Annotated in this window: 50 protein-coding genes (2 of these 50 running past the window's edge); 23 read left to right on the top strand and 27 right to left on the bottom strand. The window is 69.9% G+C overall.

The window, feature by feature from the left end:
• A protein-coding gene (locus ILP86_RS17925; RefSeq protein WP_193762581.1) for an endonuclease/exonuclease/phosphatase family protein crosses the window boundary here: on the top strand, nt 1–1,879 show its 3' portion. Its footprint begins 62 nt before the window's first position; only the last 1,879 of its 1,941 coding nucleotides appear in the window; its start codon lies off the left edge, out of view; the stop codon is at nt 1,877–1,879.
• An 89-nt stretch (nt 1,880–1,968) separates the two neighbouring features.
• On the opposite strand, the gene ILP86_RS17920 is transcribed toward ILP86_RS17925, so the two are convergent.
• Nucleotides 1,969–3,618 (bottom strand): thiamine pyrophosphate-binding protein, encoded by a 1,650-nt coding sequence (locus ILP86_RS17920; protein ID WP_193762580.1) that lies wholly within the window; start codon nt 3,616–3,618, stop codon nt 1,969–1,971.
• Between the two features lie 163 nt (nt 3,619–3,781).
• Here ILP86_RS17920 and ILP86_RS17915 point away from each other — a divergent pair, with 163 nt between their 5' ends.
• On the top strand, nt 3,782–4,291 hold the full coding sequence (locus tag ILP86_RS17915; protein WP_046748858.1) for a phosphoribosyltransferase: 510 nt from the start codon (nt 3,782–3,784) through the stop codon (nt 4,289–4,291).
• A gap of 73 nt (nt 4,292–4,364) precedes the next feature.
• Here ILP86_RS17915 and ILP86_RS17910 read toward each other — a convergent pair whose 3' ends face one another.
• The 8 genes from ILP86_RS17910 to ILP86_RS17875 form a co-directional block, all read right to left on the bottom strand.
• The gene (locus ILP86_RS17910; RefSeq protein WP_193762579.1) at nt 4,365–5,888 is read right to left on the bottom strand and encodes an ATP-dependent DNA ligase; all 1,524 of its coding nucleotides are present in this window, start codon (nt 5,886–5,888) and stop codon (nt 4,365–4,367) included.
• A gap of 65 nt (nt 5,889–5,953) precedes the next feature.
• Nucleotides 5,954–6,724, bottom strand: a complete 771-nt coding sequence (locus tag ILP86_RS17905) for an enoyl-CoA hydratase/isomerase family protein (protein WP_193762578.1) — start codon at nt 6,722–6,724, stop codon at nt 5,954–5,956.
• A gap of 13 nt (nt 6,725–6,737) precedes the next feature.
• Nucleotides 6,738–7,901 (bottom strand): 1,2-phenylacetyl-CoA epoxidase subunit PaaE, encoded by a 1,164-nt coding sequence (gene paaE, locus ILP86_RS17900; protein ID WP_193762577.1) that lies wholly within the window; start codon nt 7,899–7,901, stop codon nt 6,738–6,740.
• Nucleotide 7,902: 1 nt separating this feature from the next.
• Entirely contained in the window at nt 7,903–8,397 is a 495-nt protein-coding gene (paaD, locus tag ILP86_RS17895; protein ID WP_046748862.1) for a 1,2-phenylacetyl-CoA epoxidase subunit PaaD, read from the bottom strand.
• Entirely contained in the window at nt 8,391–9,263 is an 873-nt protein-coding gene (gene paaC, locus ILP86_RS17890; protein WP_374706400.1) for a 1,2-phenylacetyl-CoA epoxidase subunit PaaC, read from the bottom strand. Before paaC ends, paaD begins: the two co-directional genes overlap by 7 nt.
• Nucleotides 9,264–9,343: 80 nt before the next feature.
• Complete coding sequence (gene paaB / locus ILP86_RS17885; RefSeq protein ID WP_193762576.1) at nt 9,344–9,649, bottom strand: 1,2-phenylacetyl-CoA epoxidase subunit PaaB; 306 nt, start codon at nt 9,647–9,649, stop codon at nt 9,344–9,346.
• Nucleotides 9,649–10,623, bottom strand: coding sequence for a 1,2-phenylacetyl-CoA epoxidase subunit PaaA (paaA, locus tag ILP86_RS17880; protein WP_193762575.1), 975 nt, complete (start codon nt 10,621–10,623; stop codon nt 9,649–9,651). The genes paaB and paaA overlap by 1 nt, the downstream gene beginning before the upstream one ends.
• Before the next feature lie 87 nt (nt 10,624–10,710).
• Entirely contained in the window at nt 10,711–11,130 is a 420-nt protein-coding gene (locus tag ILP86_RS17875; protein ID WP_193762574.1) for a pilus assembly protein CpaE, read from the bottom strand.
• Between the two features lie 109 nt (nt 11,131–11,239).
• Between ILP86_RS17875 and ILP86_RS17870 the strand changes: the two genes are divergently transcribed.
• Entirely contained in the window at nt 11,240–13,393 is a 2,154-nt protein-coding gene (locus ILP86_RS17870) for a RecQ family ATP-dependent DNA helicase (protein ID WP_193762573.1), read from the top strand.
• A 37-nt stretch (nt 13,394–13,430) separates the two neighbouring features.
• Here ILP86_RS17870 and ILP86_RS17865 read toward each other — a convergent pair whose 3' ends face one another.
• On the bottom strand, nt 13,431–14,270 hold the full coding sequence (locus ILP86_RS17865; protein WP_227751373.1) for an IclR family transcriptional regulator: 840 nt from the start codon (nt 14,268–14,270) through the stop codon (nt 13,431–13,433).
• Between the two features lie 88 nt (nt 14,271–14,358).
• Between ILP86_RS17865 and dhaK the strand changes: the two genes are divergently transcribed.
• The 7 genes from dhaK (at nt 14,359) to ILP86_RS17830 (ending at nt 22,588) form a co-directional block, all read left to right on the top strand.
• The gene (gene dhaK / locus ILP86_RS17860) at nt 14,359–15,351 is read left to right on the top strand and encodes a dihydroxyacetone kinase subunit DhaK (RefSeq protein WP_058632482.1); all 993 of its coding nucleotides are present in this window, start codon (nt 14,359–14,361) and stop codon (nt 15,349–15,351) included.
• Complete coding sequence (gene dhaL, locus ILP86_RS17855; protein ID WP_061017936.1) at nt 15,351–15,995, top strand: dihydroxyacetone kinase subunit DhaL; 645 nt, start codon at nt 15,351–15,353, stop codon at nt 15,993–15,995. Before dhaK ends, dhaL begins: the two co-directional genes overlap by 1 nt.
• Nucleotides 15,992–18,499: a phosphoenolpyruvate--protein phosphotransferase gene (gene ptsP / locus ILP86_RS17850; protein WP_193762572.1), complete on the top strand. Its 2,508-nt coding sequence runs from the start codon at nt 15,992–15,994 to the stop codon at nt 18,497–18,499. The genes dhaL and ptsP overlap by 4 nt, the downstream gene beginning before the upstream one ends.
• A 155-nt stretch (nt 18,500–18,654) precedes the next feature.
• Entirely contained in the window at nt 18,655–19,941 is a 1,287-nt protein-coding gene (locus ILP86_RS17845) for a sensor domain-containing protein (RefSeq protein WP_193762571.1), read from the top strand.
• Between the two features lie 136 nt (nt 19,942–20,077).
• Nucleotides 20,078–20,506, top strand: a complete 429-nt coding sequence (paaI, locus tag ILP86_RS17840; protein WP_193762570.1) for a hydroxyphenylacetyl-CoA thioesterase PaaI — start codon at nt 20,078–20,080, stop codon at nt 20,504–20,506.
• A 23-nt stretch (nt 20,507–20,529) separates the two neighbouring features.
• Entirely contained in the window at nt 20,530–21,849 is a 1,320-nt protein-coding gene (gene paaK, locus ILP86_RS17835) for a phenylacetate--CoA ligase PaaK (protein ID WP_193762569.1), read from the top strand.
• Nucleotides 21,850–21,946: 97 nt separating this feature from the next.
• A complete protein-coding gene (locus ILP86_RS17830; RefSeq protein WP_193762568.1) occupies nt 21,947–22,588 on the top strand; it encodes a TetR/AcrR family transcriptional regulator in 642 nt (213 codons plus the stop codon).
• Between the two features lie 21 nt (nt 22,589–22,609).
• Here ILP86_RS17830 and paaZ read toward each other — a convergent pair whose 3' ends face one another.
• From paaZ to ILP86_RS17805, 5 genes are all read right to left on the bottom strand, one after another.
• On the bottom strand, nt 22,610–24,691 hold the full coding sequence (gene paaZ / locus ILP86_RS17825; RefSeq protein ID WP_193762567.1) for a phenylacetic acid degradation bifunctional protein PaaZ: 2,082 nt from the start codon (nt 24,689–24,691) through the stop codon (nt 22,610–22,612).
• Nucleotides 24,688–25,572, bottom strand: coding sequence for a 3-hydroxyacyl-CoA dehydrogenase family protein (locus ILP86_RS17820; RefSeq protein ID WP_058632478.1), 885 nt, complete (start codon nt 25,570–25,572; stop codon nt 24,688–24,690). Before ILP86_RS17820 ends, paaZ begins: the two co-directional genes overlap by 4 nt.
• Nucleotides 25,569–26,339 carry an enoyl-CoA hydratase/isomerase family protein gene (locus tag ILP86_RS17815; protein WP_058632477.1) on the bottom strand — a complete coding sequence of 257 codons (771 nt, stop codon included), beginning with the start codon at nt 26,337–26,339 and terminating at the stop codon, nt 25,569–25,571. The genes ILP86_RS17820 and ILP86_RS17815 overlap by 4 nt, the downstream gene beginning before the upstream one ends.
• Nucleotides 26,339–27,529 (bottom strand): acetyl-CoA C-acyltransferase, encoded by a 1,191-nt coding sequence (locus tag ILP86_RS17810; RefSeq protein WP_193762566.1) that lies wholly within the window; start codon nt 27,527–27,529, stop codon nt 26,339–26,341. The genes ILP86_RS17815 and ILP86_RS17810 overlap by 1 nt, the downstream gene beginning before the upstream one ends.
• Before the next feature lie 122 nt (nt 27,530–27,651).
• Nucleotides 27,652–28,971, bottom strand: a complete 1,320-nt coding sequence (locus ILP86_RS17805) for an MFS transporter (RefSeq protein ID WP_046748874.1) — start codon at nt 28,969–28,971, stop codon at nt 27,652–27,654.
• 255 nt (nt 28,972–29,226) lie between these two features.
• Between ILP86_RS17805 and ILP86_RS17800 the strand changes: the two genes are divergently transcribed.
• A complete protein-coding gene (locus ILP86_RS17800) occupies nt 29,227–30,501 on the top strand; it encodes a sensor domain-containing protein (protein WP_193762565.1) in 1,275 nt (424 codons plus the stop codon).
• Nucleotides 30,502–30,533: 32 nt separating this feature from the next.
• Here the strand turns inward: ILP86_RS17800 and ILP86_RS17795 are convergent, their stop codons facing one another.
• The 3 genes from ILP86_RS17795 to ILP86_RS17785 are packed head-to-tail and all read right to left on the bottom strand — an operon-like array spanning nt 30,534 to nt 34,101.
• Nucleotides 30,534–31,961, bottom strand: coding sequence for a dihydrolipoamide acetyltransferase family protein (locus ILP86_RS17795; protein ID WP_193762564.1), 1,428 nt, complete (start codon nt 31,959–31,961; stop codon nt 30,534–30,536).
• Nucleotides 31,958–32,986, bottom strand: a complete 1,029-nt coding sequence (locus ILP86_RS17790; protein WP_193762563.1) for an alpha-ketoacid dehydrogenase subunit beta — start codon at nt 32,984–32,986, stop codon at nt 31,958–31,960. The genes ILP86_RS17795 and ILP86_RS17790 overlap by 4 nt, the downstream gene beginning before the upstream one ends.
• Nucleotides 32,983–34,101 (bottom strand): thiamine pyrophosphate-dependent enzyme, encoded by a 1,119-nt coding sequence (locus tag ILP86_RS17785; protein ID WP_141370211.1) that lies wholly within the window; start codon nt 34,099–34,101, stop codon nt 32,983–32,985. Before ILP86_RS17785 ends, ILP86_RS17790 begins: the two co-directional genes overlap by 4 nt.
• Nucleotides 34,102–34,251: 150 nt before the next feature.
• Here ILP86_RS17785 and ILP86_RS17780 point away from each other — a divergent pair, with 150 nt between their 5' ends.
• The 4 genes from ILP86_RS17780 (at nt 34,252) to ILP86_RS17765 (ending at nt 39,424) form a co-directional block, all read left to right on the top strand.
• A complete protein-coding gene (locus tag ILP86_RS17780) occupies nt 34,252–34,689 on the top strand; it encodes an Lrp/AsnC family transcriptional regulator (RefSeq protein WP_058632470.1) in 438 nt (145 codons plus the stop codon).
• 162 nt (nt 34,690–34,851) lie between these two features.
• Nucleotides 34,852–36,432, top strand: a complete 1,581-nt coding sequence (locus ILP86_RS17775; protein WP_193762562.1) for an HNH endonuclease signature motif containing protein — start codon at nt 34,852–34,854, stop codon at nt 36,430–36,432.
• Between the two features lie 59 nt (nt 36,433–36,491).
• Complete coding sequence (locus ILP86_RS17770) at nt 36,492–37,931, top strand: aldehyde dehydrogenase family protein (protein ID WP_141370205.1); 1,440 nt, start codon at nt 36,492–36,494, stop codon at nt 37,929–37,931.
• 2 nt (nt 37,932–37,933) lie between these two features.
• The gene (locus ILP86_RS17765; RefSeq protein WP_082738570.1) at nt 37,934–39,424 is read left to right on the top strand and encodes a GMC family oxidoreductase; all 1,491 of its coding nucleotides are present in this window, start codon (nt 37,934–37,936) and stop codon (nt 39,422–39,424) included.
• A 20-nt stretch (nt 39,425–39,444) separates the two neighbouring features.
• Here ILP86_RS17765 and ILP86_RS17760 read toward each other — a convergent pair whose 3' ends face one another.
• Nucleotides 39,445–40,056, bottom strand: a complete 612-nt coding sequence (locus ILP86_RS17760) for a TetR/AcrR family transcriptional regulator (protein ID WP_046748880.1) — start codon at nt 40,054–40,056, stop codon at nt 39,445–39,447.
• A gap of 165 nt (nt 40,057–40,221) precedes the next feature.
• Here ILP86_RS17760 and ILP86_RS17755 point away from each other — a divergent pair, with 165 nt between their 5' ends.
• From ILP86_RS17755 to ILP86_RS17735, 5 genes are read left to right on the top strand one after another with little or no spacing between them, the layout of a single operon-like run.
• Nucleotides 40,222–41,223 (top strand): ABC transporter substrate-binding protein, encoded by a 1,002-nt coding sequence (locus ILP86_RS17755; RefSeq protein ID WP_193762561.1) that lies wholly within the window; start codon nt 40,222–40,224, stop codon nt 41,221–41,223.
• Nucleotides 41,224–41,228: 5 nt separating this feature from the next.
• On the top strand, nt 41,229–42,008 hold the full coding sequence (locus ILP86_RS17750) for an ABC transporter permease (protein ID WP_193762560.1): 780 nt from the start codon (nt 41,229–41,231) through the stop codon (nt 42,006–42,008).
• Complete coding sequence (locus ILP86_RS17745; protein ID WP_193762559.1) at nt 42,008–42,844, top strand: ABC transporter permease; 837 nt, start codon at nt 42,008–42,010, stop codon at nt 42,842–42,844. The genes ILP86_RS17750 and ILP86_RS17745 overlap by 1 nt, the downstream gene beginning before the upstream one ends.
• Nucleotides 42,841–43,632, top strand: a complete 792-nt coding sequence (locus ILP86_RS17740) for an ABC transporter ATP-binding protein (RefSeq protein WP_141370197.1) — start codon at nt 42,841–42,843, stop codon at nt 43,630–43,632. Before ILP86_RS17745 ends, ILP86_RS17740 begins: the two co-directional genes overlap by 4 nt.
• Nucleotides 43,633–45,948 (top strand): arylsulfatase, encoded by a 2,316-nt coding sequence (locus tag ILP86_RS17735; RefSeq protein ID WP_193762558.1) that lies wholly within the window; start codon nt 43,633–43,635, stop codon nt 45,946–45,948.
• A gap of 88 nt (nt 45,949–46,036) precedes the next feature.
• Here the strand turns inward: ILP86_RS17735 and ILP86_RS17730 are convergent, their stop codons facing one another.
• The 5 genes from ILP86_RS17730 to ILP86_RS17710 are packed head-to-tail and all read right to left on the bottom strand — an operon-like array spanning nt 46,037 to nt 50,787.
• Complete coding sequence (locus ILP86_RS17730; RefSeq protein WP_227751372.1) at nt 46,037–46,408, bottom strand: DUF202 domain-containing protein; 372 nt, start codon at nt 46,406–46,408, stop codon at nt 46,037–46,039.
• Between the two features lie 13 nt (nt 46,409–46,421).
• Nucleotides 46,422–46,778, bottom strand: coding sequence for a YidH family protein (locus ILP86_RS17725; RefSeq protein ID WP_058632465.1), 357 nt, complete (start codon nt 46,776–46,778; stop codon nt 46,422–46,424).
• A 37-nt stretch (nt 46,779–46,815) separates the two neighbouring features.
• Nucleotides 46,816–48,459: an amidohydrolase gene (locus ILP86_RS17720; RefSeq protein ID WP_141370193.1), complete on the bottom strand. Its 1,644-nt coding sequence runs from the start codon at nt 48,457–48,459 to the stop codon at nt 46,816–46,818.
• A 1-nt stretch (nt 48,460) separates the two neighbouring features.
• A complete protein-coding gene (locus ILP86_RS17715; protein ID WP_193762557.1) occupies nt 48,461–49,300 on the bottom strand; it encodes a molybdenum cofactor biosynthesis F family protein in 840 nt (279 codons plus the stop codon).
• Between the two features lie 32 nt (nt 49,301–49,332).
• The gene (locus ILP86_RS17710) at nt 49,333–50,787 is read right to left on the bottom strand and encodes an APC family permease (RefSeq protein WP_046748886.1); all 1,455 of its coding nucleotides are present in this window, start codon (nt 50,785–50,787) and stop codon (nt 49,333–49,335) included.
• A gap of 117 nt (nt 50,788–50,904) precedes the next feature.
• Between ILP86_RS17710 and ILP86_RS17705 the strand changes: the two genes are divergently transcribed.
• Entirely contained in the window at nt 50,905–51,798 is an 894-nt protein-coding gene (locus ILP86_RS17705; protein WP_227751371.1) for an SDR family NAD(P)-dependent oxidoreductase, read from the top strand.
• A gap of 65 nt (nt 51,799–51,863) precedes the next feature.
• Nucleotides 51,864–52,679 (top strand): SDR family NAD(P)-dependent oxidoreductase, encoded by an 816-nt coding sequence (locus tag ILP86_RS17700; protein ID WP_193762556.1) that lies wholly within the window; start codon nt 51,864–51,866, stop codon nt 52,677–52,679.
• A gap of 15 nt (nt 52,680–52,694) precedes the next feature.
• Here the strand turns inward: ILP86_RS17700 and ILP86_RS17695 are convergent, their stop codons facing one another.
• Complete coding sequence (locus ILP86_RS17695; RefSeq protein ID WP_127011930.1) at nt 52,695–53,252, bottom strand: TetR/AcrR family transcriptional regulator; 558 nt, start codon at nt 53,250–53,252, stop codon at nt 52,695–52,697.
• Between the two features lie 118 nt (nt 53,253–53,370).
• On the opposite strand from ILP86_RS17695, the gene ILP86_RS17690 reads away from it, so the two are divergent.
• Nucleotides 53,371–54,405, top strand: a complete 1,035-nt coding sequence (locus ILP86_RS17690; RefSeq protein ID WP_058632459.1) for an aldo/keto reductase — start codon at nt 53,371–53,373, stop codon at nt 54,403–54,405.
• A 26-nt stretch (nt 54,406–54,431) separates the two neighbouring features.
• Here ILP86_RS17690 and ILP86_RS17685 read toward each other — a convergent pair whose 3' ends face one another.
• Both ILP86_RS17685 and ILP86_RS17680 read right to left on the bottom strand, forming a co-directional pair.
• A complete protein-coding gene (locus tag ILP86_RS17685; RefSeq protein ID WP_193762555.1) occupies nt 54,432–55,082 on the bottom strand; it encodes an HAD-IA family hydrolase in 651 nt (216 codons plus the stop codon).
• 62 nt (nt 55,083–55,144) lie between these two features.
• Nucleotides 55,145–55,613, bottom strand: partial view of an ABC transporter ATP-binding protein gene (locus ILP86_RS17680; RefSeq protein WP_061017206.1) — the 3' portion only. Its footprint extends 224 nt past the window's final position; 469 of the gene's 693 nt are visible here — the last part of the coding sequence; its start codon lies off the right edge, out of view; its stop codon occupies nt 55,145–55,147.

Below are 55,613 nucleotides of genomic sequence, written 5' to 3'. Positions count from 1 at the left end.
CGCCGGTCTCCTCGTCGTTCCCGCCGCTCAGGCGGCGGAAGGGATGCTCACGCTGGACACGCCCCGCATCGGGCTCGACGAGACGGTCACGTTCTCGTTCGACGCCGGCTCGGCGGTGCACGATCGCAACTGGATCGGGATCTATCGTGACGGCGCGGTGCCCGGCGGTCCGGCATCCCTCGACTGGCGATACGTCGCAGACCAGACCGGCCAGGTCACGTGGAACGCCTCGCGTCGGGACGGCTGGACCCGCAACTCGGCGACGATGGGGGCGGGCGAGTACGACGTCTACCTGCTCGAAGACGACGGCTACACCGTGCTGGCCGGGCCGATCGATCTCACCGTCACGGACGAGGAGGCGCAGCCGGTCGCCCCGGCCGAACCGAAGCCCGAGGTCGAAGGGAAGAGCGGCCTGAACGTGCTCACCTTCAACGTCTGGCACGGGGGCACCCAGGTGGCCGACGGTGCGCGTCAGATCGCCGATGTCATCACGCAGACCGACGCCGACGTGACGTTCCTCCCCGAAGTGGGTCAGGCGCCCGCTCAGGTCGCCGCACTGCTCGGCTACCAGCACCTCACGGCGACCGACACCGGGATCGTCTCGCGCTATCCGATCGTCTCCACCGACACGATCGGCCGCTGGTGGTCGAAGGCGGTTCTCGACGTGAACGGATCGGAGGTCGTGGTGTACGGCGGCCACCTGGAGTACCGCTGGTACACCACGTACCTCCCGCGCGGCTACGGCGGGGAGATCCACGGCGACTGGCCGGCCGGGTGGAACACCTGGAACAAGCTCGACGCCCCGGTGACCGACGTCGAGGCCATCCTGGCGGCGAACGCGCAGTCGGGCCGACCGGCCGCCGCTGCCGAGCTGCTCGCCGACATCGCCGCAGAGCGCACGACTGGACGGATCGCCATCGTGGGCGGCGACTTCAACGAGCCGCCGTCGCAGGACTGGACCGCAGCGACAGCCGAGCTGTTCGACCACAACGGCGTCGTCGTTCCCTGGCAGACGACGCAGACGCTGCTCGACGGGGGACTGGTCGATGCCTTCCGCACCGTGCATCCCGATCCCGCGGCGAATCCGGGCTTCACGTGGCCGTCGGACAATCCTCTGTTCCCCACGTCATCTCTGACCTGGGCTCCCGACGCCGATGAGCGCGACCGCATCGATTACGTCTTCGCCACGCCGGACGAGCGACTGTCGATCGACGGAGCAAGCGTGGTGGGACCGCAGTCGACGATCATGCGCAATCAGCGTGTCGTCGACGACAGTGCCGATGAGATCCTGACGCCGGATGCCGTCTGGCCCTCCGACCACAAGGCGGTGCTGGCGAACTTCACCGTCTGCGGCGGCGGGTGCACGACGCCTGAGCCCGAGCAGCCGACCGTGACGCTCGCTTCGGCATCGGTCGCCGCGGGCGATGCGATCACGATCTCCGGCGCCGGCTTCCCCGCCGCCACAGCGCTGCGGATCGAGCTGCGTTCGACGCCGGTTCCGCTCGGTGCCGTGACGACGGACGCGACCGGCGGGTTCCGCGTGACCGTGACCGTTCCGGCCGCTACGAAACCCGGCACCCACAGCATCGTGCTCATCGACCCGGACGGCGTGGAGACGACGGCGGCGATCGCCGTCACGGCTGCGCCCGGTGGCACACCTCCCGGCGGCGGAACCCCAGGCGGAGGCACTCCCGGTGGCGCTCCGGGTGGTGCTCCCGCCGACGGGTCGGGGAACGCGGGTTCCGGCCCCGGCACGACGAGCAACGGCGACCTCGCCGCGACAGGAGCCGACAGCGCACCGTTCCTCCTCGCCGGGGTGCTGCTGCTGGCAGTCGGAGCGGGCCTCGGCATCGCGCGCAGGCGCCGGCGTCTCGGATGATCGACTGAACGACGCTCGGGTGCGACGAGGGGGTCGACACGACGTTCGCGTCGTGCCGACGCCCTCGCGTTACCGACTGTCCCGCGGCGTCAGGAGTTCACGCGGATGATCTCCTGCTGGTACGGCGCGATCACATCGCCCGAGACGCGCAGATCGAGAAGCAGGAAGGGCCGTGAGGACGGGTCCTCCTCGACCCAGTTGGCGAGACGGTCGAGATCGGAGAGCGTGCGCACCACGACGCCCTCCGCGCCGACGGCCGCACCGAACGCGGCGAAATCGACCTCAGGGATGCGCATGGGTCCTTCCGCCAGTCCCTTGAGACCGTAGAGGTTGACTTCGGCTCCGTAGGCCGCGTCGTTCCAGACCACCGCCATGCCGCGTCCTCCCGCCGCCCGGACGGCCGACTCCAGATCAGCGATGGCCATCAGCCCGCCGCCGTCGCCGGAGGTGAGTACCACGGTGGACTCGCGGCGCGCGAGAGCGGCCCCGACGACGCTCGGCCAACCGAGCCCGATCGACTGGAACGCGGTGCCGACCATCATCATGCGGTCGGGGGCGGCGACCGGCCAGTACATGTTCGCCCACCCGATGAAGTGCCCACCGTCCGACACCACGACGCGGTCTTCCGGCAGCAGCTCGGCGATGCGACGAGCGGCGGAGCGCGGGTCGAGACGCCCGTCGGGGGCGAGGTCATCGCCGCGGTCGTAGGTGCGTGCGGCCGCCACGTCCACGCTCTCGCGCCAGGAATGCGCCGAGCCGGCGTCTCCGATCCGCGCCACGAGCTCTTCCGCGGCGAGACGGGCGTCCGCACGGACGAAGCCTCCGATGTGGGCGTGCGTCGCCGCCGCCGCGATGTCGATCTGGAAGACCCGGGTCCCCGGCGCGAACAGGTCGCCGAAACGCATCGTGAACTGGTTCAAGCCCGCTCCGAAGACGACGGCGACGTCTGCAGATCGCACGAGCTCCATCGCTCCGTCCGCCCCGAAGCCACCGGTCACACCGAGGTCGTACCTGGTGTCGGGGAACACTCCGCGGCCCAAAGCGGAAGAGGCGGTGAGAGCGCCGGTGGCCGCGGCCAGCTCTCCCAGCGCGGTGCTCGCACCGGACAGCCACGCGCCGCGACCGGCGAGCAGGAACGGGCGCTCTGCCCCGGCCAGGGCGGTGGCGATCTCGTCGAGCATCGCATCGGCGAATTCGCCGCGAGGGGCGAGCGGGGCCGGGATCCGGGGTGAGGGAGCCTCCGGCACCTCACCGGCTTCGAGCGCTGCGACGTCATAGGGGATCGCGAGGACGACGGGCACCCGGTACGTGAGGGCGTGCTCGATCGCGATGACCGTGGTGGCGGCGGCGTCGGCCCGTCCGACCGTATAGGTGCGGGCGCCGACCGCCGAGGCGAGGGCGATCTGGTCGACGTCCCACGGGCGGGGGCCGGACGTGGGCTCATCGCCGACGACCAGCACCAGAGGCACCCGTGCCTGCACGGCCTCGGCGAGGGCGGTCAGCGTGTTCGTGAAGCCGGCTCCGTACGTCGAGGTGCCTGCGGCGATGCGACCCGAGGTGCGGAAGTGGGCGTCGGCTGCGACCACAGCACCCTGCTCGTGACGGACGGCGGTGAACACCGCATCCGTCTGCGTCTCGATCGCGTCGAGGAAGTAGGCGTTGCCGTTGCCCATCACCCCGAAGACGGCATCGATGTGCTGGGCGAGGGTGAGGGCGACATGGGCGGACACGGAGGGCATGGGAAAGCCTTTCGAGACAGGGACGGAGGAACTGCGGGATCCGTATGTGTCTCGCCTCCGCGTCTTCGCGAAGTGCTTCGTGCCTCTTTTTCAGGCACCGGCCTGGCCGGACCAGCTCAGTCTATCGGCGAGCGAGCCCGCAGAGATGCGGGAGAATGCAGGAATGACTGATGCGGAGATCGAGCGCGAGACACTCACCTGGGACGGCTTCGGGGAGGCGACGCGCGATCTGGCACGAAGCATCCTGGATAGCGGCTTCATGCCGGAGGTCGTCGTCGCCATCGCCCGGGGCGGCCTGCTCCCGGCCGGGGCGATCGCCTACGGGCTGGGCGCGAAGAACTGCGGCGCCATCAACGTCGAGTTCTACACCGGCATCGGCACGGTGCTCGACGCGCCCGAGGTGCTGCCTCCCGAGCTCGACATGGCGTACCTCGATGGCCGCCGCGTGCTGCTGGTCGACGACGTCGCCGACTCCGGACGCACGCTCGCCCTGGCCGTGCAGCTGCTGAAGGACAAGGGCGCCGATGTGCGGTCGGTCACGATCTACACCAAGCCCTCCACGATCATCCAGCCCGACTTCGCATGGAAGGACACCGACCTCTGGATCAACTTCCCGTGGTCGTTCCGCGGCACCGTGCGGGAAGAGGACCTGGGACTCGCCCCGTCGGCCTGAATGCCGTCGGCCTGAATGCCGTCGGCCTGAATGCCGTCGGCCTGAATGCCGTCCGCCTGACTCGCGTGGTTCGTCAGCCGGGCAGCAGGGAGCGCAGCGTCTGGATCGTGTCGGCTTCGGCCGGCGACTTGTCGGGCCGATAGCCCTTCACCCGGGCGAAACGCAGCGCGACACCTCCCGGGTAACGCGGAGAGCGCTGCACGCCGTCGATGGCGATCTCGACCACGACATCGGGGCGCAGGAACACGGTCGACGCCGTGCGGTGGGTCTCATGCTCGGGGAACTCCTCGGTCTGCCAGCGCAGCAGCTCGTCGGTGAGGCCCTTGAAGGTCTTGCCCACCATGACGAATTCCCCGGGGTCGCCGAACTCGCCGTCGGGGTCGCGCGCACCCAGGTGCAGGTTCGACAGCCATCCCCGGCGGCGGCCCGAACCCCACTCCGCGCCGAGCACGACGAGATCGAAGGTCAGCACGGGCTTGACCTTGACCCAGGACTTGCCCCGACGGCCGGCGGCGTAGGGGGCGTCGAGACCCTTGACCACCACGCCTTCATGGCCGGCGGCGAGGGCTTCGTGCGACAGCTGCTCCGCGGCATCCGGGTCGTCGGTCACGATGCCGGGCATCCGCCAGTCGCCGGCCACGCGCTCGAGCTCGGCGAGGCGGATCGAGAGCGGCTCGTCGATCAGGTCGCGTCCGTCCACGTGCAGCACGTCGAAGAACCATGGCCGCAGCACCAGTTCGCGGGAGGCATCGGCACCGAACCTCGACATCGTCTCCTGGAAGGGCCTGGGCCCACCGTCTTCATCGAGCGACAGCGTCTCGCCGTCGAGGATGACATCGTCCACGGGGAGAGCGCGCACGATCTCGACGAGTTCCGGTACGCGGTGGGTGATGTCGGCCAGGCTCCGCGTGTAGACGCCGACGTCGTCGCCGTGACGGTGCACCTGGATGCGAGCACCGTCGAGCTTGTACTCCACCGACGCCGTGCCGGTGATCTCGAGTGCAGCCGATGGCGTCGCCGCGGTGGAGGCGAGCATGGGAAGGACAGGGCGACCGACTTCGAGGCCGACCGCGTCCAGCGCGTCTGCGTCTTCGGTGAGGGCGACACGTGCGGTCTCGCCGAGATCGCCGGAGAGCATGGCGGCGCGGCGCACGAGGGAGAGTGGCCGGTCGGACGCTTTCGCGACCGCGTCGAGAAGGACGCCGGACAATGCCCCGGTGCGAAGCTCGCCGAGCATGGCGCGGACGAGGAAGTCCCACTCGGCGGCCGTCGCTCGCGAGCCGAGCTCGCCGAGGATCCCGGTGCGGGCTGCCGCGGAGCCTGATCCGGAGGCGGCGGCGAGGGCGGTGAGCGAGGCATCGACGTCGCTCACCGTGAGGGTGGGATCTTCCGCATGCGTGATCTCGATGGCGGCGAGTCCCCGCCAACCGACGCCGAGCCGTCCCTGGCGCGGAGCGGCCAGCAGGAGCCCCATGACGGCTGGGAGCTCGTCCGCTGCGGAACGCGCCAGCAGCCGTGCGAGGGCATCGATCTTCGTGAGGCGGGACGCCGTGGCGGAGACCTCTTCTGCCGTGGAGACGACCTCGGAGAGCATCATCTCCGTATTGTCGCATCGGCCTCCGACGCTGGAGACGACGCTGCCGAAAAGCGGGAACCCGGGCGTCAGCGCCCGCGGAACTCGGGCCTGCGCTTCTCCTGGAACGCCGCGAAGCCCTCGCGATAGTCGTCGGTGTCGCAGAGCGCGGCCTGTGCGGCGTTCTCGATCCCGACCGCATCCCACAGGGCGAGTCGCTCGTCGCGGATGCGGGCGATGAGCTCCTTGCTCGCGAGGAACGCCGCCGTCGCACCGCGAGCGGCGGCGGCGGCCGCGTCGGTCGTGGCCCGCACCACCTCATCATCGGGGAACACGCGGGAGAACAGGCCGGACGCCACGGCCTCGGTGCCGCTCATCAGGCGTCCCGTGTAGATGAGGTCGAGCGTCTTGTGCGCGCCGAGCCGATCGAGGAAGAGCGCGTGTCCGCCGGAGTCCAGCGTCGCACCGAGGGCGGCGAACGGGGAGCCGATCTTCGCCGATTCCGCCACATAGACCACGTCGGTCGCGATCAGCAGGCCGAGGCCCACGCCGAGGCAGGCGCCGTGGGCGACAGCGAACGTCGGCGCGGGGAACCGCGACATGCGCTGCAGCAGAGGGGTCACCAGACCGCCGAGATAGCCGAGCACATCGTCGTCCCGTGGGTCGACGCCGGAGATGTCACGCCCCGCGCAGAACGCGCGCCCCTCGCCACGGAGCACGAGTGCTCGCACTCCCGCAGCCTCGGCCTCGACATAGGCGGCATCCAGTTCGGCGAGTGCCCTCTCGTCGAGAGCGTTCAGCTTCGATGGCGCGTCCAGCACGATCATGGCCACGTCGTCGGCGATGGTGAGGTCGATCATGGGCGCTCCTCGATCAGACGTCGTAGTCGACGACCACGCGGTCGCTGGTGGGGTGGGACTGGCAGGTGAGCACGAAGCCGCGCTCGAGCTCGTCGGGCTCCAGGGCGTAGTTCTCGGTCATCGTCACGCTGCCCTCGATCACGCGTGCGCGGCAGGTGCCGCAAACTCCGCCGGCACAGGCGAACGGAGCGTCGGGCCGTACGCGCAGTGCCGCATTGAGTACCGACTCCCTGGCGTCGACGGGGCTCTCCACGGTCGACGAGACGCCGTCGAGAGTGACCTCGATACGCACCGTCTTCTCGCCGGCACGCACCTGCACCGGCCGTGCCGCGCGCACGGGTTCATCACCCGTCGTGAACAGCTCGAAGCGGATGTGGGAGCGGTCGACACCGTGGTCGGCCAGCACCTCGCGACACAGGTCGACGAGAGCGAGAGGGCCGCACAGGAACCATTCGTCGACGGTCGACGGGGGGATGAGGGTCGCCAGGATCGTGCGGAGCTTCTCCTCGTCGATGCGCCCGGAGAGGACGGGAGCGGCCCGCTGTTCACGGGACAGCACATGGTGCAGCACGAGTCGGGTGGGGTAGCGGTCCTTGAGGTCGGCGAGATCTTCCAGGAACATCACGTCGAGCGTGGCGCGGTTCGTGTACAGCAGGGTGAATCGCGACGTGTCCGACCGGGTGAGCACAGTGTGCGCGAGGGCCATCAGCGGCGTGATGCCGGAGCCGGCCGCGATCCCCACCACGTGCCGGTCGTCGAGGTCGGGCAGAGCGGAGGTGAAGGTGCCCTGCGGGCTCATCACGTCGAGCTCGAAGCCGGCGTGGAGACCGGTCTGCGCCCACGTGGAGAAGAGACCTCCCTCGTCCCGCTTCACGGCGACGCTCAAGCGCGTGTCCTGACCGTCGCCGCGGTGTTCCGGGGCGCGGCACAGCGAGTAGGAACGCCGGACTTCGACGCCGTCGAGTGTCGTACGCAGCGCGACGTACTGACCGGGCAGGTGGTCGTACTCGTCGGCGAGGGCGGCGGGAACCGTGAAGGTCACCTCGACAGCGTCGTCGGTGAGCGGGCGCACGTCTTCGACCGTGAGGGTGTGGAACCGGGCGCGCTTGCGGGGTGCGGTCTCGCGGGGCGTCGTCGCCTGCGGGATGGGCGCAGGCGCGGAGGTGAAGAGCGACATGTCAGTGCACCTTGAAGTGGTCGAAGGGTTCGAGGCAGGCGCGGCACTCGAACAGGGCTTTGCATGACGTGGAGCCGAAGTGGGAGACCTCGCGCGTGTCGAGCGACCCGCAGCGGGGGCAGCGCACGCTCAACGCCAGGCGGATGGGGCCGGTCGACACGGCGGCGCGGCCCGAGGGCGGTGCGATGCCGTACTCGGCGAGCTTGCTCTTGCCCGCCTGTGTCATCCAGTCGGTCGTCCAGGCGGGGGAGAGGACCAGGCGCACGAACACCTCGTCGAAGCCGGCGGCGGTGAGAGCCAGGACCACATCGTCGCGGATCGTGTCCATCGCGGGGCAGCCGCTGTAGGTCGGGGTGATGTCGACATGCACCGCGGTGCCGTCGACCTCCACCGCGCGGAGCACACCGAGGTCCTCGATCGTGAGCACAGGAACCTCGGGGTCGGGCACGGAGGCAGCGATCCGCCACGCGGCCTGCGTCGGCGTGAGAGTCACCATGTCGCCCCCGGATGTCTGCGGGCGAGCACCTGCATCTCGGCGAGGATGTGGCCGAGCGGGGTCGCGTGCGCACCGGTGCGCCCGCCGGCCGACGACGACATCACGGCGGGCACCGAGAGCTCCGCTTCCGCGAACACCGTCTCGACCACGCCGTCGAAAGCAGGCCGCAGCGTCGACGGCACCACGGCCGCGTCGCCGAGCCGCGCGATCAGATCGTCGTCGCGGAACAGCTCATCGACGTACGGCCACACGTCGCCGAGTGCGCGGATGATCCTGGCGCGCGACTCCTCCGTGCCTCCGGCGAGACGCAGGATCCACTGCACGGCGTGGTCGCGGTGGTAGTCGACCTCCTTGAGCGACTTCTCCGCGATCGCGGCGAACGTCTCGTCGCTGCTGCCGCGCAGGGCCGAGTACAGCTCGAACATGTACGTGGCCACCACGAACTGGCGAGCGATGGTCTGGGCGAAGTCTCCGTTGGGCTGCTGCACGATCCATGCACAGCGGAAATCGGGTTCGTCGCGGAAGAAGGCCAGATCGTCTTCGCTGCGCCCGTCGAAGGACCCGGCGTAGTGGAGGAACGAGCGCGCATGACCGAGCAGGTCGAGGGCGATGTTGCCCAGGGCCACGTCTTCCTCGAGCTCGGGAGCGCGGGAGATCCACGCGCCCAGCTGCTGCGAGAGGATCAGCGCGTCGTCGCCGAGACGAAGTGCGTACTCCGCCACGTCGGCCGATGCGGCGACCGCGCCGGTGCCTGACAGCTCCTGCGCCAGGTCGAGTTCGTCGACCGAGACGTTCCCGTGCACGTCGATGTCCTCGTGCACCGTCTCCTCGTGCACCGTCTCCTCGTGCACCGTCTCCTCGTGCACCGCCTCCTCGTGCACCGTCTCCTCGTGCACCGTCTCCTCGTGCACCGTCTCCTCGTGCACCGTGTCCTCGTGTGCCGTGCTCACAGGTGCGGCACTCCCTCTGAGGCGGTGTAGTACACGGCGTGGCGGTAGTTCTTGCCGGCGGGACTCTCGAAGTAGGCGCCCTTGGCGTCGGGGTCGCTCGTGGTGATCGCGTGTGCGGGGGCGACCCAGATCGAGACGCCCTCTCCACGACGCGTGTACAGGTCGCGCGCATTGCGGATCGCCATCTCGGCGTCCGGCGCGTGCAGCGAGCCGACGTGCACGTGGCTCAGTCCGCGGTTCGCTCGGACGAAGACCTCCCACAGCGGCCAGGGCTCGCGCTCGTCGGCGCCGGGCGTCGCCATCACGCCACCGCCTTCGTCTTCGGCGACTGCTTGCGCGCGTACTCGGCCGCGGCCTCGCGCACCCAGGCGCCCTCTTCATGAGCCGTCCGGCGGCGTTCGAGGCGTTCGGCGTTGCAGGGCCCGTTGCCGCGCACCACCTCGAAGAACTCGTTCCAGTCGATCTCGCCGATCACGTACTGTCCGCTCTCCTCGTCGAAGCGCAGGTCGGGGTCGGGCAGCGTGACGCCGAGGATCTCGGCCTGGGGCACGAGCATGCCGACGAAGCGTTGGCGCAGCTCATCGTTGGAGAACCGCTTGATCTTCCACTTCATCGACTGCGCCGAGTTGGGGGACTGGTCATCGGGCGGCCCGAACATGGCGAGGCTCGGCCAGTACCAGCGGTTCACCGCATCCTGAGCCATCGCGCGCTGCTCCTCGGTGCCCTGCATCAGGGTGAGCAGGATCTCGAAGCCCTGACGCTGGTGGAACGACTCCTCCTTGCAGACGCGCACCATGGCGCGGCCGTAGGGGCCGTAGGACGCCCGGCACAGCGGCACCTGGTTGCAGATCGCGGCGCCGTCGACCAGCCAGCCGATCGCGCCCATGTCCGCCCAGGTCGGGGTGGGGTAGTTGAAGATCGACGAGTACTTGGCCTTGCCGCTGATGAGCTGGTCCATCATCTCGTCGCGCGTGGTGCCGAGGGTCTGGGCGGCGGAGTACAGGTAGAGGCCGTGACCGGCCTCGTCCTGCACCTTGGCCATCAGGATCGCCTTGCGCTTGAGGCTCGGCGCGCGCGTGATCCAGTTGCCCTCCGGCTGCATGCCGATGATCTCGGAGTGCGCGTGCTGCGAGATCTGCCGCACCAGTGTCTTGCGATAGGCGTCGGGCATCCAGTCGCGGGGTTCGATGCGCTGCTCGTTGGCGATGAGCTCGTCGAACAGGCGCTCCTCATCGGAGATCTCGCCCACCAGGGACAGGTCTGCTGGACTGGTCATCATCGACTCCTCGGCATCGGGCCATCTTTACTGACCGATCGTTTGGTAATTCTGACACAGTGGACTGCCGGATTCAAGACGGCGGGTTCAGCGCGAGCGGGAGATCAGATCGAGGAGGGCGCGGCCGTACGCCTCCGTGGGGTCGGGGTGCTCGAAAGCGAGCAGCTCGCCCCCGACCTCGATCTCGACGCGGAAGGAGTCCTCGAGGCGCACCAGCGAACGGAACGTGCCGCGGAGCAGATCGCGAAGCTGGTCCTCCCGCGGCAGCCATACGGCGTCCGCGAGCGTCACCGCGTCGAGCGCCCACTCCGTCGTGCCGTTGAACGCCAGATCGGTGCCGCTCGGCGTCTGACGGGCCTCGATCGTCATCTCACTCACGGTGAAGACGTCGGCCTCCGCTTCGAGTTCCACGTCGTCGGGGAGATCGAGCTGGAAGCGGTCGCCATCGGCCGGATGCCAGATCAGTCCGGTGTCCCGCAGGGCGACGGCGAGCTCGCGTGTGATCATCCCCTCACGCTAGACGACGGCACTCGCCCGGGGCCCGGCGAACCTGTGGAACGCGACCACGGGTGTCGGAGGTGTGGGAGGTGTCGGAGGTGTGGGGCAGAGTGGGGGGATGACCGCCGACGCCGCTGCAGCATCCCCCGAGGCCGCCGACCTCCGCGAGTCCGCCCGTGCGGCGCTGCGCGAACTCGTCGGACGCCCGGATGCCGATTTCCACGACGGACAGTACGAGGCGATCGAGGCGCTCGTCGAAGGACGCCGCCGCGCGCTCGTGGTGCAGCGCACCGGGTGGGGCAAGTCCGCTGTCTACTTCGTCGCCACGCTCCTGCTGCGTCGGCAGGGGGCGGGCCCGACCGTGCTGGTGTCTCCGCTGCTCGCCCTCATGCGCGACCAGATCGCCGCCGCCGAACGTGCGGGGGTGCGGGCCGTGGCGATCAACTCCACCAATGCGCACGAGTGGTCGGATGTGCTCGCGCAACTCGATCGCGATGAGGTCGATGTGCTGCTGGTCTCTCCCGAGAGGCTCAACAACCCCGCTTTCCGTGAGCAGCAGTTGCCGGCGCTCGTCCGGCGCATCGGGATGCTGGTGGTCGATGAGGCGCACTGCATCAGCGACTGGGGGCACGACTTCCGTCCCGACTACCGCCGCCTGCGCGACCTGATCGCCCAGATGCCGCCTGACGTGCCGGTGCTCGCGACCACGGCGACCGCCAACAGCCGTGTCGTGGCCGACGTGGCCGACCAGCTCGGCAGCCTCCGAGCGGACGACGGGCCGGCCGCCGACGCCGATGCGGTTCCGGTGCTCACGATCCGCGGGCCGCTCGCCCGGACGTCGCTGAGACTGGGAGTGCTGCGCCTGCGCGATTCGGCGAGTCGCCTCGCCTGGCTGCTGAGCCACCTCGACGACCTTCCCGGTTCCGGCATCATCTACACGTTGACGGTCGCGGCCGCCGTCGACACCGCACGCCTGCTGCGTGAGCACGGCCACGACGTGCGTGCCTACACCGGGCAGACCGACCCCGACGAGCGCGCCGAGTCCGAGGGGATGCTCAAGCGCAACGAGGTCAAGGCTCTCGTCGCCACGAGCGCGCTGGGCATGGGGTTCGACAAGCCCGATCTGGGTTTCGTGCTGCACCTGGGCGCGCCGTCTTCCCCCGTGGCCTACTACCAGCAGGTGGGTCGTGCCGGACGTGCCAGCGAGAGCGCGGACGTGCTGCTGCTCCCCGGCGTCGAGGACCGTGACATCTGGCACTACTTCGCGACCGCTTCGATGCCCGATCGTGAACGAGCCGAGCGGGTGATCGGGGCCCTCGGCGACGTTCCGATCTCGACGCCGGCGCTCGAGGCGATGGTCGACATCCGCCGCACGCCGCTCGAGTTGCTGTTGAAGGTGCTCGACGTCGACGGGGCGGTCCGGCGCGTGCAGGGCGGATGGGTCGCGACCGGTGCACCCTGGAGCTACGACGCCGAGCGGTATGAGCGCATCGCCGCCGAGCGTGTCGCCGAGCAGCAGCACATGATCGAGTACGAGCAGACCGACGGGTGCCGCATGGAGTTCCTGCAGCGCGCGCTCGACGACGACACGGCCGCTCCGTGCGGGAGGTGCGACAACTGCGCGGGGGAGTGGTTCCCGCGGGAGATCGGCGCCTCCGCGAGCTCGCAGGCCGTGGAATCGCTCGACCGCGTCGGAGTGCCGATCGAGCCTCGTCGTGCCTGGCCGACCGGTGCGGACCGGCTGGACGTGCCGGTCAAGGGGCGCATCCCGGCAGACGAGCAGGCGAGTGAGGGGCGCGCACTCGCGCGTCTCACCGATCTGGGCTGGGGCGGGGCGCTGCGCGAGCTGTTCGCGGCCGGGGCGCCCGATGCCGCGGTGACACCGCAGCTGCTGCAGGCGTGCGTCCGCGTGCTCGCAGGATGGGGGTGGGAGGAGCGCCCCGTGGCGGTGGTCGCGATGCCCTCGCGCTCGCACCCGCTGCTGGTCGACTCGCTCGCGCGCGGACTCGCCGATGTCGGGCGCCTGCCGTATCTCGGGGCGCTCGAACTCGTGGGAGGAGGGCCTTCCGGCGGGCCGGGTGGGAACAGCGTCTTCCGCCTCGCGGGACTCTGGGAGCGCTTCAGCGCTCGGCATCTGGATGTGCCGACCGGGCCGGTGCTGCTCGTCGACGACCTCGTCGACAGCCGGTGGACGATGACCGTCGCGGCGCGTGAGCTCCGTCGTGCCGGGGCGACGGGCGTGCTGCCCTTCGCGCTGGCGCTGCGCGGCTGACAGCCGGCCGTCGGGGTGGCGCTGCGTGGGACAGGTGTCAGTCGTCGGCGGGCGCGATGCGCGGGGGCCAGGCGGTGGCGCCGAGTTCGCGTGAGATGTTGCGTGCCGTCTCCCGCAGTGCGTTGAGGATCGCATCCGACGCCGGTGCTTGCGAGGTGGGCAACACGACGGCGACCGCGGCGACGATGTCGTTCGACGCGTCAGCGACGGGGGCGGCGATCGAGGACTCGCCGAGGACGGCCTCGTCGAACTCCCCGGCCATGCCGCGTTCGGCGATCGACGGCAGCTCCAGCGTCAGGCGCGCCACGTCGGTGACGGTGTCGCCGGTGAGGCTGCGCAGCGGCTGTTCGAAGACGCTCTGCTGGAACCCGAGGTCGTAGGCGAGGAGCACTTTGCCCATCGCCGAGGCGTGGGCGGGGATGGCGACACCGGTCTCGAGCATCTGCTGGCTGTCATCGGGGCGCAGATTGTGGTGGATGACGAGCACATCGGTGAAGTGCGGAGCGCCCAGCCGTACGGACAGGTCGGTGCGGCGTGCGAGCTCCTGCGTCCACCGCATGGCTCTGGCGCGCACGTCGAGGGTGTCGAGGTAGACGTTGCTCAGGCGCAGCAGGGTGGGGCCGAGCATGTAGCGCTGGCCACCCCGCTCTTTCGCGACGAGCCCGTGCGCGCGCAGCGACTTCACGATCCCGTGCACGGTCGACGGCGGCAGGCCGAGGGCTGCAGAGAGGTCGGTGATGCCGAGGTGGCGTGCTCCCTGGAGCAGTTCGAGGATCTTCGCCGCGCGGTCGATCGCCTGGATCACGGGGAGGGCCTCCTTCCGGTGCGTCGTCGAGCCGGTGTCGATGGAGCCGGGCTTCACGATTGATCTTGACAACCCGGCAGGCTCCGAGCATATTCGACATTAACGAATTGCTTTCGGATTTCTGCGAAAGAGTCCGCGAAAGATCAAAGGAGATCGAACGATGAAGAAGCTCATCAACGCCCCGGAAGACGTTCTCGTCGAGTCGCTGAGAGGCGTCGCGCTCGCTCATCCCGAGCTCTCCGTCGACCTGGAGAACCACGTCATCACGCGCGCCACGCCCAAGGCGCAGGGCAAGGTCGCGATCGTCTCCGGCGGAGGCTCCGGCCATGAGCCGTTGCACGGCGGTTTCGTCGGCACCGGGATGCTGGACGCCGCTGTCGCCGGAGAGATCTTCACCTCGCCCACCCCCGACCGCGTGCAGGTCGCGACCAAGGCCGTCGATCGCGGAGCGGGTGTGCTCCACATCGTGAAGAACTACACCGGTGACGTGCTGAACTTCGAGATGGCCGCCGAGCTCGCCGCCATGGACGGCATCGAGGTGGGCAGCATCACGGTGGACGACGACGTCGCGGTGCAGGACTCCCTGTACACCGCAGGACGCCGCGGGGTGGGCCTCACCGTGCTGCTCGAGAAGATCCTCGGGGCGGCAGCGGAGGAGGGGCGCGACCTCCCGGCCGTGGTCGAGCTGGCGAAGAAGGTGAACGGACAGGGCCGCTCGATGGGAATGGCCCTCACCAGCTGCACGGTGCCCGCAGCGGGCAAGCCCACCTTCGACCTTCCGGACGATCAGATGGAGATCGGCATAGGGATCCACGGGGAGCCGGGTCGGCATCGCGAACCCCTCGCCCCGGCCTCCGAGATCGCCCGGCAGCTCGTCGAGCCGATCCTGGCCGACATCGACGGCACCGGTCCTGCGATCGTGATGCTCAACGGCATGGGTGCGACCCCGCTGATCGAGCTGTACCTCATGTACGGCGAGGTCGCCGCGCTGCTGGAGAAGGCCGGAGTGCAGGTCGCCAGGAACCTCGTCGGCAACTACATCACCTCGCTCGACATGGCCGGGTGCTCGGTGACCCTGCTCAAAGCCGACGATGAGCTTCTGCGGCTGTGGGATGCCCCGGTGAACACCCCCGGTCTGCGATGGGGCGTCTGATGGCCGCGGTCGACACCACGCTCCTCGCCGACTGGATCGCACGCTTCGGCGCCGCCGTGACGGAGAAGCGCGACTGGCTCACCGAACTCGACTCGGCCATCGGCGACGCCGATCACGGGGCCAACATGGCTCGGGGCATGGGCGCTGTCGGCGAGAAGCTGTCCGCCGGCGCGCCGGCAACGGTGGACGAGCTCCTGAAGACGGTCGGCATGACGCTGGTGAGCTCGGTCGGCGGTGCCAGCGGGCCTCTGTACGGCACGTTCTTCCTCCGCATGGGCATGGCCGCGGGTGCCGTGTCCGATCTCGATGGCGACGCTCTCGCGGCCGCACTGCGGGCAGGACTCGACGGTATCGTCGCGCGCGGCAAGGCCGAGGCGGGGGACAAGACGATGTTCGACGCGATGGCGCCGGCGGTCGACGCGATGGACGCTGCGCTCGCCGCGGGCGCCTCCGTCTCCGACGCCGCCAGAGCCGCTGCGGATGCCGCGGCGGCAGGTCGGGACGCCACCCTCCCTCTCGTCGCCCGGAAGGGCAGGGCGAGCTACCTGGGCGAGCGCAGCGCCGGACACCTCGACCCCGGAGCGGCCTCGACGGCGATCCTCTTCGAGACGCTCGCCGAGACGATCGAGGACAGCGCCAGATGATCGGCATCGTCGCCGTCTCCCACAGTGCACGGCTCGGGGAGGCGGCGCTGGAGCTCGCCCTGCAGATGGTCCACGACGGCGAGGTGCGGGTGCGGGTCGCCGCCGGCGCCGGAGTCGACGCCGGGGGCGTACCGATCCTCGGTACGGACGCCGTCGCGGTGTCCGCCGCCATCGATGAGCTCGCCACGGAGTGCGACGGCGTCCTCGTGCTCATGGATCTGGGCTCAGCCGTGCTCAGCGCGGAACTCGCGGTGGAGCTGCGTTCGAGCGACGTGCCCGTCCGGCTCGCTCCCGCACCCTTCGTGGAGGGGCTTCTCGCCGCTGTCGTGTCCGCTGCGGCGGGCGGATCGCTCGACACCGTGGCGGCTGAGGCATCGACGGCCTTGGCGGCGAAGACCGGCGCCCTCGGTGTCGAGGAGGCGCACGAGGCGGAGACCTCCGATGCTCCGAAGGACGATGACGCGCAGGTGCGACGAGTGCGGGTCCGCAACCCGCAGGGGATCCATGCGCGTCCTGCGGCACTGATCGCGAAGGCGTCGTCCGGCGCGGATGTGCGCGTGCGCCGGCTCCCCGACGGCCCCGACGCGTCGGCGGCGAGCCTGACGCGGCTGCTCGTGCTCGGTGCGCGGCAGGGGGACGAGATCGAGCTGACCGCACGGGGCGATGGGGGAGAGGAGGCGCTGGATCGCCTGGTCGCTCTGTTCGATGACGGCTTCGGGGAGGGGACCGAGGAGACCGGACCCGATGGCGACGCGACTTCGACCGCGATCGCACCCGCACCCGGTCTGCCGACGCGCGCGTATGAACCGAAATCGCGTGAGCAGGAGGAGCCGACGCGAACCGTCGCGCCGGGCGCCGTGCTCCGCGGGCGCGGGGTGAGCTCCGGCCGGGCCGCCGCCCCCGTCGTGCATCTCGCACCGCCGCTTCCCGAACCCGATCCGGACGTGCTGGTGCCCCCCGCCGACCGCGATTCCGAGGTGTCGGCGATCGAGTGGGCCGCCGTCGCGGTCGCCGATCAGCTCCGCTCACGCACGGCGCAGGCGACGGGAGAGACCAAGGCCATCCTCGATGCCTCGCGCCTGCTGGCCTCCGACCCCGAGCTGGTGTCCGAGGCGACGGCTCTGGTCCTCTCCAAGGGGCGCACCGCCGCCCGTGCGGTCTGGGAGACCGCCGTCGTCCACGAGAAGGCCCTCGCCGCGCTGGGGGGTCGGATGGCCGAGCGCATCGCCGACATCCGCGATGTACGCGACCGGATCATCGCCGAGATCCTCGAAGTCGACATGCCGGGCGTCCCCGAGCGCGACGATCCCTTCGTGCTGGTGGCCGCCGACCTCGCTCCCGCTGACACCGCTCTGCTCGCCGGGGGCCGATGCGTCGCCCTCGTCACGGTCCAGGGCGGACCGACCTCGCACACGGCGATCATCGCGCGCTCCCTGGGGCTGCCGGCTGTCGTCGGTGTCGTCGACGCCCAGGCGATCTCGGTGGGGACGATGGTCCTCGTGGACGGCGACCGCGGCACGGTGGAGGTCGCCCCGGCGGAATCCCGCGTCGCCGAAGCGCGCGCCTCGGCGACCGCTGTCGACTTCGACGGCGTCGGAGCGCTCTCCGACGGGCAGCGCATACCGCTGCTCGCCAACGTCGGAGGAGCGGCGGACGCGACGGTGGCGGCCTCGGCGCATGCGGAGGGCGTTGGACTCTTCCGCACGGAGTTCTGCTTCCTCGACCGCGCCGAGGCGCCGAGCATCGACGAACAGGTGACCGCCTATCGCGGCGTGCTGTCCGCCTTCCCTGGGCGCAAGGTCGTCGTGCGCACCCTCGACGCGGGGAGCGACAAGCCCCTTCCCTTCGCCAACTCCGACAGCGAGGACAACCCCGCGCTCGGCGTGCGCGGGCTGCGGATCGCCCGACGCCGCCCGCAGCTGCTCGATGATCAGCTGGTCGCCCTCGCGCGAGCGGCTGCGGCGGAAGCGGCGGAGGTCGAGGTGATGGCTCCGATGGTCGCGACGGTCGACGAGGCCAGGGACTTCGCCGAACGCTGTCGGTCCGCGGGGCTCGACAGGGTCGGCATCATGATCGAGACCCCGTCCGCCGCACTGCTCGCCGCGGAGCTGTTCGAGGTCGTCGACTTCGTGAGCCTCGGCACCAACGACCTCGCCCAGTACACGATGGCGGCGGATCGGCTGCTCAGCGATCTGGGCGACCTCAACGATCCGTGGCAGCCTGCAGTGCTGCGACTCATCGCCGCCGTCGGTGCCGCAGGTCGGGCTGCCGGAAAGTCGGTGGGCGTCTGCGGCGAAGCAGGCGGCGACCCCGCGCTCGCTCCGGTCCTGATCGGCCTCGGGGTGACGTCGCTGTCCATGGCGCCGCGATCGCTCGGTCGCGTGGCCGCGCGCCTGCAGGAGTTGTCCGTCGATGACTGCCGACGAGCCGCGGAGGCAGCGGTCGGTACGAGCTCTGCGGATGCCGCGCGCGCTGCCGCTTCCTCGGCTCTCGTCGAGGGGTGAACGAGACGGTCCTGCCACGTCGTATGCGCATCTCGGCATGCGTTTCGTTCCATTCTGATATGGACATGGTCCAGAAGCGTGAGGGCGATGGATCCGGCTCTAGGCTCGTCAGCGAGGGGGCGTCGATCGTGGCGTCGCGAGCAATCGGAGGGTCCATGTCCACACGGTGGTCGTCACGAACTGTCCTGGGAGTGCTCACGGCGGGGGCGATCATCGCCCTGTCGGGGTGCGTGCCCGCACCGCAAGCCACACCGAAGCCGACTCCGGCAACCGAGAGCCCTGCTCCGGCGCCGTACGACGGTCCGACGGTGTTCGTCGGAGACCAGCTCGACTGGTTCCTGCCGAGCGCCGACGAGATCGCCGGTCTCCTCCCCGACGTCGGCGACGTGGGGTCGCCGTCAACGTCGCTGATCCAGATCTCCGACGGAGGCGGCCCCGAGCTCTCGCCGGCGATCTGCAACCTCTTCCTCTACGAGCCTTCCCAGGCGTCGATCGGCGCGCGCTCGGTCACGTGGACCAGCTCCCTCCCCGATGGGCGGGACGGCTGGATGCATGTGCTCCAGTTCGCGGACGAGGCGACGGCGCAGGGGCTGATGGACCGGTACGTCGAGGTGGCGAAGCAGTGTGCGGACTTCACCTACGGCAGCGGCGCGTCGACGTTCGACTCGACCACGCTCGACTCCGGGGATGGGATCCGCGCCGTCACCGGAGCGTTGGTGCTCGACGACGGACTCGGCGGCGGACACCGGCTCTACCAGGGGTACGCGTCGGTCGGCAACGTCCTCGTGAACTTCTGGCAGCCGTTCACCGGCGACGCCGCCTTCGACGCTGAGCGGGCCGCCGCGTTCCTGAGCGACCAGGCGTCCGACGCTCGGTCGCAGCTGATCGAGGAGTTGACCGCGAACCCGCCGGCGCCCGCAGCGACGCCGCCTGCTGTCGACCCTGCTGCGGCGTGGAGCAGCTGGCAGGTGAGCGCTACCGGGATCGGGCCGATCGTCCTCGGCTCCGACCTCGACGAGGCCATCGCGGCCGTCCCGGGAGCGACGGTGATCAGGCCGGAGTGGGACGGGGGGCAGACGCGGATCGTCAGTCCGGACGGTTCGGCCTCTGTGCTGTTGTGGACCGACGCGGGCGACTCCGTCGTCGATGCCGCATCCATCGGTTCCGCGAACGTCGGGAACGAGCCCCAGGAGGATCCTGCCGCGTTGCCGACGGCAGGCGAGGTGCGGATCGGCGACACCGTCGGCGAGGCCGAGGATGCGTTCCCCGGGGGCACGGCGATCCGTATCGTGTCCTCCGGCGAGTACTTCTATCAGTGGACGACGCGCGAGGGGGCGGCGATCCGGTTCCGCGTCGATCGCGACGCCGGCGACCCGAGTGCCGTGATCACCGGCATCCTGACGGAGGATGCGACACTGCGCCGGCTTCCCGACTTCAGCTGAGGGGTTCGTCCACAGGCCGGGATCCCGGAGCAGACGAGGCTGACCTGCTTGACTAACTGAACGATCGGTCGGTTAGTATGAGCGGATCGGGTACCGCAGGTGCAGCGCCCGAACCCGCTCGACGAGGAGGTCGACGATGACGGAAGCGACGGCGTGGACGACGGACGACGCGCGCCCGAACCGCGCGATGATGGAGCGCGACCGCGCCTCGGCTTCGCTGGGCCTCGTGGTCGAACGCGATGACCCCGGCCACGCGGTCGTCTCGATGCGCGTGCGGGACGACATGACCAACGGCTTCCACATCACCCACGGCGGCTTCGTCTTCGCCCTGGCGGACACCGCCTTCGCGATCGCGTGCAACGAAGACGACAGGGTCACCGTGGCCGCCGGCGCGGACATCTCCTTCCTGAAGCCGACCGTATCGGGACAGACCCTCACCGCCACCGCCGTCCGACGGTCGCTCAGCGGACGCTCCGGCATCTACGACGTGACCGTGGTCGACGAATGGGGCGATCCCGTCGCCGAGTTCCGCGGGCGCTCCCGCACCACCAGCCAGACCTTCTGAATGCTCCGGAGAACCTCGTGTCGATGACGACCGCAACACCCTCCCACGTCCACCCGCCCGCATCCGCCGAGCTCGACGCGGAAGAGCGGATGTCGCGCGACGAGATCGCCGCGCTCCAGCTCGGTCGACTCCAGCAGACCGTGCGCCACGCCTACGCGAACGTGCCTCTCTACACGCGCAAGTTCGACGAGGCCGGCGTGCACCCGGACGACATCCGCACGCTCGACGACGTGCGGCTGCTTCCCTTCACGACCAAGGCGGATCTGCGCGAGACCTATCCGTTCGGGATGTTCGCTGTGCCGATGTCCGACGTCGCCCGCATCCACGCCTCCAGCGGCACCACCGGCCGCCCGACGGTCGTCGGCTACACCAGAGGCGATCTCGAGCGGTGGGGCGCGCTGGTCGCGCGTTCGCTGCGAGCCAGCGGCATCCGCCCCGGCATGAAGGTGCACAACGCCTACGGCTACGGACTCTTCACCGGCGGGCTCGGCGCACACGCGGGCATCGAAGCGCTCGGCGCGACGGTCATCCCGATGTCCGGCGGCCAGACCGCACGCCAGGTGCAGCTGATCCTCGACTTCGAGCCCGACGCGATCCTGTGCACGCCCAGCTATCTGCTGACGATCGCCGATGCGATGGCCGCGCAGGGAGTCGACCCGCGCTCCACCTCGTTGAAGGTCGCGGTTCTGGGAGCGGAGCCCTGGTCGAACGAGATGCGTCACGAGCTCGAGCAGCGCCTCGGCATCGACGCGCTCGACATCTACGGTCTCAGCGAGGTGATGGGGCCCGGTGTGGGCAACGAGTGCCTCGAGACCAAGGATGGTCCGCATGTGTGGGAGGACCACTTCCTGCCGGAGATCATCGACGGAGAGAGCGGCGCCGTGCTGCCGGACGGCGAACTCGGGGAACTCGTGTTCACCTCTCTGACCAAGGAGGCGTTCCCGGTCATCCGCTATCGCACCCGCGACCTCACCCGCCTGCTTCCCGGGACGGCCCGGGCCGGGATGCGGCGGATGGAGAAGATCACCGGCCGCAACGACGACATGATCATCCTGCGGGGCGTGAACGTGTTCCCCACGCAGATCGAGGAGCTGGTGCTGGGGATCGAGCAGCTGACCCCGCACTTCATCCTCGAGCTGTCGAAGACGGGGCGCATGGACACGCTGAAGGTCCGCATCGAGCGGCACCCTGACCTGTCCGTCGAGACCTGCCGCAGCGCCGCGGAGGTGCTGGCGCAGCGGATCAAGATCTTCGTCGGATCGACGGTGGCCGTCCAACTCGAGGAGCCGGGAGCGCTGCCCCGGAGCGAGGGGAAGTGCAAGCGGGTGTACGACCTGCGCTGATGCGGGCGATGCGGGGATTGACACGGAGAGTCGTCGCGCCCGCCTCGCGGTCGGTGCTCCCGCCCGCCCGCCGCTTCGAGTGCGAGACTGTGGGGTGATGTCCGAGATGCAGAGCACGCGACGAGGCCGACCGGGGTACGACCAGCAGGGGATCCTCGCCGTCGCCGTCGCCGCGTTCAACGAGTACGGGTACGACGCCACGTCGATCGGGATGCTCGCCGAGCGCCTCGGTCTGTCGAAGTCGGCGATCTACCATCACTTCGGCTCGAAGGACGAGATCCTCGACCTCGCTCTGGACGCGGCGCTGAGCGGCTTGGAAGCCGTGGTGGACGGCCCGATTCCCGACTCGGCTGCCGCTCAGGGGGCATCGAGCGCGGTCGACCGGCTCGAGCAGGTGCTGCGCGGCGCCGTCCGGGTGCTCGTGGAGCAGCTGCCGGCCGTGACGCTGCTGCTGCGGGTGCGGGGCAACACCGAGGTGGAGCGCAGGGCTCTCATCCGTCGCCGGGCGTTCGACCGTCGGATCACCGCTCTCGTGTCTGAGGCGCAGCGCGAGGGGGAGCTGCGGGCCGACATCGACGCGAGTGTGGTGGCGCGTCTGGTGTTCGGGATGATCAACTCGATCGTCGAGTGGTATCGGCCCGGCGGGCGCGAGGGCGCCGACCGTCTCGCAGACGACGTGGTGGCCGTCGCCCTGGACGGCTTGCGCACGGACGATGAAGCCGGAGCCGCGGTCGTCTGACCGGGGCTCCGGCGCTCAGCGTCACGCCGCCGCACGCTCCTTCGCCACCAGGGTGAGCACGTCGTACGTGGCCACGATGTCATCGTGCTGGTTCTTCAGCACCGCATCCCACCGCACCTCCCCGTACTCGTCGGTCTCCCTTGGGGTGATCTGCTTCGCGGTCAGCTCGACCCTGATGTCGTCGCCGGGGGAGACGGGCGTGACGAATCGCAGATTCTCCAGCCCGGAGTTCGCCAGCACGGGGCCGGGAGCCGGGTCGACGAACAGCCCCGCAGCCCACGACACCAGCAGGTATCCGTGCGCCACGCGTCCGGGGAAGAACGGATTCGCGGAGGCAGCGTCCTCGTCCATGTGCGCGTAGAACGTGTCGCCGGTGAACGCCGCGAACGTCTCGATGTCGTCGAGGGTCACCGTGCGCGAGCCGCTGGCCACCTGATCGCCGACGTGCAGTTCGGCCAGCGACTTTCGGAACGGGTGCACGCCGTCGCCCCGCTCGTACGGGCGCGAGCTCGCACCCTGGTGCCAGACTCCCGTGAGCGCGGTCATCATCTCCGGGGAACCCTGCACCGCGGTGCGCTGCATGTGGTGCAGCACCGCCCGGATGCCGCCGAGCTCCTCACCTCCGCCCGCGCGGCCCGGGCCACCGTGCACGAGGTTCGGGAGTGGAGAGCCGTGCCCCGTCGAGGTGCGGGCGTCGTCCCGGTCGAGGAAGAGGACGCGCCCGTTGTAGGCGGCCATGCCGGTGGCGAGGGCGACGGCCACCTCGGGGTCGTGCGTCGCCACGCTCGTCACGAGCGAGCCGCCGCCGCGAGCCACGAGGCTGCTCGCCTCGTCGAGGGTGCGATAGCCGACGATGCTCGACACGGGTCCGAACGCCTCGATCTCGTTCACGGCGGGGCTCGTGGGATCGGGGAAGCGCAGCAGCATCGGCGCCACGAAGGCGCCGTCGGGGGCTGCTCCTTCGGTGCCGTCGGCATGGCGGACGATCGGCGCGTCGGTCGTGCCGATCACCAGTTCGCCGCCGCCGGCCTGCAGGCGGTCGACCCGGCGCAGCACCTCCTCACGCTGCGCGGTGGAGGCGAGCGGGCCCATGGTCACCCCTTCGGCGCGCGGGTCGCCGAGGATCACGCGCGACGACAGCCGCTCGCGGACCGCGGCGATCACGTCGTCGACAGCTTCCGCCGGCACGATCGCCCGGCGGATCGCGGTGCACTTCTGCCCGGCCTTCGTGGTCATCTCGGCGACCAGCTGCTTGACGTACGCATCGAACTCCGGCGTGCCCGAGACGGCATCCGTTCCGAGGACCGACGCGTTGATCGAGTCGGTCTCGCTCGTGAAGCGCACCCCTCCCGTCTGCACGGCATCGTGGGCACGCAGGCTCTCGGCGGTCGACGCGGAGCCGGTGAAGGCGACCAGATCGCCCAGCCGCAGTTCGTCGAAGAGACCCGGCACGCTACCGGAGACCAGCTGCAGCGACCCGTCGGGGAGGAGCCCCGATTCCACCATCACGCGCACCATGGCCTCGGCGAGGTATCCGGTGGGGGTGGCCGGCTTCACGACGGTGGGGACGCCGGCGAGGAACGCGGGTGCGAACTTCTCGAGAGACCCCCAGACCGGGAAGTTGAAGGCGTTGATCTGCACGGCGACGCCGCGGAGTCGCGTGTAGATGTGGCGGCCGAGGAACGAGCCGTCCTTGGAGAGGTTCTCGACACCCCCGTCGACGTACACTTTCGCGTTGGGCAGCTCGCGCCGGCCCTTGCTGGAGTACGCGAACAGCACGCCGATCCCGCCGTCGATGTCGACCCAGGAGTCCTGCGCTGTGGCACCGGTGCGGCTGGACAGCTCGTACAGCTCGGCCTTGCGCTCGGTGAGGGCGAGGGCGAGCTGCTTGAGCACCACGGCGCGCTGATGGAAGGTGAGCTCTCCCAGCGACGCCTGTCCCACGGTGCGGGCGTGGTCGAGCACGGGCCCCAGATCGAGCCCGTCGGTCGAGACGCGGGCGACGACCTCTCCCGTTGAGGCGTCACGGACATCCGTGGCCTCGGCGTCGGACGACGGCGTCCACCACGCTCCCTCGACGTAGCTGGGGAGGATCTCGATCATTTCTGTTCCCTTCCTGAGGCGTCCCATTCGTAGAAGCCGCGTCCGCTCTTGCGGCCGAGGTGGCCTTCGGCGACCAGGCGTCGCAGCAGGGCCGGAGGTTCGAAGCGCTCACCCAGCTGTGCGGAGAGGTACTCGGCGATGCCCAGGCGCACGTCGAGGCCCACGATGTCGGTGAGCCGCAGCGGACCGACGGGGTGCTTGTATCCGAGCGTCATCGCGGCGTCGATGTCCTCGGCGGAGGCCACACCTTCCTCCAGCATGCGGATCGCCTCGAGCCCGATCGCGACGCCGAGGCGGGACGACGCGAATCCGGGAGCATCGGCCACGACGATCGGTGTCTTGCCGATGGCGGCCACCCAGCCGCGGGCGGCATCGACGAGCGCAGGAGCGGTGCTCGCACCATGGACGATCTCGACGAGGGTGGAGGCGGGCACCGGATTGAAGAAGTGCATGCCCAGCAGCCGCGAGGGGCGATCGAGCACCGCAGCCAGCTCATCGATCGAGATGGACGAGGTGTTCGAGGCGATGGCGGCGTCCGGTGCGATCTGCGCCTCGACCCGACGGAGCGCGTCGACCTTGAGGGCGAGGTCCTCCGGAACGGCTTCGACGACGAGCGTGCACTGCGCGAACAGGGCGGCATCCGTGCCCGTGGTCAGGCGCGCCCGATAGGCCTCGGGGGAGTCGAGGGCCGTGCCGCGTGCGACCGAGGCGTCGATGGACTCGAGCACGCGTGCCGTGGCCGCCTCTGCCGCGTCGGCGTCGCGTTCGACGATGCCGACCCGGGAGCCGGCGAGCAGGAAGGCGTGCGCGATGCCCGCGCCCATACGTCCGCCGCCGAGCACCCCCACCTGTTCGGGCGCGATGAACGTGCTCTCGGTCATCGGTCTCTCCGTTCGAGGAAGTCGGTCATCCGTCGGAACTTCTCCGGGCTCTCGAAGAGCTCGGCCTGGGCTTCCAGATCGGCGGCGGGATGGTGGTCGCGGGGTGCCCGGAACACCCGCTTGGTCGCGATGGTCGCTGCGGGGTCGTTGCGGGCGATGCGGTCGACGATGGCGTGGGCGGTCGGCAGCAGGTCCGTCGTCTCGTGGATCGCCGAGACCAGCCCGATGCGCAGCGCCTCCTCTGCCTTCACCGTGCGACCCGTGAGCAGCAGCTCGATCGCCCTGGCGTCGCCGACGATCTCCTTGAGACGCCAGCTCGCGCCGGCCGCTGCGAGGATGCCCAGCCCGGTCTCCGGGTTGCCGATCGCGAGCGTCGGCGTCCCGATGCGGATGTCCGCCGCGTAGGCGAGCTCGGCTCCACCGCCGAGCGCGTAGCCGTCGATCGCCGCGATGACGGGCATCGGCAGTTCGGCGAGTCGGACGAACGCGTGAGCGTTGATCCCGCGCAGCGCGTCGGCGGCACGCCGTTCGCGCAGTTCGGCGATGTCGGCACCCGCCGCGAAGACCCCGCCGGCGCCGGTGAGGATCAGCGGGAGCGGCACGGTCTCCAGCTCGGTGCACAGCGCGTGCAGCGCGTCGATCGTGGCCTGGTCGATCGCGTTGCGCTTGTGCGGCCGATTGAGGGTGGCGACCACGCGGTCGTGACGCCTTTCGACGAGGAGGGGTTCGTCGTGCGCCTGCGTATCGCCGAGGGGAGACCGCGGCATCACACCTTCTCCACGATCAGAGCAGCGCCCTGGCCGACGCCGACGCACATGGTGGCGAGTCCGTAGCGGGAGCCCTCGCGCTCCATGCGTCCGAGGAGCGTGACCAGAAGGCGGGAGCCGGACGAGCCGAGCGGGTGACCGAGCGCGATCGCTCCGCCGTCGGCGTTCACACGGGATTCGTCCAGCCCGAGGCGTCGGAGGCAGGCGATGGACTGGGTGGCGAACGCTTCGTTGAGCTCGACGGAGCCGATGTCGTCGATGGAGAGCCGGGCGCGCTGCAGCGCCTTCTCCGTGGCGGGCACCGGTCCGAGGCCCATGATCTCGGGCGCGAGTCCTGCGCTGGTGCCGACGACGATCCGCGCCCGCGGTGTCAGCCCGTGCCGCTCGACCGCCTCCGCGCTCGCGACCATGATCGCGGAGGCACCGTCGTTGAGCGCGCTGGAGTTTCCGGCGGTGACGACCTGACCGCCCGCGACGACGGGCCGCAGTCGGGCGAGGCCTTCGAGCGTCGTCTCCGGTCGAGGGCCCTCGTCCACGAGCACCTCACCCGAGCCGACGGGGACTCCGACGATCTCCGCCTCGAACCGTCCGTCTGCGATCGCCGCGGCGGCCCGTTGCTGCGAGCGCAGGGCGAATGCGTCCGCCTCTTCGCGTCCGATGCCGTCGACGCGCGCGACCTCCTCCGCGGTCTCCGGCATCGTGTACGTCGCCTTCTCGCGGGCCAGGAGCCGCGGGTTCGGGAATCGCCAGCCGATCGAGGTGTCGAACGCGGCGCCGGGCTTCGCCCATGCCTTCTCGGGCTTGGCCTGCACCCAGGGTGCGCGGGTCATCGATTCGACGCCGCCGGCGATGATGAGGTCGGCGTCGCCGGCACGGATCGCCTGGGCGGCCATCGTGACGGCGGACATGCCGGAGGCACACAGTCGATTGACCGTGATGCCGGGGACGCTGTCGGGAAGGCCGGCGAGCAGGACCGCCATCCTGGCGACATTGCGGTTGTCCTCGCCCGCCTGGTTCGCGGCGCCGAGGATGACCTCGTCGATCTCCGCCTGGAGGGGGTCGACGCCTGCGCGTCGCGCGGCCTCGCGGACGACGATCGCTGCGAGGTCGTCGGGACGGACGGAAGCCAGGGCTCCGCCGTAGCGACCGACCGGGGTGCGTACGCCTCCGACGAGGTAGGCCTCGGTCATGCGGAACTCCTGACTGCGTTGTCTCGACGGGTTGCCCGTTGTCCGGACGATCGGCCCGAATTACTGACCGATCGTCCGGTAATTATGTCACAGGTGTGGCCGGCGCCGCGATCGGGGCGGCTTCAGCTGAGCAGGTCCACGCCCTTCGTCTCCTTGACGAGCGAGACGCCGATCAGCGAGATCACGGATGCCACCGCGATGTACACGCCGATCGTCCAGGCCGCGTGGAACTGGTTCATCAGCGCCTCCGCGATCATCGGCGCGAACGCTCCGCCGAGGATCGCACCGAGGGCGTAGCCGATGGAGACGCCCGAATAGCGCACGTTCGCGGGGAACATCTCCGCGTACAGGGCTGCCTGCGGGCCGTAAGAGAGTCCGAGCGCGAACGTCATCACGAACAGTGCCACGAAGTACCAGAGGATGTTCGCGGTGTCGATGAGGAACCACATCGGCACCGCCCAGAGTGCGAGCGCCACGTAGCCGATCTGGAACGTGCGGATGCGGCCGAGCCGGTCGGAGAGGTGTCCGCCCCACAGGGTGAAGATGAGCCACCCGAACGAGGCGAGGGTGGTCGCCAGCAGCACCGGGGGTCGGTCCATGCCGAGGGTGGTGACGGCGTAGGTCGCGAAGAACGCGATGAGCAGGTACCCCGCCGCGTTGTTCGCGATGAAGATGATCGCGGTGAGGACGACCTGCTTGGTGTTCTGACGGAAGAGCCGGCGCAGGGGAGCGGATGCCTCCTTGCGGCGGCGCCGCAGGTCCTCGAACACCGGGCTCTCATCGACCGCGCGTCGGATCACGTAGCCGACCGCGATGAGCACGATCGAGAGCAGGAAGGGGATGCGCCAGCCCCACTCGAGGAAGGCCTCCGGCGACATCGAACTGGTGAGCACCCACAGGGTGGAAGTGGCAAGGATCATGCCGACGGGGACGCCGATCTGCGGGAACGCCCCGAAGAGTCCTCTGCGGCTGTTCGGCGCGTGCTCGACGGCCATCAGGGCGGCTCCGCCCCATTCGCCACCCGCGGAGAATCCCTGCACGATGCGGAGCAGGATCAGCAGGATGGGCGCGGCCACGCCGATCGCGGCATACGTCGGAAGGAGGCCTATCAACGACGTGGACAGGCCCATCATGACGAGGGTGAGCACGAGCATCTTCTTGCGACCGAGCTTGTCGCCGAGGTGGCCCGCGACGATCGCGCCGAGCGGGCGGAAGAGGAAGGAGATGCCGATTGTCGCGAACGAGAGCACCTGGGCGAAGCCGGGGTTCTCCTGTGCGATCGGAGCCAGGAAGAGGGGCGCGAGCACCAGCCCCGCTGCTTGCGCGTAGATGAAGAAGTCGTACCACTCGATCGACGTGCCCACGAGGGTGCCGGCGAGTACGCGCCGTTCTTCGGCGGGCATCCGTGTGGATGGGGTGCGGTCGGAGACTGCTGACGTCATGAGAACTCCATTGTTCTGCGATTCCGGGGGAGAGAGCACTGTGGCGGTGCTCGGGACTTTCCTAACCGAATGATCGGTCAGTAATTGCCGAGCGTACCGCATCGGGGTCGCGTGGAACGTATGCGTTCGAGGGCATGCGATCGGTCTCGGTCTGATCTCGACACGGTCGCCCTTCTCGCGCCATCGAGTCCGGGAACCCTACGATCAACGCAGGGGGCGCCGGATCGGCGCTGTATGACACATCGGAGGGTTCGCATGGCGCGTTCTGGAATCGCTCGCATCCACGTCGGAGGAATAGCGGTCGCCGCACTTCTCGTGCTCTCCGGCTGCGCGCCGGGGGCCGATCCCGAGCCGACCGCTGCTCCGGAGACGACGTCGCCACCGGAGCCCTATACGGGGCCCGCGATCTTCGTCGGTGAGGAACTGGAAGGATTCCTGTTCACCGCCGACGAGATCGGTTCGCTCCTTCCCGGCTCGACCGACATCGGTGAGCCGTCCTCCGTTCTCGAGCAGATCTCCGATGGCGGCGGCCCGGCGATCGTCCCGGAGGTCTGCGGCGCGCTGTTCGCCGAGCAATCGTTGTGGAGCGTCGGGTCGCGCAACGTGTCGTGGACGACGACGGCCGACTCGGACTATCGCTTCGGGCAGATGCTTGCTCTCCAGTTCGCCGATGAAGCGCATGCACAGGCGCGACTGGACCAGCTCGTCGACGCGGCGGCACAGTGCGCGAGCTTCGACTACAACGGCCCTGCCTCGTTCGAATCCGTCACTCCCGCGGCCTCGGACAACGTGCGCGCACTGGCCGGCACGTTGACGCTGCCGGAGATCGAGGGGGGATGGTCGACGTTCAGCGCCTACGCCACGGTCGGGAACGTTCTCGTGCAGGTATCGCAGTCGCTCGACGGAGAGGCCCGGCCGGATGCCGAAGCCGTCGCGGAGAAGCTCCAGGAGCGAGCGGAACAAGCTCGCGCCGCGTTGATGGACAAGCTCACCGCGAACCCCCCGACGGAGCAACCGGAACCTGCTGAGAATGCCTCGGCCCCCTGGGGTGACTGGATGATCACGGCCGGCGGTGTCGGGCCGATCCGTCTCGGAGACCCCGTCGACGAGGCGATCTCTGCGGCGCGAGCGGCGCAGGTGATCCCCCCGCCCTTCCCGGGAGACCCCTCGAAGCTCGTGAACGACGCGGGCACGAGCTCGATGCTCGTCCAGGCGACCGAAGACGGCGCCGCCGTCGCATCCGTCACCGTCGGCGACGCCCGCTCCGTCTCCGGGACGACTCAGGTCGGCGCGGACCTCCCGGCGATCGACGGACTTCGCGTGGGGGCTCCGGTCGCGGACGTGGTCGCGGCGTACCCGCAGGGCACGACGGTCTCGGTCGTCTCCTCCGAGGAGCATTGGTACGACATGGCGTCGCGCGATGGTCGATTGCTGCGGTTCCATGCCGATCGCGATGTCGAGGAGCCGGGCGCCACGATCATCGGCATCACGGTGGAGGACGCCACGAAGCGTCCGCTCGTGTTCGGCTGACCCGGAGCGCGGCTCAACCGAGCGCGCAGCGCCTACACCCTCCCGAATGCCCGCAACGGATGCTCGATGAGTTCGGTCACCCGGCGCAGGAAGCCCGCGGCGTAGCCTCCGTCGCATACCCGATGGTCGAACACCAGCGAGATCTGCACGATGCGGCGGGCGGCGATCGCTCCGTCCACGACCCACGGGCGCTCGATGATCCGGCCGATCCCGAGGATGGCCACGTCGGGATGGTTGATGATCGCGGCCGAACCGTCAACGCCCAGGCTTCCGTAATTGTTGAGCGTGAAGGTCGATCCCCGCAGCCGCTCCGGTGGCATCGCGCCGGAGCGGGCCGTGGTGGTGAGTTCGCGCAGTGCCGAGTCGAGCTGGGTCACGGAGAGGGCATGGGCGCGGGGGACGACCGGGACCAGGAGCCCTCGTTCGGTGTCGGCGGCGATGCCGAGGTTCACTCCGTCGAAGGAGAGGATCTCGTCCCCGTTCTCGCTGAGGCGCGAGGCCAGCACGGGGTACTCCTCGAGGGCGAGCAGGACGAAGCGGGCGAGCAGTGCGGTCACCGACGGCGCCTTGCCTCCCTCCGGAGCCATCCGCGCACGCAGATCCCACAGCTCGGTGGCGTCGACATTCACCCAGACCGTGGCCTCGGGGATCTCGGACCGGCTGCGGGAGAGCTTCGCGCTGACAGCCTTGCGCAGCGGCGACATCCGCTCGCGCGCGCGCATCTCGAGACCGTCGACCGTCTCGCCTGCTTCGGGGCCCACGCCTGTTCCTGGCGTCGTCCGGCCGCTGTCGTGTGCGGAGGCGCCGTCGGCCACTGCGTCGACCGCGCCGTCCACCGCGGCACGCAGCACGTCGGCGCGGGTGATGGCACCATCGGCGCCGGTCGCTGTGATCGAGTGGACGTCGAGACCGAGGTCTCGCGCGAGACGACGCACGAGCGGGGAGCGGACGGCGACGGGGCGCCGCTCGGAAGATCCAGCGGGCGAAGTGCCCGCAAGCGTCCCCGATGCGGAGTGGATCGTCGTCGATGCGGGGTGAATCGTCGTCGATGCGACCGGGGGGCGCCGCCGTCCCCTGGTCGCACGAGCGGTGGTGCCGTAGCCGATGAGGACGTTCCCTGAGCCCGCGCGTTCCTCCTCGCGGTACGCCTCGTGCTCGGGCTGGGTGGGCGGAGCGGGAGTCGCCGCGGAGGACGGGGAGTCCGCCACCTCGAGCACGGGGGCGCCGACGTCGATCGTGTCCCCGGCGGTGCCGTGCAGAGCCGTGATGACTCCGGCGAACGGCGACGGCAGCTCCACGATGCTCTTCGCGGTCTCGACCTCGGCGATCGGCTGGTCCGTCACGATGGTGTCGCCGACCGCGACGAGCCACTGCACGAGTCCGGCCTCGGTCAGCCCCTCGCCGAGGTCGGGCAGTCGGAACACCCGCGTGCCTGTCTGCGGCTTCACCGGAGTGCTCATGATTCGTCCTCCCAGTGCAGGGTGTCGATCGCATCGAGCACGCGGTCGACGTCCGGCAGGTACCAGTGCTCGAGCTTCGGAGGTGCGTAGGGCGTGTCGAATCCGGTCACCCGTCGCACGGGCGCCGCCAGGTATTCGAAGCAGCGCTCGAACACGCGTGCCTGGATCTCGGAGGCGACGCTCACGTAGCCCGGCGCCTCCGCGACGACCACGGCACGGCCTGTCGACTTCACGGCGGCCGTCACGGTGGCGTCGTCGAACGGCGAGAGGGAGCGGACGTCGACGACCTGCACGCTCCGCCCCTCCGCAGCGGCCACCTCGGCGACCTCCAGTGCGAGCGGCACGGACGAGCCGTACGCGAGGAGCGTCACATCCGTGCCGTCGCGGGCGATACGCGCCGAACCGAGCTCCGTGGTGACTGAGGTGTCGACCTCGCCCTTGCTCCAGTACAGCTTCTTGGGCTCGAGGAAGATCACCGGGTCGGGCGAGGCGATGGCCGCACGCAGCAGGGAGTACGCGTCCTGCGGAGTGGCCGGGCTGACGACCGTGAGCCCGGGGGTGTGGGCGTAGTAGGCCTCGGACGAGTCGCAGTGGTGCTCGACGCCCCCGATGCCGCCCCCGAACGGGATGCGGATCACCAGGGGCATGCGCATGCCACCGCGCGTGCGGTTGCCGAGCTTGGCGACATGGCTCACGACCTGTTCGAACGCGGGGAGGGCGAAGGCGTCGAACTGCATCTCGATCACGGGGCGCAGCCCGTTCATCGCCATCCCCACCGCGGTGCCGACGATCCCGGACTCCGCGAGCGGGGTGTCGAAGCAGCGGTCCTCACCGAAGCGTGCGGTGAGTCCATCCGTGATGCGGAAGACGCCACCGAGGGCTCCCACATCTTCGCCGAAGACCACCACGTCCGGATCCGACTCGATGGCGTCGGCCAGCGCCCTGTTCAAGGCGGCGGCCATGGTCATCGTGGTCGTCGTGGTGGCTCCGCTCTCGATGCGCGTGTCGTCCTGTGCGATCGTCATCGGTGGCCTCCGGTCGTGGCGTGCTCGGCGTCGGCGAGACGCGAGCGTTCGATCTCGTCGCGCAGCAGGTGCCACTGCTCGTCGAGCTGAGGGGAGCGGGTCGCGGTCACGAAGCGGAACAGGTCTTCGGGATCGAGGTCTGCGTCGGTGTTCAGAGCTGCCCTCATCGCCGCCGCGATCTCCTCGGCACCCGAGGCGAAGCGCTCCTCGGCGGCGGCGTCGAGCGCCCCTGTCGCAGTGAGATGCGCGCGCAGGCGCAGGAGCGGGTCGCGGGCGAGCCAGGCCTGCACTTCCTCGCGCTCGCGGTAGCGGGTGTCGTCGTCGGCGTTGGTGTGCGCCTGCATGCGATAGGTGTGCGCCTCGACCAGGGAGGGGCCGCCCCCGGCGCGGGCGCGGTCGACGGCTTCCGTGAGCACCGCGAGGACCGCGGCCACGTCGTTGCCGTCGACGCGCTGCCCCGGCATGCCGTAGCCGACCGCCTTGTGTGCCAGGGAGGGGGCAGCGGTCTGCCGGGAGAGGGGCACCGAGATGGCGAACTCGTTGTTCTGCACGAAGAACACGACCGGGACATGGAACACGGCGGCGAAGTTCATCGCCTCGTGGAAGTCGCCCTCGCTCGTGGCGCCGTCGCCGCAGAGCGCGAGCACGACGGTGTCCTCACCGCGGTGCTTCGCCGCCTGCGCGAAGCCGACCGCGTGCAGGAGCTGGGTCGCGAGCGGGGTGGCCTGTGGGGCGACGCGGTGCGCGCGCACGTCGTAGCCCGAGTGCCAGTCGCCCTTGAGGAGCACCATCGCCTCAGCGGGAGCGATGCCGCGGGCGATCACCGCGACCGAGTCGCGGTACGTGGGGAAGAGCCAGTCGGTGTCACCGAGCACCATCGCCGCTGCCACCTGGCATGCCTCCTGACCATGTGACGAGGGGTAGACCGCGAGGCGGCCCTGGCGGACGAGCGCGCCCGCCTGGTCGTTGATGCGTCTGCCTTCGACGAGCCCGCGGTAAGCGGCGAGCAGGACGTCGGCGGCGGGGAGCGCGTATGCCTCGTCGGGGAGGGTGGTCCCGTCCTCGTCGATCAGTCGTACCGCGGTGTCTCGCGGGAGCATGTCATGGGGGTGCATCCGTCCGCCTTCCTTGCCGAACTCGATGAGGACAGCATGCCGCGCATGCGACAGTCATCCAAGAACCGCTGCGCAATCATGGACGATTGCGCTCGCCGTGTCAGAATGGCCTCCGAAGTGTCAGTATTTCCCGGAGGAGAGAGGGGTGCCATGGCGGCGCTCGACGACACGGATCGCGCGATCCTCGCTGAGCTGCGGCGGGATGCTCGCGCGTCGATGACCGCGATCGCCGAGTCGGTGCACATCTCCCGCGCCGGAGCGCACGCGCGGATCAAGCGACTCACCGACGCCGGGGTGATCACGGGGTACACGGTGCGCACCGACCCCGTACTGCTCGGACACCACGCGAGCGCCTATGTGACGCTCGCGATCGAGCAGGCCACGTGGCAGGAGGTGAGCGCGCGGCTCAGGGTGATCCCCGAGATCGAGCACATGGCTCTGGTCGGGGGCGACTTCGACGTGCTGCTGCTCGTGCGGGCCAACGACGCCCGCGACCTCCGTCGCATCGTGCTGGAGGACATCCAGGCGATCCCGTCGATCCGCTCCACACGGACGATCCTGATCTTCGAGGACTCCGACCTGGTGTGAGGGTTCTCCTGTCGGATACGACGGGGGAGGTGGGTTCGTGTTGTGGAGTGTTGATTGGGCTCTCTACGGGTGCAGGAGGAGTAAGTCAGGCGTACTGGAATATTGCTCTGAACGGGGGTTATCCGGCCTGGGAATGTCGGTGGCCCTCTGTTGAATCGACGTATGGAAGGCACTCCGGCAGCGGTTCTCGACGACACGGTCGTCGCTCTCGACGCCGTTCTGCGATCGGGCGCGGTGGGCGCTCTCGACCCACAGGAGATGATGAACCTGCTGCGGGTCGCGGGCGAGATCCAGCGACGCGCGGAGGCCGTGGTCGTCGAGGCCGTGGCGAGCGTCGATCAGCGTCCTGCCGGGTCGGGAGAGCCGGCGTTCTGCGGACTGTTCGGCTGCCGCTCGATGAACGAGCTGCTGCAGCGTGTGCTCCGCACCGACGCGGCGGGTGCCGCGCGCCTTGTGAAGGGCGCGCGGTTGGTGCGACGCGATGTCGACCTCTCCTCCGGAGAGTGGCTGCCGGCGCGGTGGCCGGCGCTGCGCGAGGCCCTCCTCGACGGGGCGATCGGCGTGACCGGGTTGCTGGCTGCGACCGGGCCGATCGAGCAGGCCGGTCCGCGCGTGCGCATCGCGGACCGGTGGGAGGCGGACGCGTACCTGGCGCAGGTGGCTCGTGGCGCGGAGAGCGACGACGGCGCCGAGAACGAGCCCGGTCCGGCACCGACGCCCGAGGATCTGCGGGTGCAAGCTCAGCTGATCGTGCAGTACCTGGACCCGGACGGGGCGGAGCCGGCTGAGGACATCGCGTTGCGAGCGCGGGGTGTGGTGCTGGGGCGCGCCAAGGACGGCGTCATCCCGGTCCGCGGCGCGCTGCTGCCGGAGGTCGCGGGGCAGCTGCAGCGGATCTGGGACGCGTATCTGAACCCGAGGGTCGACGGTCCGCCGCTTCCCGGCGTCCACTTCGTGCCGTCCGCGGAGCTCGAGGATTCCGACGCCGGGAGTCCGCATGCCCCGGTTTCCCCGGATGACGATGTGCTTCCGTCCGGGGACCCTGGCGGGATGATCGACGCGCGCACGCGGGCACAGAAGCAGCACGATGCACTCGCGGCGGCCCTGGGCATCGCGGCCCGACTCGACGAGATGCCGCGGCTGGGCGGTGCTGCTCCGACACTCGTGGTCACGGTCGCCGCCGAGGACTACGCGATGGGGCGCGGCTGGGCGCAGGTCGACGGGGTCGACACGCCTGTCTCGACCCGCGTCGCCGCGCACACGGCGTGCGGCGGTTCGATCCAGCGGGTCGTCTACGGGGCCGGCGGAAGGATCGTCGGGCTCGGGTCGAGCGACCGGATCTTCACCCCGGCGCAGCGCCGCGCGATCTGCGTGCGGGACCGCGAATGCCTCATTCCCGGGTGCCACGTCCCGGCCGCCTGGTGCGAGATCCACCACGTCACGGAGTACGCCCGTGGGGGTCCCACCCACACCGACAACGGGGTGGCGCTCTGCTGGCACCATCACCGCACGTTGGACACCTCAGGTTGGCAGATCCGCATGCGTGGGGGAGCGCCGCAGGTGCGAGGGCCGGCCTGGTGGGACCCGGTGCGGCGATGGCGCACGCCGCGACCGGCGACGGGGACTCGAGCCGATCGCGGGAGGCCTGCTCGCCGCGCACCTGCCAGCGGGCGCATCGTTCGCGCGAGGACATCTTCGGCGCGCTCCGCGACAAGTGCGGCGGGAAGGGGCGTCCGAGAATGAGAGGAAGGCCGGCGGCCACTCCGCCATCGGTCAGCGCCACGCTCGAAGGAGAGACACCGATGTCCGATTCCGCAGCTTCCGCAGCCGCCGCGCTGCTCGACCGCATCCAGGCGCCGGAAGGCGAGGGCCGTGAGATCCCCGATGCTGCGACCCGCGAGGTCATCGGCCGTGCACCCGTCGCCGCCGTGGACGACCTCGACGACGCGATCGCCCGTGCGAAGGCTGCGCAGCCCGCGTGGGAGGCGCTCGGTCACGAGAAACGGAGCGAACTGCTCCTGGCCGCGGCCGACGCGATCGATGCGAACGCCGAGGGTCTGGCCTACCTCCTGTCGCGCGAGCAGGGGAAGCCGCTCAACGGCCCGAACGCGCGGTTCGAGCTCGGTGCCTGCTCGGCATGGCTGCGCACCAATGCCAGCACCGTGCTCGAGTCGCAGGTGCTCGTCGACGACGAGACGCTGCACGCCGAGCTCGTCTACAAGGCGGCTGGTGTCGTCGGAGCCATCGGGCCGTGGAACTGGCCGCTCATGATCACGATCTGGCAGATCGGGCCGTCGCTGCGGATGGGCAACACGGTCGTCGCGAAGCCCAGCGAGTACACCCCGCTGAGCGTGCTCGCGATGATCGCGGTGATGAACGAGGTGCTGCCGGAGAATGTGCTGCTCGGCGTCTCCGGAGACCGTGAGGTGGGCGCTCGCCTCGCGTCACACCCCGACATCGCCAAGATCATGTTCACCGGCTCGACAGCGACCGGTCGCCGCATCATCGAGAGCTCCGCAGGCAACCTCGCCCGCCTCACGCTGGAGCTGGGCGGCAACGACGCGGGCATTGTGCTTCCCGGCACGGACGCGTCGGCCATCGCCGAAGACCTCTTCTGGGGGGCGTTCATCAACACCGGACAGACCTGCGCAGCCATGAAGCGCCTCTACGTGCACGACTCCGTCTACGACGAGGTCGTGGACGCACTCGCCGCGATCGCCGAGCAGGTGCCGATGGGCAACGGACTCGACGAGGGCAATGTGCTCGGACCGCTGCAGAACCGGCCGCAGTTCGACATCGTCAGCCGCCTGGTCGACGATGCGAAGAGCCGCGGTGCCCGGATCGTCACCGGCGGCGAGCCGGCATCCGACCTCGGCGAGCTGTTCTACCGGCCCACCATCGTCGCCGACATCGACAACGATGCGGCGCTGGTGCAGGAGGAGCAGTTCGGTCCCGCACTCCCCGTCATCCGCTACAGCGACGTCGACGAGGCCTTCACGCTCGCGAACGCCCTCGACGTGGGCCTTGGCGCCTCGGTGTGGGCCAGCGACCCGGAGGAGGCCCGCGCCGTCGCTGCGCGCATGCAGTCCGGCACGGTGTGGATCAACTCGCACGGTGGGCTGCACCCCATGGTGCCGTTCGGCGGTGTGAAGAGCTCGGGCTACGGGCTGGAGTTCGGCGTCGAGGGACTCAAGTCCGTCGCCGTCACCCAGGTCGTCTCCGGACCGGGCCGGAAGGCCTGAGCGTGACCGCGGCGAACAGCGGCGCGGTGCGCTCCGCCATCGTCGTCGGGGCCGGCACCTCGGGCGCCATCGTCGCCCGGCGTCTCGCCGACGCCGGGGTCGCCGTCACGCTCGTCGAGGCCGGCGGCTACGACACGAACCCGGCCATCCACGACCCGTCGCGGGCGGGGGAGCTCTGGCACTCCGCCGAGGACTGGGACTTCTTCACCGTGCCGCAGCCGCACGCGGCCGGTCGACGTCTGCATCTCCCTCGCGGCAAGGTCACCGGCGGCTCGCACGCGCTGAACGCCATGATCTGGGTGCGCGGCGCGGCCTCCGACTACGACGCGTGGGAGGCCGCCGGCGCGACGGGATGGGGCTGGGCCGAGGTCGAGCCGATCTACGACGCGATCGAGAACGACCTGCTGCCCGTGACCGACGATTATGCGCTCTCGCCCATCCAGGCTTCGATCATCGACGCCGCCGTCGAGGAGGGGCTGCCGCGCAACCCGAACTACAACGGGGGCACGCTCGACGGGGTCTCACAGGAGCAGGTCACGATCAAGGACGGCCGTCGGGTCAACACCTGGACGGCCTACGCGCAGCCCGTCGCCGACCGGATGACGATCCTCACCGGCCGCGCCGTCCACTCCGTGATCGTGCGCGACGGGCGCGCGGTCGGCATCCGGCTGGGGGAGGGCGATGAGACCGAGGAAGTGTTCGCGGACGAGATCGTCCTGTCGGCGGGAGCGCTCGGCACGCCCGTCATCCTGCTGCGCTCGGGCATCGGTCCCGCCGACGAGCTGAGTGCGCTCGGCATCCCCGTCGTGCACGACGCCTCCGCTGTGGGCAAGAACCTGCACGACCACCTCCTCTCCCCGGTGATCTTCGCGACCGAGAAGAAGCCCATCGGCCCGCCGCAGTCGGGGGTGTCCGTCACGCAGAGCCACCTGTTCTGGCGCAGCCGCGACGGCCTCACGCAGCCGGACACGCAGCCCATCCACTTCTCCGTGCCGATGTGGGGCGACCTGGAACCGCGGGGCGACGACGGGTTCACGCTCATGGCGGGCCTGGTGACGCCGTACAGCCGCGGCGAGCTGCGCCTCACCGGTCCCGGCCTCGACGACCTGCCGCACATCGACCTGGCGGCACTGGAGGATCAGCGCGATGCCGACGCCCTCGCCGCCTCCGTACGCCAGTGCCGCCGCATCGGCGCACAGCCTGCGCTCGCCGAGGAGTGGGGAGCGGTGGAGGTGTACCCCGGGCCGGACGTGACGGACGACGATGTGGAGGACTGGGTGCGCCGCACGGCCATCACCTACCACCACCAGGTCGGCACCTGCCGCATGGGCAGCGACCAGGAGTCCGTGGTCGATCCGCAGCTCCGGGTACGCGGGATCGACGGGCTGCGTGTGGTCGACGCCTCCGTCATGCCGACCGTGCCCACCGGCAACACCAACGCGCCTGCGGCCATGATCGGCGAACGCGGCGCGCGGTTCATCCTCGCAGGCTGAAGGCAGGACGACGGATGCGATCAGCGGGCGGGCGGGACGGAGGGGCGACGGAGCGTCGACAGCAGCGCGTCGAGGCCGTCGTTCAGCCGCCCGTCGCCCGCCGAGTCCGGCATCAGCACCGAGATCATCTGCCACCCCGCATTGCGCGACGCGATCTCGTTCACCGCGGTCTCGATGTCGATGCCGTCGGCGAGCTCGCCGTCGTCCCTGGCCTCGATCAGACACTGGCGGAACAGGTCCCGCCAGTGCAGGTTGTTCACGCGGTGGATCCTGGTGACCTCGTCGTCCTGCGACGCGTGATCCCAGAACGCGATGACCACCTTGGCGTACAGCGGGCCGTTCGGGCTGTAGGGGAGGATCTCCCTGCACATCCGCTCCAGAGCCTCGAGTCCTCGGACGCCCTCGATGCGGGCGTGGATGCGGTCGTTGGCGAGCGAGTACAGACGGAGGAACGCCGCCGTGAGGACGCTCCTCTTGTCGGGGAAGTACCGGGCGATCGCTCCATGCGCGTAGCCGGCCTCCGTGGCGATCTCGCGCATCGTGAGGTTGTCGAAACCGACGCGGATGATCACCTGTGTCGCCGCATCGGCGATGTGGGTCCTGCGTTCCTCATGGTCGACGATCTTGGGCATCGCGCCCCCCTCTCCGGTCCTGCACTCTCACATCCACGATTCTTCATTTGCTGTTTTTAGTCACCAAACGGTGACTAATGTAACCCGATCGTAATCAACAAAGTACTAAGCGCGACTACGATCTTTAAAATCACCAACCGGTGACTAACTCGAAGAGGAGTTCTCATGAACGTCACAAGACTCGCACGTCGCGCCTCCGGCGCCCTCGTGGTGGCCGGGACGCTCGCGCTCGCAGCCTGCACCTCCGCCCCCGCGTCCTCCTCCGGCGGCGACGGCGAGCTGACGACGCTCAAGGTCGCGACCATCGGCCTCGTCTCCGACGGGGCGCTGATACGGGGACAGGAGCAGGGCTTCTTCGAGGAGGAGGGGCTGAAGCTGGAGACCTCGGTGGTCGCCAACCCGCCGGCCGGACTCGCCGCTGCGCAGGGCGGACAGGTCGACATCGCGTACGCCCCCAGCATCCCGCTGCTGAACGCACTCAGCAGCGGCGTCCCGCTGAAGGTCGTCGCACCGGCGGACGGATTCGTCGCCGGAGCGGCTGACGCCGAAGACCCCGCGACCGTCGACGACACCGGTCTGTTCGCCTCCGCCGCCAGCGGCATCTCCTCGGTCGCGGACCTGAAGGGGGCGACCATCGCCATCCCCGCGCGCAAGGCGCAGCTCGAAGTCGTCATCTCCGATGCCCTCGACCGTGCCGGCGTCGACCCCGGCTCGGTGGAATGGGTCGTCTTGGACTTCACCTCGGCGGTCGCCGCGCTGCAGAGCGGCACGGTCGATGCGGCGGGTCTCGTCAGTCCCTTCACCGCGGAGGCGGATGCGGCGGGTGCGGTGCAGCTCGACTCGCCGTCCGTCGGTTTCTTCGAGGAGGGCGCCGTGGGGCTGTGGACCGCGGGGGAGAGCACGATCGCGGCGAAGGCCGATGCCATCGCCGCCTTCCAGCGCGCCGTCGCCAAGAGCAACGCCTACGCGAACGAGCACCCGGAGGACGCGATCCAGGCCGGGATCGACGCCACAGGCTCGACGCTGACGGTCGACGACGTCAAGCTGCCGTTCTGGCCGGCCGAGGTGGCGCCCGTGGATCTCGAACGCGTGAACGACAAGCTCGTCGCCCTCGGCTTCCTCGCGGCTCCGGTCGACCTCGAAGGCATCGTCCTCGCCGCCGGATGATGCTCATGAACCGCTCTTCTCTCCTCCCGCCGCTCATCGGAGCAGCCGGCGTCGTCTCGGCGCTCGCGCTCTGGGAATGGTCGGCGACCGCCGGGCCGCTCGCCGGGTCACCGCTGCCGGCAGCCACGGCCGCGATCGGCGAGGCGATCCGTCTGCTCGGAACCCCTGCGACGTGGACGGCCCTCGGTGACACGCTCACGATGGCCCTCGTCGGACTCGTCTTGGCGATCGTCGTCGGTGTCTCCCTTGGCGTCGCGATCGGCACGTCCCCGCTCGCGATGCACGCGACGCGGGTGCCGCTGGAGTTCCTGAAACCCATCCCGCCGATCGTGATCCTGCCCGTCGTCGTGCTGGTCATGGGGCCGACGGCGAGCATGGGCATCTTCCTGGTGTTCTTCGGCTGCTTCATCGCGATCGCGGTGCAGGCCTCGGCCGGCGTCTTCGACACCGATCCGGTCGCCAGGGCCACCGGACGCTCGTACGGCATGGGAAGAGCCGAGATCCTCGGCCGGATCGTGCTCCCGAGCGCGCTGCCCTACATCGGCACGGCCGTGCGGGTCGCCGCACCGACATCGCTCGTGGTCGCGGTGGTGGCAGGACTCCTCGGGGGAGGGCCGGGTCTCGGCCAGAGCCTGCTGCTGTCGCAGATCACCGGCAACCAGGCGCAGCTCTTCGCGTACGTGCTGATCCTCGGTGTGCTCGGCCTGTTGATTCAGGGACTCAGCCAGTGGGGCGAGCGCACGCTCCTGCACTGGCATCCGCAATACCGGAAGCAGGTCGTGTGATGACCCTCACCTCGTCGATCCAGACCCGAACCAGGCTCGCTCGACGACGCGGCCAGGACGGACTCCCGCGCGGCGTTCTGCTCGGTGCCGAGATCGCGGTGCCCGTCGCGCTGCTGGCGCTGTGGTGGTTCGCCTCGGCCGGGTCGACCAACGCGTTCTTCCCGCCGCTGCAGACGATCCTGCAACGGCTCTGGCAGCTCGCGCAGACGCCCGCCTTCCTGCTCGACATCGCCTCGTCCGTGGGCAACCTGGTGGTGTCCTTCCTGCTGGCGACCGTGATCGGTGTGCTCGTGGGGCTGCTGCTTGGCCTCGTCCGTCCGCTGAGCTGGTTCGCCGAGCCGACCATCCACTTCTTCCGTGCGATCCCGCCGGTCGCACTGGTGCCGATCTTCGTCTCGCTCATCGGTTTCGGCACCGAGACGCGCATCCTCTCCATCACCCTGGCCGCGGTGTTCCCCATCCTGATCTCGACGATCGACGGCGTCCGCGCCGGCGAGCCCACACTCGAGATGGTGAGCCGCGTGTACCGGCTGAGCGCCGGCGAGCGGCTGTTCTCCGTGATGCTCCCCGCTGCGAGTCCCCGCATCCTCTCCGGGATGCAGGTCAGTCTGATCACGGCGTTCGTCGTCATGATCGCGAGCGAGATGCTCGGCTCCTCGACCGGGCTCGGAGCGGCGACCCTGCTCGCGCAGCAGTCCTTCGCCATCCCGGACATGTGGGCCGGGATCCTCGTCCTCGGCGTCATCGGATACACCACGACCGCCGTGTTCACCCTCTTCCGGCGCCGCGTGCTGCGCTGGTACATCGCCTCCCAGCAACAGGAGAAGAACGCATGACCACCACCACCGTCACCGCGCCGGTGCGCCTGAGCGTGCAGGGCCTCGCGAAGTCGTACGAGACGAAGGCGGGTCCTGTGCCCGTGATCGCCGACCTCACCTTCGACGTGCACGCCGGGGAGGTGTGCTGCATCGTCGGTCCCTCCGGCATCGGCAAGACCACCCTGTTGAAGTGCCTCACCGGGCTGCAGAGCATCACCGCCGGGAGCGCGGCCATCGACGGGACCCCCATCGACGGCCCTCCCGAGGAGATGGCGCTCGTGTTCCAGGAGTACACCCGGTCGCTGATGCCGTGGCTCACGGTCGAGAAGAACGTGCGCCTGCCGTTGAAGCATCTGCGCCTGCCCGCCGCGGAGCGCGAGGAGCGCATCGCCGCCGCCCTCTCCGCCGTCGGACTGTCCGGTGCGGAGTCCAAGTTCCCCTGGCAGCTGTCCGGCGGCATGCAGCAGCGCGTCGCGATCGCGCGGGCGATCGCCTACCGGCCGGAAGTGCTCGTGATGGACGAGCCCTTCGCCTCGGTCGACGCGCAGACGCGCTTCGAGCTGGAGGACCTGTGCCTGCGCATCCGCGAGCAGTTCGGGATGACGATCGTCGTCGTCACCCATGACATCGATGAGGCGGTCTACCTCTCCGACCGTGTGGTGGTGCTCGGCGAACGCCCCGCGAAGGTCACCGAGATCATCGAGATCGACTTCAGCGGTCATCGTGATCAGCTCACGACACGAGCCCTCCCGGTGTTCGCCGAGCTGCGCACCCGCATCTTCGAGCTCATCCGGAAGGCGGGCTGAATGTCCGTGTCGTACGAAGCCCGTGGATACGAACGGTTCCAGGGCCGCGCCGAGGAGTTCACCTCGTCCTCCGAGCCCTGGTGGCCGGAGCCTCGCCGCGCGAGAGTGGGGGCTCCGAACGTGATCGTGATGCTGATCGACGATCTGGGCTTCAGCGACCTCGGGCCCTTCGGCAGCGAGATCGACACCCCGCGCATCGACGCGCTGGCCGCCGACGGCTGGGTCTTCACGAACTACCGCACCGCTCCGATGTGCTCCCCGGCCCGCGCCGCCCTGCTCACGGGCCTGAACCCCCACCGTGCGGGCTTCGGCTTCGTGGCGCACGTCGATCCCGGTTACCCGGGGTTCAGCTGCGAGCTGCCCGCCGACGCCCCGACCCTCGCCGAGTCGCTGCGGGCAGGGGGATACGCGACGTTCATGGTCGGCAAGTGGCACCTGACCCTGGAGTCGAGCCTGCACGACGGAGCCGACCGTCGCACGTGGCCGTTGCAGCGCGGCTTCGACAGGTACTTCGGCAGCATGGACGGCTTCACCTCGCTGCATCACCCGCACCGGCTCGTGCAGGACAACGCAGTGGTCGATCTGCATGAGTACCCCGACGGCTTCTTCCTGACGGACGAGCTCACGGACAGGGCGATCGGCATGATCGACGATCTGCGCGTGAACGACCCCGACAAGCCGTTCTTCCTCTATTACGCGCACACCTCGGTGCACGGCCCCATCCAGGCGAAGGACATCGACATCGCGAAGTACCGCGGTCGGTACGAGGCCGGGTGGAACCGGATGCGCGAGGAGCGATTCGCTCGGCAGCGCGAACGGGGCATCGTGCCGGCGCATGCCGACCTGCCGACGGACGCGATAGCCGACGGTGCGCAGATCCCCGCCTGGGACGACCTCGCCGAAGAGGACCGGCGCCTGTTCGCGAGGCACATGGAGGTGTACGCGGCGGCCGTGGACGAGATCGACCAGAGCGTCGGTCGCCTGCTCGATCGACTCGAACGCAGCGGGGAGCGCGAGAACACCATCGTGGTGATCGCCAGCGATAACGGGGGGACGGCGGAGGGCGGTCCGACCGGCACGCGGAGCTACTTCGCGCAGTTCGGCAGCCACGGCGGCATGCCCGAGGACTGGGTCACCGACGTGCCGCGCGACGTGGACGACATCGGCGGGCCGCGCCTGTTCGGGCAGTACCCCACAGGGTGGGCGCGGGTGTCCAACACCCCGTTCCGCTCGTTCAAGGCCACCACCTACGAGGGGGGAGTGCACGCGCCTCTGCTCGTGTCCTGGCCCGATGCACCGATGCGCGGCGGGCTGCGCGACCAGTTCGTGTTCGTGTCCGACCTCGCGCCCACGCTGCTGGAACTCTGCGGGGTGCCTGCCCTGGCCGAACGCAACGGCGTGCCCGCGCTCGACATGGACGGCGGCAGCATCGTGGATGTGCTCGCGAACCCTCGCGCGGACGGGCGTGAGGTGCAGTACTTCGAGTGCGTGGGGCGGCGAGCGATCGTGGACGGCCGCTGGAAGGCGCTCTCGACCGTGACCCCCACACCGGCCGAAGGACCGGCAGGCGGGAGCTGGGAACTGTACGACCTGGAGCTCGATCCCACGGAGACCGTCGACGTCGCGCATGCCCACCCGGAGGTCGTCGCCGCACTCGCAGATCGTTGGCATGCCGAGGCATGGCGGAACACAGTGTTCCCGCTGGACGACGAGGGTGCGCTGTTCCGGGTGCGACCCGACACCGAGGAGCCGTTGTCGGCACCGGTCGACCTGATCCCGTTCCGCCCGCCGCTGGAGAGATTCCGTGCGGCGAAGCTGACGGTGCTGCGCTCGTTCCGGATCGAGGTGGATCTCGAGGCCGGCCACGACGCCGCAGGGGTGATCGTGGCGCACGGCGACCAGGGCGGCGGCTACCTGCTCGCGCTCGACCGCGGCGCCCCGCTGCTCGTGTACAACGCGTACGGACGCATGCACCGCGCGCGAGGTTCCCTGCTCGGCGCCGGTCCGCATCGCCTCGTGGTGCGCATGGACGAACAGCCCGGTCTGCGCTGGAGCGCGAGCGTCGAGGTCGACGGGCGAGACGACGCCCGGATCGACGACGTGTCCATGCTGATCGGGATGTCGCCCTTCACGGGCATCAGCGTCGGCTACGACTTCGGTGGCCCCGTCGACTGGGAGCTGCACGAAGAGCACCGGTCGTATCCGTTCCGCGGCGGTTCGCTGCAGCGCGTGCGCTACGTGCCGGGTGCCCGTTCCGTGCACGATGCCACTGTGCTGCGCGCGGTGGGACGCGCCGTGCTGACGGTCGCCGACTGAGGTCGGCACCGGGTCCGGCTGGCACCGGGTCCGGCTGGCACTGGGTCCGGTCGGCACCGACGTCTGAGGGGGCGTCGGTGCCGACCAGTCACATCGCGAGCTGTGCGACGACGACGAGGACCACCGCGATCACGCCGAAGCCGGTCCCGAACACGGTGAGCGCGAGCAGGAGCGAACCACCGGGAAGGGGCCCCGCCGCCGTCTCTGTGAGCACGGCGGTCGTGCGGCGCTGTCGTCGTCGTGCGGCGATCCAGAGCACGCATGCGGTGCCGACGCCGATCACGCCTGGTGCGATGCCCCAGGCCCCGAACACGGGCGGCAGGACGAGCGGGAAGACCCGCAGCGACAGCAGCGAGCCGATCGCGATCGCGAGGGCGGTGCGTCGCCAGGCGAGTTCGGTGCGCTCCGGTTGCAGTCCGGGGTCGTACCGTCGTTGCGGTTCGATGGCACGTCGCATCATCCGCGCTGACCGATCAACGCCACAGCACGCCGGCGAGCACCAGCAGCCCGACCGTCACGACCACCGCCGCCAGCAGCACGGCGGACAGCGCGCCGGGCAGCGGCCGTGACTGCCGCATCGCGCGTTCCGCCCGCATCCACTCCCACCACGCGAGAGGCGCGACCACGGTACCGGTCGCCATCAGCAGCAGCGAGGCCGCGAGGCGGAACCCCGGATGCAGATCCAGGCCGAGCACCTCGAGCGCGACGCCCCCGGCGATCAGCGCGAGAGCAGTCCTGGTCCACGCCAGGAACGTGCGCTCGTTGGCGAGCGAGAACCGCGGGTCGGGCTCTTCTCCGACGCCGTACACGGAGGAGGGGAAGCGTCGCATCGCCTCATCGTATCGGCGCGACCGCCGCATCCGCGGGTCAGTCCCCGTGCACACGGCGACCGGCGAACCACGTCGACTCGATCGAGGTGTGCACGATCTCGTCGGCGGGCCCGGCGATCGCATCGCGTGCCAGCACCACGAAGTCGGCCGATTTGCCGGGGGAGAGGGATCCGGTCTCGTTTCCGAGGCCCATTGCGGTCGCCGCGTTGATCGTGAAGACCTCCAGCGCCTCCTGCGCCGTGATCGCCTGTTCGGGCCAGAGACGTCCCGGTGCGCGGCCGAGCGGATCGGCTCTGGTCACCAGGCCCTGCAGCCCCTCCAGCGTGTTCGGGGAATCGCTCACCGGCCAGTCGGATCCGCCGGCCACGAGCGCCCCGGCATCGAGGAGAGAGCGGTTGGGCTGCGAGTGCTCCGCCCGATCACCGAGCACGTCGGCCAGCGCCTGCGGGATCACCCCGGGGTACCAGATGAACGGGGAGATGTCGGCCGAGACGTTCAGCTCCGCCAGCCGAGGGACGTCGGACTCGGCGAGGAACTGCCCGTGCGCGATCTGCACGGGCGTGGTGAAGCCTGCTGCGCGCAGCTGCTCCGCGGCGTCGAGGACCAGTCGGGCGGAGCCGTCCCCCGTGCAGTGCACCTTGGCGCCGAGGCCACGCTCGGCCACGGCGCGCAGCCACCTCGTGAGCTCGTCGAGGGTCATGGTCGTCTCGCCGTGGAAGTGTGCGCCGTGCACCGGGTCGGCGGGGTACGGGTCGAGGAAGGCGGCGGTCCGGGCCGGCGGAACGCCGTCGAGGAAGATCTTGACGAAATCGGGCCGATGGTGCGGGGTGCGGAACTCCTCGCCCCGGTCGAGCAGGGGAGCGCCGATCGGGTCGAACCCGAAGATCTCGTCGTTGATCAGCAGCGATGACACGACCCAGGCGCGCAGGTCGTCCGCGCGGTCGAGGTCGGAGAGCGCGCGGAGGATGTCCACCGAGACCCCTGCATCCTGGAACGCCGTCACGCCGTAGGAGTTGAGGATCTCGACACCTCGTCGGGAGGCCGCGGCGTGCTGCTGCGGTGTGAGCCCGCCCGTGCGGTCGTACGCCTCCTGCACCGGGATCCCCGCGGCTTCGAGCAGGACGCCGGAGGGTGTGCCGTCGTCAGGGTCGAGCAGGGTCACCCCCGACTCGGGGACGTGCTCCGCCGTGATGCCCGCGAGCTCCAGCGCCCGACTGCTCACCCAGCGGTTGTGGCGGGAATCCTCCATGAGCATCACCGGGCGCCCGCCGCTCGCCTCGTCCAGGCGGCGTCGGCTCGCGGTGTTCGCGAGGGAGGGCAGCAGGGTGGTCGCCACCGCGCCGCCGACGATCCAGGCGTCCTGCGGCAGCTCCGCGGCCTTCTCCCGCACGCGGTCGAGCACCTCATCGAGACTCAGCGACGGCGCGAGCGACAACTCGAACAGGTCCGTGCGCCCGGCGAGCGCGTGGTGGTTGTGCACATCGACGAAACCGGGGTACACGGCCGCGTCGCCGACCTCGAGCAGACGGGTCCTGCGACCCCGGAGCGCTTCGATGTCCGAGCGCGCTCCGACCGCGATGATCCTGCCGTCGCGCACGGCGAAGGCCTCGACCACCGGGTTCGCGCGGTCGGCCGTGCGGATCGCGGAACCGGTGACGATGAGGTCGGCGACGTCGGTCATGTCAGACGGCTCCGAAGGTCGCGGGCTCGAGCTCCGGCGCGTGCAGCGTCGTGGAGAGCAGTCGTCCGTGGGCGCCGAACGTGAAGTGCGTCGGCACCTCCCCGCTCTCGTCGAGGCCGAACAGCACGCCGTGGGAGCGGATCGCGTTCACGTCGCGGTGGTCGGCGATCGTCACGGATGCGCAGGGGATGACCTTCTCGCGCCAGGCGAACACGTAGATGCCGGGGCGGATCTGCCACACGCTGTTCTCATCCGTGTCGGCGAGGCCGCGTTCCGGTCCCGCGAGGCACTGCCACGAGTACCAGTGCGACGACAGGTAGACGTGTTCGTACGCGTGCTCTTCGCTGTACACCCACTCGACCCTGCGACCGATGAGGGTCGTCGTGGGAGCGGCCTCTTCGCCGCTCTGCTCGATGCCCTCGATCGCCCCGGGGGCGAAATGGTGCTGCACGCGGGTGCGGCCCTGCTCCGGTGCCGGCAGGATCTCGGAGATCACGGCCAGAGCGCGGCCCTGTCGCAGGTCGAGGATGAGCGAGACGGCCTCGTGCGGCAGGTAGCGGTGGTGGAACTGCACGAAGTAGAGCTGTTCGTCGACCTCGAAGGCCTCGTAGTCGTCGGTGTCCGCCGCAGCCTCGGTGTCGTCCTCCGCTCCCGGCTGGTACTCCCACGAGACGGTCGAGTCGGCGAAGCGATGCACGATGCGGGTGCCGCGACCGTCGACGACGGTGACCTCGGTGCCGCTCAGCGCGGTCGAGTGCGGGGCCTTGTTGGCGTCGAAGCCGGGTGCCAGTCCCTCCAGGGGCAGCCAGGTCGAGGTGTCGGCGGGATTCAGAGTGGTCATGCGATCTCCTTCGATGGATGGTCTGGGGGCGGTCAGCGGTCGCTGAACTGCTCCAGGTCGGTGGCGAGGCCTTCGTAGACGGCCGGTCTGGCGCGCTTCAGGTAGGCCCCGTAGCCGATGCCGCCGATCAGGGCGACCACCAGCAGCAGCGGCATCAGCCGGATGGCGAGCTCCTCCGACCCGGCGACGATGTTGAAGTTCACGACGGCGAGGACGGAGATGGCCGCGATGCCGAGGAAGCCGATGCCGGGGGCGATGAACGTGCTCCACCAGCGCGGGTCCTGGCGGCGGCGGAAGTAGACGACGATCGAGATCGCGGCGAGTCCCTGCAGGATCAGCACGCTCAGGGTGCCGAAGCCGAGCATGGCGGGGACGAGCGTGACGATCGGGTCCGCTCCCGCGATGGCGAAGATCACCGCGACGACCGCGGCGAAGCCGGCCTGCACGATCCCGGCCAGCTGCGGCGCGCCGTTGGCACGCGTGCGGGCGAGGGCCTGCGGGAGGATCCTGGCCCGCCCCAGCGAGTACAGGTAGCGCGTCGCCGAGTTGTGGAAGGCGAGCATGGCGGCGAACAGGCTCACCAGGAGCAGGATCATCATCACGGTCGTGAGCGGGCCGCCCAGGTACTGCTGCGACAGCGAGAAGATGAGGTCGCCCGTTGGCAGGTGCTCGAGCGCGGTGGCCTGGGCCTGCGCCACACCGGTCGCGCTCACGACGGCCCAGGTGGTGACACCGAGGATCACGCCGATCGCGATGATCGAGGTGTAGGTCGCCCGCGGGATGGTGCGCAGCGGCTGCTTGGCCTCCTCGCTGAACAGCGCCGTCGCCTCGAAGCCGAGGAAGCCGGTCGCCGCCAGCAGCAGGCCGATGGGCAGCGACCCGGAGAACACGGCCTCGGGGCTGAACGCCGCCACGTCGTAGCCCGTCTGCACGAGCACGGAGATGTCGAACACCACGAGCATCAGCACCTCGAGCACGAGGCAGACCCCCAGGATCTTCGAGCTGAAGTCGACACCCACCCGGGCCAGCACGAAGCAGACGACGATGGACAGCAGACCCCAGACGAGCCAGTGCACGTCGAGGCCGGTGAGGTCGCGGATGATCGTCTGCATGAAGAAGCCGCTGGTGCCGATCGTTCCGACGACGAAGAAGTTGTAGCCGAGGGTGGCGATCAGACCCGCGATGAGGCCACCGGTGCGACCGAGGCCCTTCACCACGAACGCGTAGAAGCCTCCGGCGTTCACGAGCTGCTTCGACATCTGGGCGTAGCCGATCGCGAACAGCAGCAGGATCGCCGCGACCAGGAAGAACGACATGGGCGTGCCACCGCCGTTGCCCAGCGCGATGGCGAGCGAGGCCACCACCACGATGCCCGTGAGCGGGGCGACGGCGGCGAGGACGAGGAAGACGATCCCGGCGACGCCGAGGGCTCCGGGTCGGAGAGAGGTGTGCGTATGCGTCGTGGACGCGGATGTCGGGTCTGCCACGTCGGCTCCTTTGCTGGGTGACGGCCGTGCGGACACGGCATCGACGACGAGGGGAATCGTCGATAGAGCGAGTCTGCTCGTGCTGTCGACGACGCGCTTGACCCTGAGGGAAAGACGATGGTGCCAGCGTGCACAGCCTCCTCCCGAACCTTCGAACGGCCGGGAACAGGGGAGCAGGATGACCGTGATGACACCGCCGTCCTCTCCCGCACCACCGGTGCAGGGACGGCCTGCGAGGGACAGATGGATCTGCAGCTGCACGACAGGACGGCCCTGATCACGGGTGCCGGGAGCGGCATCGGGCGCGCCACGGCCCGCGCGCTCGCGCAGGAGGGGATGCGGGTGGCGTTGCTCGACCGCGACAGCGCCGCTCTGGAGGGCACCGCTGCGCTCGTGCGGGACGCGGTTCCGGAAGCGGCGGAGGCGGTTCTCGTCCTCGCCGACGTGACGGATGAAGAGCAGGTGCGCGCCGGCGTGCTCAGGGCGGTCGACGGTCTCGGCGGGGTGGATCACGTGGTGTGCTGCGCAGGCATCTCCGGCCCGGTCGGCTCGTCGATCGAGGACACCGACCTCGCTGCGTGGAACACCGTGCTCGCCGTCAACGTGACAGGGCCCTTCCTGGTGCTCAAGCACGCGCTCCCCGCGCTGCGGATCGCGGATCGGGGATCCATCGTCCTCCTCGCAAGCGACTCGGCCCTCGTCGCGTCACCAGGGATGGTCCCCTACTGCGCGTCGAAGGCCGCGGTCGTCCAGTTCGGCCGCGCCCTGTCCGTCGATCTCCTCGGCACCGGGATCCGCGTGAACTCGATCGCCCCGTCGATCGTCGACACACCGATGAGTCGCGGCGATCTGGGTGAGGCCGCTCTGGACGATCCCGGGTTCCCCGTGCAGACCGCGGACGAGGTGGCCGCCCACGTGGCCTACCTGCTGTCGCCTCACGCCGCGGCGGTGAACGGCACCACGCTGATCAGCGACTTCGGCTACACCGCCCGCTCGGGATTCCCCGCCTGACACGGACGCATCGGACCAGACCACCGCGCGCACGCGCATCGAGCGAACACCACACAGGAGAAGACATGGGAATCACGGTCGGATCGAGCGTCTCAGGGCGCGTCGTCGTCATCACCGGAGGCGGCACGGGCATCGGCGCGGCCATCGCCGAGCGCTACGCGGCAGAGGGGGCCCACGTCGTGGTGGTGGGTCGGCGAGCGGAGCCGCTGCACGAGGTGGAGCGGGCGGTGGGTGCGATGCCCGTCATCGCGGATGCCGCGGACACCGCGTCGGCCCAGGCCGCTGTCGCCGAGGTGCTGGCGCGCTTCGGTCGCATCGATGTGCTCGTCGCGAATGCCGGCGGCCACGGGTTCTCCCCGGTCGGCGACACCGACGATGCGAGCTGGGAGGCGGCGATCCGCGCGAACCTCACGACGGCGTTCACGATGGCGCGCGAGGCCCTTCCTGCGCTGATCGAGGCGAAGGGGCAGATCGTGATCGTCTCCTCGCTCGCCGGTCTGTTCGCCGGCCCGTCGGTGGCCGGGTACACGGTGGGCAAGCATGCGCTGATCGGTCTGACCCGCACGTTGGCACGTGACTACGGCCGGCACGGCGTGCGGGTGAACGCGATCTGCCCCGGCTGGGTGCAGACGCCCATGGCCGACGACGAGATGGACGAGTTCGCCTCGCACGCGGGGCTCGGTTCCCGTGAGGAGGCGTATGCGACCGTCACGGCCGACGTGCCGCTGCGTCGCCCGGCGCGCCCCTCCGAGATCGCCTCGGTTGTGCGCTTCCTCGGGTCAGGGGAGTCGTCTTACATCACCGGTGCCGTGATCGTCGCGGACGGCGGTTCGCACGTCGTCGACGTGCCGACCATCGCCTTCGACCACGCCGGGATGTGACCGACCGAGGGTGCGTCAGGGGCGGGTCCCGGCCGTTGCGCGGTAGCGGAGACCGTCCACGAGCAGCCCGACCAGGACCTGACTCTGCTCCTCCGACCCCGCGGAGTGGCAGAGGTTCGCTGCGGCGTACAGGAGTTGCGTCGCGTCGACGTCGCGGCGGATCGTCCCCGCCTCGGCTGCGGCGTCGAGAAGACGTTCGAGCGCTCCGCCGAGTTCGGCGGTGAAGTACGACGGCAGTGCCTCGAAGGCGGGATCTCCGGAGTGCAGCGCGGCAGCGAGCCCGCGCTTCGTGGCGACGAACTGCGTGAAGCGCTGCAGCCACAGGGCGAGCGCGTCATCCGGGGAGTGCGCGGCGGCGAGCTCGTCCGCGGCCGCCGCGGTGGCATCGACGGCATGCCGGAAGACGGCGACCACGAGGTCCGACCGCTGCGGGAAGCGGCGGTACAGGGTGCCCACTCCGACGCCTGCGCGCTCGGCGATCAGCCTCGCGGGCGCGTCGACCCCCTCCGTGGCGAAGACCTCGCGCGCGGCGTCGGTCAGTGCGTCGGCATTGCGGCGGGCGTCGGCGCGCATGGATCCTCCGGGGGTTGCATAAACGGAACACTGTTCCGTATGCTTCCGGAAAGGCGTTCCACTTCGGTCAACGATAGGGCACCGGACAGCAGAGCGCCATCGATGGAAGGAACACGACATGCACTACCGCACCCTCGGCAGGACCGGGATCCAGGTGAGCCCGTTCGCCCTCGGGGCCATGATGCTCGGCACGGACGGCAGCATCGGGAACGGCGACGAGCGGGACTCCATCCGCATCGTGCATCGAGCCATCGATGCGGGCATCAACATCATCGACACGGCCGACCGATACTCGCAGGGCGGCTCCGAAGAGCTCATCGGCAAGGCGCTCGCCGGCCGTCGCGACGACGTGGTCCTGGCCACGAAGTTCAACGGACCGATGGGCACCGACCCGAACAGGCGCGGCAACTCCCGCCGATGGATCATGCGCGCCGTCGAGGACTCGCTCCGTCGGCTGGGGACCGACTACATCGACCTGTACCAGGCGCACCGTCCTGACGACACCGTCGACCTCGAGGAGACGCTCTCCGCGTTGACCGATCTGGTCCGTAGCGGCAAGGTGCGGGCGATCGGAAGCTCGGACTTCCCCGCCTCGATGCAGGTCGAGGCGCAGTGGACCTCCGAGCGTCGGGGCCTCGAGCGCTTCCGCACCGAGCAGCCGACCTACTCGATCCTGAACCGTGGCATCGAACGGGAAGTGCTGCCCGTCGCGCAGCGCTACGGCATGGGCGCCCTCGTCTGGAGTCCTCTCGCCGGCGGCATGCTGACCGGACGGTTCCGGAGGGGACAGCAGACCGATCTCGCTCGCGCGACCATGTTCCGGCACAACCAGGACGAGCGGCGGATCGACGCCGTGGAGCAGATCGTCGCGCTCTCCGAGGAGACCGGCATCCGGATGACCCACCTCGCGATGGCGTTCGCGATCGCGCATCCCGGTGTCACGAGCGCGCTGATCGGCCCGCGGTCGATGGAGCAGCTGGACGACCTGCTTGCGGGAGTGGACATCGCGCTCACGGACGAGGTGCTCGACCGGATCGACGCGATCGTCCCGCCCGGCACCGATGTCGGACGCCTCGATCAGCAGTACAACCCGCCCGCTGTGCTCGAGCCCGCGCTGCGACGGCGACCGGTGGCGCACCGCTCCGCCGCCTAGGCGACCGGGTGTGAGCTCCGGACCGCTCAGCCGATCCGGAGCTCGAAGCCGTCGTCGACGGCGGCGATCGACACCTGCGTGAGGTCGTCCACGTGCGCGGTCGGGGCATGGGCGGCGGCGTGCGGGCCGACTCCGATCACTCGCATGCCCGCGGCGTGGGCGGCCTGGATCCCGGCGCCGGAGTCCTCGAACACGAGGCAGTTCGCGGGGTCGACGCCCAGCGTGCGCGCAGCGAGGAGGAAGCCCTCAGGGTCGGGCTTCGACGCGGACACGTTCTCGGCCGTCACGGCGAGGGCGGGCACGGTCAGCCCGGCCTGACGCATCCGCGCGGTCATCAAGGCGACGTTGGCGGAGGTCACGATCGCGTGGGCGAAGGGCTGCAGGGCATCGAGCAGACCGTCGGCGCCGGGGATCATGATGACGCCTTCCACGTCGGACGCCTCGTTCGCGAGCATGACCTCGTTCTCGCGGAGGTTGATCGCGTGATCGCGCTCGGGCAGCATGATCGCCATGCTTTGGTGACCCTGACGTCCGTGCACCACACTCAGCACCGTCTCGGGGGCGATCCCGTGCGGCTCCGCCCAGGCCAGCCACAGCCGCTCCACCACGGCGGTCGAGTCGACGAGGGTGCCGTCCATGTCGAGGAGGGCGGCGCGGGCGTGGATGGTCTGGGTCATCCTCTCAGGCTAATCCCCACGTCCCGGTGATCGCCGACGGTCGCTCGACCCCCGACACGTGCTCAGCCGCCGAGGTAGGCCCGGTGCAGCAACGCGGGGTCCTCCTGCAGCGCCTGCGCCGTGCCCTGGAACGAGACGCGCCCGCCGGCGACGACCACCGCTTCCTCGGCCAACCCGAGAGCGAGCTGGGTGAACTGCTCGACCAGCAGCACCCCGACCCCGGACTCGGCGATGGACTGCACGATCGGCATCAGCCTCAGGAAGACGACGGGGGCGAGGCCGAGCGACATCTCGTCGATCAGCAGGATGCGGGGTTTCGCGGCGAATGCCCTGGCCAGCACGACCATCTGCTGCTCCCCACCCGACAGCAGGGCGGTGGGGGCGTCGATGCGTTTCTCGAGTTCGGGGAACTGCGCCAGGACGGCGTCGAACTCCGAAGGGGTGCGCGCTGTGAGCGAGAGGTTCTCCCGCACGGTCAGCGACGGGAAGACGGCACGGCCCTGCTCGATGTGCACGATGCCGCGGCGCGCC

The organism is Microbacterium sp. R1, from assembly GCF_015159725.1.
GTDB lineage: Bacteria > Actinomycetota > Actinomycetes > Actinomycetales > Microbacteriaceae > Microbacterium > Microbacterium oxydans.
Note: the sequence above shows the minus strand (reverse complement) of the source record. Positions and strands in the feature narration are given on the sequence as shown.

What these genes read in the sequence shown, in the direction of transcription:
- ILP86_RS17730 (WP_227751372.1), bottom strand. Translation starts at nt 46,408, where the DNA reads ATGATGCGACGTGCCATCGAACCGCAACGACGGTACGACCCCGGACTG.
- paaE (WP_193762577.1), bottom strand. Translation starts at nt 7,901, where the DNA reads ATGTCGCTCTTCACCTCCGCGCCTGCGCCCATCCCGCAGGCGACGACG.
- ptsP (WP_193762572.1), top strand. Translation starts at nt 15,992, where the DNA reads ATGATCGGCATCGTCGCCGTCTCCCACAGTGCACGGCTCGGGGAGGCG.
- ILP86_RS17690 (WP_058632459.1), top strand. Translation starts at nt 53,371, where the DNA reads ATGCACTACCGCACCCTCGGCAGGACCGGGATCCAGGTGAGCCCGTTC.
- ILP86_RS17875 (WP_193762574.1), bottom strand. Translation starts at nt 11,130, where the DNA reads ATGATCACACGCGAGCTCGCCGTCGCCCTGCGGGACACCGGACTGATC.
- paaI (WP_193762570.1), top strand. Translation starts at nt 20,078, where the DNA reads ATGACGGAAGCGACGGCGTGGACGACGGACGACGCGCGCCCGAACCGC.
- ILP86_RS17910 (WP_193762579.1), bottom strand. Translation starts at nt 5,888, where the DNA reads ATGATGCTCTCCGAGGTCGTCTCCACGGCAGAAGAGGTCTCCGCCACG.
- ILP86_RS17905 (WP_193762578.1), bottom strand. Translation starts at nt 6,724, where the DNA reads ATGATCGACCTCACCATCGCCGACGACGTGGCCATGATCGTGCTGGAC.
- ILP86_RS17740 (WP_141370197.1), top strand. Translation starts at nt 42,841, where the DNA reads ATGACCACCACCACCGTCACCGCGCCGGTGCGCCTGAGCGTGCAGGGC.
- paaA (WP_193762575.1), bottom strand. Translation starts at nt 10,623, where the DNA reads ATGACCAGTCCAGCAGACCTGTCCCTGGTGGGCGAGATCTCCGATGAG.
- ILP86_RS17780 (WP_058632470.1), top strand. Translation starts at nt 34,252, where the DNA reads ATGGCGGCGCTCGACGACACGGATCGCGCGATCCTCGCTGAGCTGCGG.
- ILP86_RS17685 (WP_193762555.1), bottom strand. Translation starts at nt 55,082, where the DNA reads ATGACCCAGACCATCCACGCCCGCGCCGCCCTCCTCGACATGGACGGC.
- ILP86_RS17830 (WP_193762568.1), top strand. Translation starts at nt 21,947, where the DNA reads ATGTCCGAGATGCAGAGCACGCGACGAGGCCGACCGGGGTACGACCAG.
- ILP86_RS17845 (WP_193762571.1), top strand. Translation starts at nt 18,655, where the DNA reads ATGTCCACACGGTGGTCGTCACGAACTGTCCTGGGAGTGCTCACGGCG.
- ILP86_RS17775 (WP_193762562.1), top strand. Translation starts at nt 34,852, where the DNA reads ATGGAAGGCACTCCGGCAGCGGTTCTCGACGACACGGTCGTCGCTCTC.
- ILP86_RS17755 (WP_193762561.1), top strand. Translation starts at nt 40,222, where the DNA reads ATGAACGTCACAAGACTCGCACGTCGCGCCTCCGGCGCCCTCGTGGTG.
- ILP86_RS17785 (WP_141370211.1), bottom strand. Translation starts at nt 34,101, where the DNA reads ATGCACCCCCATGACATGCTCCCGCGAGACACCGCGGTACGACTGATC.
- ILP86_RS17695 (WP_127011930.1), bottom strand. Translation starts at nt 53,252, where the DNA reads ATGCGCGCCGACGCCCGCCGCAATGCCGACGCACTGACCGACGCCGCG.
- paaD (WP_046748862.1), bottom strand. Translation starts at nt 8,397, where the DNA reads ATGGTGACTCTCACGCCGACGCAGGCCGCGTGGCGGATCGCTGCCTCC.
- ILP86_RS17805 (WP_046748874.1), bottom strand. Translation starts at nt 28,971, where the DNA reads ATGACGTCAGCAGTCTCCGACCGCACCCCATCCACACGGATGCCCGCC.
- paaB (WP_193762576.1), bottom strand. Translation starts at nt 9,649, where the DNA reads ATGGCGACGCCCGGCGCCGACGAGCGCGAGCCCTGGCCGCTGTGGGAG.
- ILP86_RS17915 (WP_046748858.1), top strand. Translation starts at nt 3,782, where the DNA reads ATGACTGATGCGGAGATCGAGCGCGAGACACTCACCTGGGACGGCTTC.
- ILP86_RS17790 (WP_193762563.1), bottom strand. Translation starts at nt 32,986, where the DNA reads ATGACGATCGCACAGGACGACACGCGCATCGAGAGCGGAGCCACCACG.
- ILP86_RS17800 (WP_193762565.1), top strand. Translation starts at nt 29,227, where the DNA reads ATGGCGCGTTCTGGAATCGCTCGCATCCACGTCGGAGGAATAGCGGTC.
- ILP86_RS17725 (WP_058632465.1), bottom strand. Translation starts at nt 46,778, where the DNA reads ATGCGACGCTTCCCCTCCTCCGTGTACGGCGTCGGAGAAGAGCCCGAC.
- ILP86_RS17870 (WP_193762573.1), top strand. Translation starts at nt 11,240, where the DNA reads ATGACCGCCGACGCCGCTGCAGCATCCCCCGAGGCCGCCGACCTCCGC.
- ILP86_RS17815 (WP_058632477.1), bottom strand. Translation starts at nt 26,339, where the DNA reads ATGCCGCGGTCTCCCCTCGGCGATACGCAGGCGCACGACGAACCCCTC.
- ILP86_RS17700 (WP_193762556.1), top strand. Translation starts at nt 51,864, where the DNA reads ATGGGAATCACGGTCGGATCGAGCGTCTCAGGGCGCGTCGTCGTCATC.
- ILP86_RS17705 (WP_227751371.1), top strand. Translation starts at nt 50,905, where the DNA reads ATGGTGCCAGCGTGCACAGCCTCCTCCCGAACCTTCGAACGGCCGGGA.
- paaZ (WP_193762567.1), bottom strand. Translation starts at nt 24,691, where the DNA reads ATGATCGAGATCCTCCCCAGCTACGTCGAGGGAGCGTGGTGGACGCCG.
- ILP86_RS17820 (WP_058632478.1), bottom strand. Translation starts at nt 25,572, where the DNA reads ATGACCGAGAGCACGTTCATCGCGCCCGAACAGGTGGGGGTGCTCGGC.
- ILP86_RS17750 (WP_193762560.1), top strand. Translation starts at nt 41,229, where the DNA reads ATGAACCGCTCTTCTCTCCTCCCGCCGCTCATCGGAGCAGCCGGCGTC.
- ILP86_RS17920 (WP_193762580.1), bottom strand. Translation starts at nt 3,618, where the DNA reads ATGCCCTCCGTGTCCGCCCATGTCGCCCTCACCCTCGCCCAGCACATC.
- ILP86_RS17810 (WP_193762566.1), bottom strand. Translation starts at nt 27,529, where the DNA reads ATGACCGAGGCCTACCTCGTCGGAGGCGTACGCACCCCGGTCGGTCGC.
- paaK (WP_193762569.1), top strand. Translation starts at nt 20,530, where the DNA reads ATGACGACCGCAACACCCTCCCACGTCCACCCGCCCGCATCCGCCGAG.
- ILP86_RS17720 (WP_141370193.1), bottom strand. Translation starts at nt 48,459, where the DNA reads ATGACCGACGTCGCCGACCTCATCGTCACCGGTTCCGCGATCCGCACG.
- ILP86_RS17770 (WP_141370205.1), top strand. Translation starts at nt 36,492, where the DNA reads ATGTCCGATTCCGCAGCTTCCGCAGCCGCCGCGCTGCTCGACCGCATC.
- ILP86_RS17760 (WP_046748880.1), bottom strand. Translation starts at nt 40,056, where the DNA reads ATGCCCAAGATCGTCGACCATGAGGAACGCAGGACCCACATCGCCGAT.
- ILP86_RS17745 (WP_193762559.1), top strand. Translation starts at nt 42,008, where the DNA reads ATGACCCTCACCTCGTCGATCCAGACCCGAACCAGGCTCGCTCGACGA.
- ILP86_RS17795 (WP_193762564.1), bottom strand. Translation starts at nt 31,961, where the DNA reads ATGAGCACTCCGGTGAAGCCGCAGACAGGCACGCGGGTGTTCCGACTG.
- dhaK (WP_058632482.1), top strand. Translation starts at nt 14,359, where the DNA reads ATGAAGAAGCTCATCAACGCCCCGGAAGACGTTCTCGTCGAGTCGCTG.
- ILP86_RS17715 (WP_193762557.1), bottom strand. Translation starts at nt 49,300, where the DNA reads ATGACCACTCTGAATCCCGCCGACACCTCGACCTGGCTGCCCCTGGAG.
- dhaL (WP_061017936.1), top strand. Translation starts at nt 15,351, where the DNA reads ATGGCCGCGGTCGACACCACGCTCCTCGCCGACTGGATCGCACGCTTC.
- ILP86_RS17735 (WP_193762558.1), top strand. Translation starts at nt 43,633, where the DNA reads ATGTCCGTGTCGTACGAAGCCCGTGGATACGAACGGTTCCAGGGCCGC.